Genomic DNA, 55957 nt, shown 5'->3' with positions numbered 1-55957 from the left:
GCCGAGACCTGGGAGGCGTCACCCGTTCGGCGCACCCAACCCGAGACGGTGCCGGCGAGGGCGTCGATGTCGGATTCCAGTGGGGCGTCGTACTTTTTGTGATAGGTGGCGTGGTCACCGACCACCACCACCATCGGGACCCGGGCGCGGCGCGCGTTGTGCAGATTGGCCAGGCCGTTGCCCAATCCGGGGCCCAGGTGCAGCAGCACGGCCGCGGGCCGATCGGCGATGCGGGCATAACCGTCGGCCGCGCCGGTGGCGACCCCCTCGAACAAGGCCAGCACGCCGCGCATCCGCGGGACACTGTCCAGGGCCGCGACGAAGTGCATCTCCGACGTGCCGGGGTTGGCGAAACACACGTCGACGCCGCCGTCGACCAGGGTGTTGATCAGGGCCTGGGCGCCATTCACGTGGTTGCCTCCAGTCGAAACAGTCGTTCGGCATTGCCGCGCAAGAAGTCTCGGCGGGCCTCGTCGGACAGCCCGAGGTCGTCCAGCCCCGCCAACGCGTGCTCGTGGCCGATCATCGGGTAATTGGTGCCGAACAACACCTTCCGTTGTCCGGTACGGGTTTTCATGAACATGATGAGTTCTTCGGGCAGGCGCGCGATCGTGTACGCCGAGGTGTCGATGTAGACGTTTTCGTGCTTGCGGGCCACCGCGACCATCTCCTCGGTCCACGGGTAGCCGACGTGGCCGCAGACGATCACCAGTTCCGGGAAGTCGAGGGCGACCTGGTCGATGTAGGGAATCGGGCGCCCGGTCTCCGAGGGGCGCAGCGGGCCGGTGTGGCCGACCTGGGTGCAAAACGGCACGCCGGATTCGACGCACTGGGCGAACAGCGGATAGTAGCGGCGATCGGTGGGCGGGGCGTTCCACAGCCACGGCACCACCCGCAGGCCGACGAATCCTTCTGCGACGCGCCGTCTCAACTCCCGGACCGCTTCCATCGGGCGGTCGAGGTCGACGGTGGCGAGCCCGGCGAACCGGTCCGGATGCGCGGCAATCCATTGCGCCACCTCGTCGTTGGAGACGAGGTCTTGGCCGTTCGGGCCGCGCCAGGCGCTGAGTATGCCCAGTTGCACGCCGGCGGCATCCATCGACGCCAGCGTCACCTCGATCGGGATCTCGGTGTCGGGGATCGACCCGCCCGTCCAGCGGCGCAGGGACGCCAGCATGTCGCTGCGCAGGAACCGCTGCGTCGGGTGTTGCATCCAGACGTCGATCGTCATCGGGATCGACAGTAGCCCGGCCGCCGCGGGCGGTGCTCAGGCGGCCAGCGCGGCGCGGGCGGCGGCGTCGGTCTGCCGCGCGTACCCGCCGCCGAACAGCACGACATGGGCGAGCAGCGGGAAGAGCTGATGCAGCCCGACACGGTCGCGCCAGCCGGGTCGCAGCGGCCGCACCCGCCGGTAACCGTCGATGACGGCGTCGAGATGCGGGCAGCCGAACAGCGCGAGCATCGCCAGGTCGGTCTCGCGGTGACCGCCGTGCGCGGCCGGGTCGATCAGCACCACCCCGGCGGGCGTCCACATCACGTTGCCGCTCCACAGGTCGCCGTGCAGGCGGGCCGGCGGGTCGTCGTCGTCGAAATCACCCGCACGGCAACGCGCCGCGACGGCGTCGACGACCTCGCGGGTCGACGAGTCGAGCCGCGCGGCGGCGAGTTCGGCCATCGGGGCCAGCCGCTCCTGCGCATAGAACTCGCCCCAGCGTCGGTGCGGTCGCAGCGACATCGGCAGGGGCTGCGACAGGGGTCCGAAGAAGCCGGGCCCGTCCCACCCGTCGGGGCCGGCGCCAAAGCCGGCGGCGCCGGCGTCGTGCGTGGCGGCGAGTCGGCCACCGAACTCACGCGCCGCCTCGGGGGTCGGGTACACCGAGCCGAGGCGGCGCAGCGTCAGGCTCGTCATCGTGACGGAGACGACTTGCGCGCAGGGCACGCCGCCGTCGGCGCCGGAAAGCCATTGCAGGCCAGCGGCTTCCGCGGCGAAGAACCGGGCGGGCGCGTCCGGGTTGTGCTTGACGAAGTCGGTCACGCCTCGCGCGGTCCTAGCGCTTGGAGCGCGTCATGCAGTTACGTGAGCGGCGTGCACGTCGTCGGCCGGGCGCGCCTCGGTCTGCTCCTTGGCCCAGCGGTAGTCGGGCTTGCCGGCGGGCGAGCGCTTGACCTCGTCGACCAGCCACAGGCTGCGCGGCACTTTGTATCCCGCGATCTCGGAACGCACGAAGGCGTCCAGCTCCGACAGCGGGGGCCGCGTTCCCGGCCGCGGCTGGACGACGGCCGCGACGTGCTGGCCGTAGCGGGCGTCGGGCACACCGACCACCAGGGCGTCGAAGACGTCGGGGTGCCCCTTGAGCGCGGCCTCGACCTCCTCGGGGTAGATCTTCTCGCCGCCGCTGTTGATCGACACCGAGCCGCGGCCCAGCATCGTGACGGTGCCGTCCTCCTCGACCGTCGCGTAGTCGCCGGGAATGGCGTAGCGCACGCCGTTGATGGTCTTGAACGTCTCGGCGGTCTTCTTCTCGTCCTTGTAGTAGCCGACGGGAATGTTGCCCTTCTTCGCGATAAAGCCGCGCACGCCGGAGCCGGGCTTGACCTCGTTGCCGTCCTCGTCGAGGACGACGGTGCGGTGGTCGATCGTCACGCGCGGGCCGCCGCTGTGCGGCGCGTCCTTGGCGACGACGCTGGTGCCGCCGAATCCGGTTTCCGACGATCCGATCGAGTCGGTGATGACCCGGTTGGGCAGCAGCTCGAGGAACTTCTCCTTGATGCTCGGCGAGAACAGCGCCGCGGTGGAGGCGAGCAAAAACAGGGACGACAGGTCGTACTCGTTACCCTTCTCCTGGTGCGCCAGCAGCGCGTCCAGCAGCGGCCGCGCCATCGCGTCGCCGGTGAAGAACAGCAGGTTCACCTTGTGCTCGTGAATCGTGCGCCAGACCTCGTCGGCGTTGAATTCCGGTGCCAGCACCGTGGTTTGACCCGAGAAGATCGACATCCAGGTCGCCGACTGGGTGGCGCCGTGGATCATCGGCGGAATCGGGTGGCGGACCATCGGCGGATTGGCCGCGGCGGCTTTGGCCAGGTCGTACTCGTCCTTGACGAATTCGCCTGTGGCGAAGTCGGTTCCGCCGAACAGCACGCGGTAGATGTCCTCGTGGCGCCACATCACGCCCTTCGGGAATCCGGTGGTGCCGCCCGTGTAGAGCAGGTAGATGTCGTCGGCGCTGCGCGGGCCGAAGTCGCGCTCGGGTGAGCTCTGGGCGATCGCGGAGTAGAACTCGACGCCGCCGTAGCGCTGGTAGTCGTTGTCGCTGCCGTCCTCGACGACCAGGATCGTCTTGACGTTGGGAGTCTCGGGCAGCACGTTGGCCACCCGGTCGGAGTACTGGCGCTCGTGGACCAGCGCGACCATGTCGGAGTTGTCGAACAGGTAGCGCAGCTCGCCCTCGACGTAGCGGTAGTTGACGTTCACCAGGATGGCACCCGCCTTGACGATGCCGAGCATCGCGATGACGATCTCGATGCGGTTTCGGCAGTAGAGGCCCACCTTGTCGTCCTTTTTCACCCCCTGCTCGAGCAGATAGTGAGCAAGGCGGTTGGCCTTCTCCTCCAGTTGGGCGTAGGTCAACTTCTCGTCGCCGCAGATCAGGGCGACACGCTCGGGCACAGCGTCGATGGCGTGCTCTGCTAGATCGGCAATATTCAAGGCCACGGCCACCAAATTAGAACGTGTTACATTTCGAGGCAAGCTCGTGTCCATTGTCGAGGGAAAGGCGGTAACCGTGACCGAGGCGCCAGCAAACGAGGAAACCGGTCCTGACGCGCTCGTGGAACAGCGTGGTCACACCCTCATCGTGACCATGAACCGGCCGCACCGCCGCAACGCCCTGAGCACGGAAATGATGGAAATCATGGTCCAGGCCTGGGACCGCGTCGACAACGATCCCGACATCCGATGCTGCATCCTGACCGGTGCCGGTGGCTACTTCTGCGCGGGCATGGACCTCAAGGCCGCGACCCAGAAGCCGCCGGGTGAGTCATTCAAGGACGGCAGCTACGACCCGTCGCGGATCGACGCCCTCCTCAAGGGCCGGCGGCTCAAAAAGCCGCTGATCGCCGCCGTCGAGGGCCCGGCCATCGCCGGGGGTACGGAGATCCTGCAGGGCACCGACATCCGGGTGGCCGGCGAGAGCGCCAAATTCGGCATCTCCGAGGCCAAGTGGAGCCTGTACCCGATGGGCGGGTCCGCGGTGCGACTGGTGCGCCAGATTCCCTACACCGTGGCGTGCGACCTGCTGCTGACCGGACGGCACATCACCGCCGCCGAGGCCAAGGACATGGGCCTGATCGGCCACGTCGTTCCCGACGGGCAGGCGCTGACCAAGGCCCTCGAAATCGCCGAGGTCATCGAGAACAACGGCCCGCTGGCCGTCCAGGCGATCCTCAAGACGATCCGCGAGACCGAGGGGATGCACGAGGAAGAGGCCTTCAAGCCCGATACCGCAAACGGGATACCGGTGTTCCTGTCCGAGGACTCCAAGGAGGGCCCCCGGGCGTTCGCCGAGAAGCGCAAGCCCAACTTCCAAAACCGCTAGGTCCCCTCTCCGCCGAACGTGACGTCACGGCGACTTTTCGGCCGATTTTTCGCCCTGCCGTCACGCTCGGCGTCGCTGTCAGTCCTTGACGCCACACTGCTTGCGTGCGCGAACCCTTCATCGGCAGCGAGGCGCTCGCAGCCGGCACCCTGACCCGGTACCGGCTGCGGAGCCGGTTCGTCGCGTTGCACCCCGACGTCTACGTGGACCCCGCCACGGAACTGACCGCCACAAGACGCGCATGCGCCGCGTGGCTGTGGTCGCGGCGACGGGGCATCGTCGCAGGGCGCTCCGCCTCGGCACTGCATGGGGCCAAATGGGTCGACCACCGGGCGCCCGCGCAGTTGGTCTATCAACACCGCCGCCCGCCGGCCGGTATTGACACGTGGTCGGATTCGCTGTTTGAGCACGAGATACAAACGATCGCCGGCCTACGGGTGACGACGCCCGCGCGGACGGCTCTCGACCTCGCCTGCCGATATCCCGTCGATCGGGCGGTCGCAGCCATCGACGCGCTCGCGCGCGCAACCGATCTCAAGGTGAGCGAGGTCGACTCACTCGGCGAGCGGTACCGAGGCCGACGGGGCATCGCGCGTGCGCGCGTCGCGCTGCCGCTTGTCGACAAGGGCGCCGAATCTCCCCGCGAGACATGGCTGCGGCTGCTGCTGATCCGCGCGGGTTTCCCGCGGCCGCAGACTCAAATACCGGTTTATGACTACGGCGCTCTGATCGCCTGTCTCGATATGGGTTGGCAGGACATCAAAGTGGCCGTCGAGTACGAAGGCGACCATCACCGCACCGATCAGCGGCAATTCAACAAGGACATTCGACGCGCGAAGACCCTGGCGGAGATTGGTTGGACGGTCGTTCGCGTCACGATCGAAGACACGCCGGGCGGCGTCATCGCCAGGGTGGCAGCGGCGTGGGCGCGCCGAACGTGATCTCAGGGCGGGAAATCAAACGAAATCTCGCCATGTGTGCACGCTCGGCGAAAGATGGCTCTAACGCGATCAACCCAGCAGCGGCGCGCTCGGCGTGAACACCACCGGCATGGCCTCCAGGCCACTGACGAAGTTCGCCGGTCGCAGCGGCAGGGTCGAGTCGTCGTCGGCCAGCCTGAGGTCCGGCAGTCGCTTGAGCACCCGCTCGGTCATCATCGACAGCTCGAGGCGGGCCAGCTGGTTGCCCAGGCAGAAATGCGTTCCGAAGCCGAAAGCCATGTGGCTGTTCGGGTTTCGCCGGATGTCGAAGCTGTCCGGATCCTCGAACACCGACTCGTCGAAGTTGCCCGACTCGAACAGCAGCATGATCTTCTCGCCCTCGCGCAGCGAGGTGCCGTGGAATTCGGTGTCGGCGGTCAGGGTTCTGCACATGTTCTTGACCGGCGACGTCCAGCGCAGCATCTCCTCGATCGCACCCGGAAGCAACGAGGGGTCGCGCACCAGGGCATCCCACTGATCGCGGTGGCGCACCAGCTGTTCGGTCCCCCCGCTCAACGTGTGCCTGGTGGTCTCGTCGCCGCCGATGAGGATGAGCAGTGTCTCCATGACGATCTCGTCGTCGGACATCCGCTGCCCCTCCACCTCGGCGTTCACCAGGATGGAGAACAGGTCGTCGGTGGGTTCGGCGCGCCGCTTGGTGATGATGCTCGTGGTGAATTCGGTGTACGCCGCGAATGCGGCCATCACCGCCTGGGCCGTTTCCGACGTCGGGTCGATGTGCGAACTCAGCCCGCAGACCAGATCGTCGGACCACTTCAACAGCATGCTGCGTTCGGTGGGCAGCACGCCCAGCATGTCGCCGATCACCGCCATCGGCAGCGGGGCGGCGATATCGCGGACGAAGTCACACTCGCCGCGCTCACACACGGCATCGATGAGGGTGTCGCACAGCTTCGCGATCGACGGCTCCTTCTCCTTGACCCGCTTGCGGGTGAAGCCCGCGTTGACGAGCTTGCGCCGCAACAGATGTGCGGGATCGTCCATGTCGATCATGTAGGGCATGCCGGGCTGGTCGGGACGGATGCCGCCGGTGCTGGAGAACAGCTCCGGATTGCGTTCCGCGTCGAGGATGGCCTGATAAGTGGTCGCGCCGGCCAGCCCGTTGCGATCGCGAAACACCGGCTGGTTGGCGCGCATCCAGCGATAGGCCTCACGCGAGGTGTGACGATCGGCGTAGAAATTGCCGTCGGTCAGGTCGATGTTCGAGATTGCTTCCGGGATGGTCGAAGTCATCTACAGCCTCCAAGTGTTGACGAACGGATTACAGTAACCGGCATGGCTGAGTCACAACACATCGTTGCGGGGACAGTCCTCACCATGCCGGTGCGGATACGTAAAGCGGACGTGCACACCGCGATGTTTTCGGTGGATGCGCAAGCGGCCCAACGCCTTATCGACTACAGCGGTCTGAAAGTCTGCCAGCACCGCCCGGGCCGGGCGGTGGTCAACCTGATGCTGGCCCGCTACATCGACGGCGACCTGGGGCAGTACCACGAATTCGGCACCTGCGTGATGGTCAATCCCCCCGGCTCGACGGCAAGCGGCTGGCGGGCGCTGGGCGACGCGGCCGCGTTCATCCACCACCTGCCGGTCGACCAGAGCTTCACCCTGGAGGCGGGACGGTCCATCTGGGGCTTCCCGAAGATCATGGCCGACTTCACCGTTCGCGAGCAGGGCCGGTTCGGATTCGACGTCAGCGCCGACGGCGCGCACATCGCGGGCATCGACTTCGCCCGGGGATTGCCGGTGCCATCGGTGTTCACCTCGCGTCCGCAGGTCCTCAAGACCTACACCTACGCCGACGGCACAACCCGGGAGGTGCCCTGGGAGATGCGGGTGCGCGGGCTGCGCGGTCAGCTCGGCGGCGCGACGCTGCGACTGGGCGATCACGCCTACGCCAAGGAGCTGGCGTCGCTGGGCCTGCCGAAGCGGGCGATGATCTCTGGATCCGTCGGCCACGTCGAGATGACATTCGGCGACGCCCACCCGCTCGGCTGACCGGCCGGACCGGTGTCGATCGCCCGGCTCCTCCCCTCCGCTCTGCATCGTCGTCGGGCGCGCCATCCGGACAATCTAGAACGCGTTCTCAGCCGCTGGCAAGAAAAGTAGAACGTGTTCTAGTCCGTGGTGGGCACGGGTCAGATCAGGCTCGCCAGCTCGCGGACCTGCTCTGTACTGCGCCCGGACACCACCATCATGGTCACGCCGGCGGCCTCCCAGGCCTTGATCTGCTTACGCACGTAGTCGATGTCGCCGACGATCGCGGCGTCGTCGATCACCTCGTCCGGGATGATCTCGGCGGCCTTGTCCTTCTGGTTGCTGCGGAACAGCTTCGTCACGTCGTCGACCACCTCGGCGTAACCCATCCGGCGGTAGACGTCGGCGTGGAAGTTGGTGTCCTCGGCGCCCATGCCGCCCATGTAGAGCGCGATATAGGGCTTCATGGCCGCGAACGCGGCGCTGCGGTCCTCGGTGATGACGATGTTGGCCGTCGCGCAGATCTCGAAGTCCTCGCGGCTGCGGCGCGCGCCCGGGCGGGCGAACCCCTCGTCCAGCCACTCGTTGTAGGTATCGGCCATGCGCGGCGTGTAGAAGATCGGCAGCCAGCCGTCGCAGATCTCGGCGGCCAGCGCGACGTTCTTCGGCCCCTCGGCGCCCAGCATGATCGGGATGTCGGCCCGCAGCGGATGAGTGATCGGCTTGAGCGGCTTGCCCAGACCCGTTGCGCGCTCGCCCGTCAGCGGCAGCGGGTAGTGCGGACCGGCGCTGGTCACCGGCGCCTCCCGCGCCCACACCTGCCGGACGATGTCGATGTATTCCCGGGTGCGGGCCAGCGGCTTGGGGAACGACTGGCCATACCAGCCCTCGACCACCTGCGGCCCCGAGACGCCGAGGCCGAGCACGTGCCGGCCGCCGGACAGGTGGTCCAGCGTCAGAGCCGCCATCGCGCAGGCCGTCGGGGTCCGCGCGGACAGCTGAACCACCGAGGTGCCCAGCCGCACCCGGGACGTCGACGAACCCAACCAGGCCAGCGGCGTGTAGGCGTCGGATCCCCACGCCTCGGCGGTGAAGACGGCGTCGTAGCCGGCCTCCTCTGCCGCGGCGACGAGCTCACCGTGGTTCTGCGGCGGCTGCGCGCCCCAATATCCCAGCTGCAGTCCCAGCTTCATCGTCGTCACCCTTCCGCAGACCCGATGTTGAATCCGTTCTTAGAACCTGTTCTACTCGATGGCGTGACAGCCAGCTCGAGTAGCCCGCCCCTGATGGATCACCCTGAGCCACCGCTCTCCGCGCCACTGACGTTGGCCTTCGACTACACCCGTTCGGTCGGCCCCACGCTGAGCAAGTTCTTCACCGCACTGCGTGACCGCCACGTCCTCGGGGTGCGCGGGTCGGATGGCCGGGTGCACGTGCCGCCGCCGGAATATGACCCGGTCACCTACGAGCCGCTGGGCGAGATGGTACCGGTATCCAGTGTCGGCACCGTCGTCTCGTGGACCTGGCAGCCCGAACCGATCGAGGGCCAGCCGCTCGACCGGCCGTTCGCCTGGGCGCTGATCAAGCTCGACGGCGCCGACACCCCGCTGATCCATGCGGTGGATGCGGGCGAGCCCAAGGCCATCAAGACCGGCTCCCGCGTGCACGTGCACTGGGTGGACGAACCGGTGGGCGCCATCACCGACATCGCCTATTTCGAGCTGGGGGAGGAAGCCGAAGCCGTCGCGGAGCAGTCGGACGGCGACAAGGACCCCGTGACCATGATCGTCACGCCCGTCTCGCTGACCATCCAGCACAGCGCCTCGCACGAGGAGAGCGCCTACCTGCGGGCCATCGCCCAGGGCAAGCTGCTGGGCGCGAAGACGGGCGAGAACGGCAAGGTGTACTTCCCGCCCCACGGCGCCGACCCGGCGACCGGCCAGCCGACCACCGACTTCGTCGAGCTGCCGGACAAGGGCACCGTGACGACGTTCGCGATCATCAACATCCCGTTCCAGGGCCAGCGCATCAAGCCGCCCTACGTGGCCGCCTATGTGCTGCTCGATGGGGCCGACATCCCGTTCCTGCATCTCGTCGCCGACATCGACGCGCACGAGGTACGGATGGGCATGCGCGTGGAAGCGGTGTGGAAACCCCGCGAGGAGTGGGGTTTTGGCATCGACAACATCGAGTACTTCCGGCCGACCGGGGAACCCGACGCCGACTACGACACCTACAAGCACCACCTGTAAAGGGCTTACCTACCTATGAGCGCTCGCAACGTTGCGGTCGTCGGCTTCGCCCACGCACCACACGTCCGCCGCACCGACGGCACCACCAACGGCGTCGAGATGTTGATACCGTGCTTCGCCCAGCTCTACGAGGAGCTGGGCATCGAGCGGACTGACATCGGCTTCTGGTGCTCCGGATCGTCCGATTACCTTGCCGGACGGGCCTTTTCGTTCATCTCGGCGATCGACTCCATCGGCGCCGTTCCGCCGATCAACGAATCGCACGTCGAGATGGACGCGGCCTGGGCCCTCTACGAGGCCTACATCAAGCTGTTGACCGGTGAGGTCGACACCGCGCTGGTGTACGGCTTCGGCAAGTCCTCGGCCGGGGTCCTGCGCCAGATCCTGTCGCGGCAGACCGACCCTTACACCGTCGCGCCGTTGTGGCCCGATTCGATCTCGATGGCCGGGCTGCAGGCCCGCATCGGGCTCGACAGCGGCAAGTGGACCGAGGAGCAGATGGCGCGCGTGGCCTTCGACTCCTTCGCGAACGCGCGGCGGGTGGACAAGGTCGAGGGGTCGATCAGCGTGGCCGAACTGCTCGAACGGCCGTTTTTCGCCGACCCGCTGCGGCGCCACGACATCGCGCCGATCACCGACGGCGCCGCGGCGATCGTGCTCGCTGCCGGCGACCGGGCACGCGAACTGCGCGAAAACCCCGCCTGGATCACGGGAATCGAGCACCGCATCGAGACCCCGTCGCTGGGCGCGCGCGACCTCACCGAATCCCCGTCGACCAAGGCCGCGGCCCACGTGGCCACCGGCGGCAGGACCGACAACCTGGACGTGGCGGAGATCTGCGCGCCCTTCACCCACCAGCACCTGATCATCGAGGAAGCCATCCGGATACCGGGACCGACCAAGGTCAATCCGTCCGGTGGCGCGCTGGCGGCCAATCCCATGTTCGTCGCCGGCCTCGAGCGCATCGGCTTTGCAGCACAACACATCTGGAATGGTTCGGCTGAGCGGGTGCTCGCGCACGCCACCAGCGGGCCTGCGCTACAACAGAACCTGGTCGCGGTCATGGAAGGGAAGAACTAATGGCCGGTGCAGGGCCAAACATCGCTGCGGTACTGGGTACCGGACAGACGAAGTACGTCGCCAAGCGCCAGGACGTTTCGATGAACGGCCTGGTGCGCGAGGCGATCGATCGGGCGCTGGCCGACTCGGGTTGCACGTTCGACGACATCGATGCCGTCGTGGTCGGCAAGGCGCCGGACTTCTTCGAGGGCGTCATGATGCCCGAGCTGTTCATGGCCGACGCCATGGGCGCCACGGGCAAGCCGCTGATCCGGGTGCACACCGCGGGATCGGTCGGTGGCTCCACCGGCGTGGTGGCCGCCAGTCTGGTGCAGTCCGGCAAGTACCGGCGCGTGCTGGCGATGGCCTGGGAGAAGCAGTCGGAGTCAAACGCCATGTGGGCGTTGTCAATCCCGATTCCCTTCATCAAGCCGGTGGGCGCCGGCGCGGGCGGCTACTTCGCCCCGCACGTGCGCTCGTACATCCGTCGTTCCGGGGCGCCCACCAACATCGGTGCCATCGTCGCGGTCAAGGACCGGCTCAACGGCGCCCGCAACCCCCTGGCGCACCTGCACCAGCCCGACATCACCGTGGAGAAGGTGATGGCGTCGCCGATGCTGTGGGACCCGATCCGCTACGACGAGACCTGCCCGTCCTCCGACGGCGCGGCGGCGGTCGTGATCGGCAACGAGGAGGCCGCCGAAGCCCGCCTGGCGCAGGGCAATCCGGTGGCATGGATCCACGCCACGGCGCTGCGCACCGAACCGCTGCAGTTCTCCGGGCGCGACCAGGTCAGCCCGCAGGCCGGCCGCGACGCGGCCGCCGCGCTGTGGAAGGCCGCCGGCATCACGAGCCCCATCGACGAGATCGACGCCGCGGAGATCTACGTGCCGTTCTCCTGGTTCGAGCCGATGTGGTTGGAAAACCTCGGGTTTGCGCCCGAAGGCGAAGGCTGGAAGCTCACCGAAGCGGGCGAGACCAAGATCGGCGGCCGGCTACCGGTGAACCCGTCGGGCGGCGTGCTGTCGTCGAACCCGATCGGCGCCTCGGGCCTGATCCGCTTCGCCGAGGCGGCGATCCAGGTCATGGGCAAGGGCGGCGACCACCAGGTGCCCAACGCGCGAAAGGCGTTGGGACACGCCTACGGCGGCGGCTCGCAGTACTACTCCATGTGGGTGGTCGGCGCCGACAAGCCGACGCCCCAAAAAGTCGACGCGTGAGCACGCGATGACCAAGCATCCCGCGCACGAGGCCGGCCGCCGCTCCCGCGAGGCGGTGGCGGCCCGGGACAAGGATGCCTGGCTGGCGGTGTTCGCCGACGACGCCATCGTCGAGGACCCGATCGGCCCCTCCGCGTTCGACCCCGAGGGCAAAGGGCATCGGGGCCGCGACGCGATTTCGGCCTTCTGGGACAAGGCGATCGCCCCGACCACCAAGATCGAGTTCGTTTTCCGCGATACCTATCAGTGCGGCAACGAGGAAGCCAACGTCGGGCACATCCTCATCACGACGGGTGAATACCAGACGACCGCCGAGGGCGTGTTCACCTACAAGGCCAACGACGAGGGCAAGCTGGTGGCCCTGCGCGCGTATTGGGAGATGGACCGCGCGGCGGCCAACACCCGCAAGGTCTAGATCGGCTCCAGCCCGGCCAGATGCCGCTGGGCGAGGTCGCGGTAGGCCTGCGGATTGAGCTTGAGCCACATCTCGGCGCCGGTGCCGGCCACCGGGCCCTTGATTTGAGCCGGGGCGCCGACCGCGAGCATCCCGGCCGGGATCTGGGTGCCGGCGGTGACCAGCGAGTGCGCGGCGACCAGGCTGCGCGCCCCGATCACCGCCCCGTCCAAAACGGTGGCGTGATTGGCGATCAACGCCTCCGGTCCCACGTGCGCCCCGTGGACGACGCACAGATGCGCGACCGTCGCGCCCGGACCGATGTCCACCGGGATGCCGGGAGGCGCGTGCAGCACGGACCCGTCCTGCACATTGGCGCCCTCCCGCACCACGATGGGCCCGTAGTCGCCGCGCAGCACGGCGTTGAACCAGATCGAGGCCCCCGCCTCCACGACGACGTCACCGATCAAAGTGGCGGTCGGGGCGACGAAAGCGGTGGGATCGACCCGTGGTGCGCGGCCCTCGAATGCAAACAGCGGCATCGTCTACGTATACCCCAACACGCATATGTCCCAGCCAGGCTCGCCGTCGTTGCGCGCCCCCGCCGCAAAACTGTAACGTGTTCTAGTTAGAGGGCTATTAGTTGGAGGTGGACAGGTGAGTACCGACACCAAGGCGGTCGGCATCCGGGAGATCGATCCCGGCGCCTTGCCGACCAGGTACGCCCGCGGCTGGCACTGCCTGGGCGTCGCAAAGGACTTCCAGGACGGTAAGCCGCATTCGATCGAGGCTTTCGGCACCAAGCTGGTGGTCTTCGCCGACTCCCACGGGGACATCAAGGTCCTCGACGGCTATTGCCGGCACATGGGCGGTGATCTGTCGGAGGGCACCATCAAGGGCGACGAGGTGGCCTGCCCCTTCCACGACTGGCGCTGGGGCGGCGACGGCCGCTGCAAGCTGGTGCCGTACGCCAAGCGCACGCCCAAGACGGCCCGCACCCGGTCGTGGACGACCGACGTCCGCGGCGGCCTGCTGTTCGTCTGGCACGACCACGAAAACAATCCGCCGGACCCCGCCGTGCGGATCCCGGAGATCCCGGAGGCCCACAGCGACGAGTGGACCGATTGGCGGTGGAACAGCATCCTCATCGAGGGGTCCAACTGCCGCGACATCATCGACAACGTCACCGACATGGCGCACTTCTTCTACATCCATTTCGGGTTGCCGACGTACTTCAAGAACGTCTTCGAGGGACACATCGCCTCGCAGTACCTGCACAACGTGGGCCGGCCCGACGTGAACGACCTCGGCACGTCTTACGGTGAGGCGCACCTGGATTCCGAGGCGTCCTACTTCGGGCCCTCCTTCATGATCAACTGGTTGCACAACAGCTACGGCGGCTACAAGGCCGAGTCGATCCTGATCAACTGCCACTACCCGGTGACCCAGAACTCGTTCGTGCTGCAGTGGGGTGTCATCGTCGAAAAGCCCAAGGGCATGGACGAAAAGATGACCGACAAGCTGTCGAAGGTGTTCACCGAGGGCGTCAGCAAGGGCTTTTTGCAGGACGTCGAGATCTGGAAGCACAAGACCCGCATCGACAATCCGCTGCTGGTCGAAGAGGACGGCGCCGTCTACCAGCTACGCCGCTGGTATCAGCAGTTCTATGTCGACGTCGCCGACATCGAGCCGGAAATGGTGGAACGCTTCGAGATCGAGGTCGACACCACCCGCGCCAACGAGTACTGGAATTCCGAGGTCTCCGAGAACCTCAAGGCCAAGGAATCCGAGGACGTTCCGGCCGAGCAGCACTAGGCATCATGGCCGACGATCAGCCGCAGGTACCTGACGTCGATCGGCTCGCGCGGTCGATGTTGCAGCTGCACGGCGATCATCACGACCACGAGGAGAAGCCCGCCGGCAACGGCGGGGGGTCCCGATCGTGGTCGAAGTCAAGGGATTTCGCCAACGATCCGCAGCGCGCGGCCACCGTGGCCGAAGCCAGCCGCGCTGACCGCGAGCGCTACCTCAACTCGGGTCTGTTGCCGGTGGACTGCCGTTTCTGCCACGTCCGCGTCACGGTGCGCAGGCTCGGGCCGGGACACACTGCGGTGCAATGGAATACCGAGGCCTGGCAGCGTTGCGCGCACTTCACCGAGGTGCGCGAGTCCGGCGGCGACACCGCGCGCACCCGGTCCTGCCCCAAACTGAGCGACAGCATCGAGCATGCGGTCGCCGAGGGCTACCTCGACGACGATCCCGACGAGAACTGAGCGACGGTCTCGTTCGTCATAGCGGCCCGTCGGACCCGAGCCGGAAGCCATGGGCGTCGTGCCCACCTCCGAGCGACAACCGGCAGGGGGCGCGGATGGATTGGCGCGGATGGATTCGCGGCTTTGTCGCTCGGAGGTGGGCAAAAGGCGCGTCCATCGGACCGGAAACTCCTGTGGCGCCTGTGATTTCTACAGCCCCGCGAACCGCTCCTTGACCGTCTCGACACTCAGGCCGTAGTCGGCCAGCGAGTACGAGTGCTTGGGCGCCCGCGCGCCGGACTGGCTGTCGGCGTGGGTCTTTTCCATGGCCGCCTTGGCCTCTTCGGTCAACGTCATCCCGAAGTGCCGGTAGATGTCGGCCACCGTGCCCATCGGGTCGGCGATCAGCTCCTTGTAGTCCACGTCGTAGAACTGCGACGGGCTGTATTTGGCCCGCGCGGTGTTGAACCGCTCCAGGCCCCGCGACCACGTTTCCATTGCGTCAGCGCCGATCTGGGCGCCGGTGAACGACGTCGACCATCCCTCGGCGGTGTGCTGCGCCAGCGAGCACATCGAGGCCATGATCGTCTCGACCGGACGATGGGTCTGGATCACCAACGCGTCGGGATAGGTCGCCATCAGCGCGTCCAGCGCGAACAGGTGGCTGGGATTCTTCAGCACCCACCGCTTGTCCGCGTCGTTGAGTCCGATCAGCTGAAGGTTGCGGCGGTGCCGCTGGTACGACGGCGTCCAGTCCTGCCGCGAGAGCCACTGCGAGTAGGTGGGCAGGTGCGCCAGCGTCTCGTAGGACGCCGAATGCAGCGACTGCCGCAGCAGCTGCCAGCACTCCTCCAGCTCGTACGCCGCCATGAAATGCAGACCGGTGTAGTCCGGGTTTTCGGCATGATGCTTCTCGAACTGCGCGTTCAGTTGGCTGTAATACGGGTTGGAATCCCAGGTTTCACGAGGTGGGCGCGGCTGCGGGAATTCGGCCAACCACAGATGCAGGCCCTGGTGCGCGGGATCGGCGCCCAGCAGCCGATGCAAGGCGGTGGTGCCGGTGCGCACCAGTCCCGTGACGAAGATCGGCCGCTCGATGACGACGTCCGCGTGCTGCGGGTATTGCTTCCACGCCGCTTCGGACAGCAGCCGGGCCACCAGCGCACCGCGCAAAAAGAACCGATTCATCTTGCTGCCCAACGGCGTCAAGTCGGCGTCGCGGCGATAGGAGTCGAGCAGCACTTCCAGCGCTTCGAGGTAGTTGTCGTCGTTGCTGCCGAAATCGTCCAGCCCGATCATCTTGCTGGCCGACGCCTTCAGGTCGTCAACGGTGCCGACGTCGGTACGCTCAGCCATCAGGTGTGGTACTCCCCGCAATTGACGTCGAGGGTCTGCCCGGTGATGCCACTGGACAGGTCGCTCGCCATGAACAAGATCGCCGAGGCCACCTCGTCCTCGGTCGGCAGCCGCTTCAGGTCGGAGCCCGCCGCGGTGGCCTGGTAGATCTGCTCGGCCGTGGTGCCGTACTTGCCGGCCTGGTGGTTGAAGTAGCCCTGCAGCGTCTCGCCCCAGATATAGCCGGGTGCAACGGAATTGACCCGGATTCCCTGCTCGCCCAGCTCGGTGGCCAGCGAATGAGATATGGACAGCAGCGCGGACTTGGCCATCTTATAGGCGCCGTACTTCGCCTGCGAGTGCCGCAGCACCATGGAGTTGACGTTGACGATCGAGCCCTTCGACTCGGCCAGCGCCGGCGTGAATCCCTGGATGAGCCGCAGGGCGCCCAGCGCGCTGAGTTCGATCGCGTCGCGGATGTGCTGAAAGCTGGTGCCCGAGAAAGGCTTCAGCGACGGTACGCGGAACGCGTTGTTGATCAACACGTCGACCTTGCCGTAGGCCTCCAAGGTGGCATCGACCAGGTTGCTCACCTGATCGTCCTCGGTGATGTCGGTGCGCACCGTGGTCGCCCGGCCTCCGAGGTCGGCGATCTGTTTGGCGACGTCGTCCAGGCGTTCCGGCGTGCGGGCGGCCAGCACCAGGTCGGCGCCTTCCCGTGTGCATCGGTGCGCCAGCGTCGTGCCCAGACCCGGGCCGACGCCGCTGATCACCACCACCTTGCCGTCGAGCAACTTCGTCATCCCAACATCCTTGCCTGAATCTGCTGGTGGCGCAGCGCAATCCGCGCACGCCAGTCGTCCTCGGAAATCTTGTTGTGCTCGAAATACGGCAGCGCCGCCGGCACGGCGTCGATGTCGACCAGCTCTACGGTGGGGCCGTCGGCGTCGGTGAGTTGTCGCGACACCCGCTGCCAGCGGAACTGCAAGATGCCCTTCCGATGCCCGAGGGTCTCCACCCAGTTGGTCACGCCGGGGTTCTGGTCGGCGACGACGATGCGCACCTTGCCGTCCGGATCCGCTTGCGCCTGAGTGTTGTTCAGCGAGGTCTGGTGGTTGATGTAGTCCAGCGAGATGTACCACAGGCTGCCCAGCTGGAAGCCCAGGTAGGGGGCGTCGGTGACCGGGATGGTGATCACCAGCGCCTGGTCGGGCCGCAGCTCGTAGTGCCCCACCGACGAATACTGGGTCGCCAGGCCGCCGGGCGTCAACCGTGGCGCGACCATCGTGTTGACCGGGATGTTGAAGTAGAACCACTGCGGGAACTGCAGCCACGTCTTCACCCGGTTAACCAGCTGCTTTCCCGCTGTGGCAAAACGCTTTTCGATGGTTTCGCGACTCAGCGGCGGCGGCGCGGTGCCCGCGGTGTCCAGCCGGGAGATGGCCAGCGTGCCGCGCTGCGCGGCCCAGTCGCCGTACACCTCGCGGATGACCAGCTGTCCGGGGTCGGTCGGCCGAAACCGCCATTCGAAGCTGCCGTCGGGGGCGATCTGTAGCTCCCGGTCGTCGAAGGCGGCCTGGCTGACGGGCACGTTGTCGTCGGTGTACTCGCCGCCGAGCAGCTGGAAGCTCAGGTCGGTGGTGGTGCCGCGCCTGCCGGTGACGACGTAATCGTGGTTGGCGTGCACCCGGGTGCCGAAGTACAGCGTGTCGGGGTTGTCCAGGCCCATCTTGGTGAACGGCCCGGTCCCCGACTGCAGGAAGGGGTGGTCGCGGTCGTAGTCGAAGGCCAGATGCGTGCAGGCCGCGATACAGCCGGCCAGATATTGGAGCCCTTCGAGCAAGTCGGCTTCGGACTCGATGTGCGGCGCGGCGGCCACCAGCTCCTCGGCCTCAGCGATCGCGTGGGTGAGCGGGCCGGAAAAGGAAGTTACGGACACGCCTAGACGCTAGAACGTGTTCTACTTTTTCGTCAATGGCGAACATTCCCGCGCGTCGGCTGCGGGGTTGCACGACGATGCGGGTTCGCTAGGGCGGGCACGCGTGGGACAGCTGAATCAGGTGCTGGCGTACGTCGGGATGCCGGTTCAGGTAGTCGATCACGCTGCCGTTGCCCCCCTCGCCCTTTGACTTGTCGATCAGCTGCTGATGGAGGTCGGGGTGCCGCTGCAGGTAGGAGTCGATGGAACTGCCCACGTCCTGATTGCACCCGGGATCCGCGCTGGCCACTGGCAGCGCGATCATCGTCGCGGCGGTCGCGGTCAGTAACCCCCCGGCGAGCAGGCCGAAGAGTCCGCGGCCACGAGTACCGACTGTCTTGGATGTGCTCATGCCCACCAGGCTACGCGCGCTACCTTTGCGTAGCCTGTGCGCGCTCTGGGTGAAGCGGCAGGTCAGCGCGCGGCGGCGGCGCCGCTTTCTCGCTCGCGCTTGATCTCCAGCGCGATGTCGATCAGTTGGTCCTCCTGGCCGCCGATGAGCTTGCGCTGGCCGGCCCGGTGCAACAGCTCATGCGGCGGGACGCCATAGCGCTCACCCTGGCGGATGGCGTGCTTGAGGAAGCTGGAGTACACCCCGGAGTAGCCCATGATCAGGGCGTTGCGGTCGAGCAGGCACTCGGCGGGCATGGCTGGGGCGACGACCTCCTCGGCGGCGTCGGCGATGTCGAAGAAGTCGATGCCGGTCTTGACGCCGATCTTGTCGAACACCCCGATCAGCGCCTCGACGGGGGCGTTGCCCGCCCCGGCCCCGAAGCGGCGGCACGAGCCGTCGATCTGCTTAGCGCCAGCGCGCACGGCCTCGACGCTGTTTGCCACCCCGAGTCCGAGGTTTTCGTGCCCGTGGAAGCCGACCTGGGCGTCGTCACCGAGTTCGGCGACGAGCGCGGCGACGCGGTCGCGCACGCCCTCGAGGACCAGCGCCCCGGCCGAGTCGACCACGTAGACGCACTGGCAGCCCGCGTCGGCCATGATGCGGGCCTGGGCGGCCAGCTTCTCCGGCGAAATGGTGTGGCTCATCATCAAGAAGCCGACGGTTTCCAGGCCGAGTTCGCGGGCCAGGCCGAAGTGCTGGATCGAGACGTCGGCCTCGGTGCAGTGCGTGGCGATCCGGCAGATCGAGCCGCCGTTGTTCTGGGCCTCTTTGATGTCTTCCTTGGTGCCCACGCCGGGCAGCATCAAGAAGGCGATCTTGGCCTCTTTGGCGGTCTCGGCGGCGAGCTTGATCAGCTCCTGCTCGGGGGTCTTGGAGAACCCGTAGTTGAAGCTCGAGCCGCCCAGTCCGTCGCCGTGGGTGACCTCGATGACGGGCACACCCGCGGCGTCCAGGGCGGCCACGATCGCACCGACCTCGTCCTTGGTGAACTGGTGGCGCTTGTGGTGTGAGCCGTCGCGCAGCGACGTGTCCGTCATCCGCACGTCCCAGACCGGGTTGAAGAAGATGTCGGTAGTCATGATTGCGCTCCTCCGGCCGTCGCGGTCAAGGATTCCTTGGCGATCTCCTCGCCGACCTTGGTCGCCGCGGCGGTCATGATGTCCAGGTTGCCCGCATAGGGGGGCAGGTAATCGCCGGCCCCCTCGACCTCGACGAACGTGGTGACCAGCGCCTGGCCGCCAGAGTTGATCGACGGGTCGTCGAACTGCGGGTCGTTGAGCAGCCGGTAGCCGGGAACGTAGGTCTGCACCTCGGCCACCACGTCGTGGATGGACTTGGCGATCGCGTCGCGGTCGGCGTCCTCGGGAATGGCGCAAAAGATGGTGTCGCGCATGATCATCGGCGGATCGGCGGGGTTCAAGATGATGATCGCCTTGCCGCGCTTGGCGCCACCGATGGTCTCCACGCCCTTGCTGGTGGTCTTGGTGAACTCGTCGATGTTGGCCCGGGTTCCCGGCCCCGCCGACAGCGAGGCGACCGAGGCGACGATCTCGGCGTACGGCACCCCACCGAGGTCGGCGACGGCGCGCGACACCGCGTACACGATCGGGATGGTGGCCTGCCCGCCGCAGGTGATCATGTTGACGTTGGGCGCATCCAGGTGCTGGCGCAGGTTGGCCGGCGGGATCACCGCGGGACCCACCGCGGCGGGCGTCAGGTCGACGGCCCGGATGCCGGCAGCCGCGTACTTGGGCGCGGCGTCGCGATGCACATAGGCGCTGGTCGCCTCGAACACCAGATCGGGCTTGTCCGACTGCGCCAGCAACCAGTCCACGCCCTCGTGGGTGGTCTCCAAACCCAGCTTGCGGGCCCGCGCCAGACCCTCGCTTTCGGGGTCGATGCCGACCATCCAGCGCGGCTCCAGCCAGTCCGATCGCAACAACTTGTAAAGCAGGTCAGTGCTGATGTTGCCCGACCCGACAATGGCCACACTCGCCTTAGACGGCATGATGCCCCTTTTCGAACTGCTGAGATTTAAGTTAGTCGATTTAATTCGAGCCTATTCGAACGATAAACGCACAGAACCGAGGCCCGCGAAGTCGGCGACGAACTCGTCGCCCGGGTGCGCGTCGATGGCTCGCGTGCACGATCCGGGCAGCACCACGTCGCCCTTGCGCAACCGCACACCGAACCCGTCGACCTTGCGGGCCAGCCACGCCACCGCGGTGACGGGGTTGCCCAGCACCGCGTCGGTGCGGCCCTCCGCGACGACCTCGCCGTTGCAGCGCAGCACCGCGTCGATCCCCTTGACGTCGATGTCGCGGGGGGAAACCCGGGCCTCGCCGAGCACGAAACCGGCCGACGACGCGTTGTCGGCGATGGTGTCGCACAGCTCGATCTTCCAGTCGGTGATCCGGGTGTCGATCAACTCGATGGACGGGACCAAGGCCTCGGTCGCCGCCAGCACGTCGTCCTCGGTGCAGCCGGCTCCCGGCAGGTCGGCGTTCAATATGAAGCCGACCTCGACCTCCACCCGCGGATACAGGTAGCGGTTCGCCTTGACGGGGGTGTCTTCGAACAACTGCATCTCGTCGAGCAAATGCCCGTAGTCCGGCTCGTCGACGCCCATCATCTGCTGGATGGCTTTCGACGACAGCCCCACCTTGTGGCCCAGCACCCGCGCCCCCTCGGCGACCCGCTGCCGGATATTGATCAGCTGGATCTCGTAGGCGTCGACGACGTCGATGTCCGGGTAGGCCGCGGTCAGCGGGGCGATCGGCTCACCGCTCCGCTCGGCCTGCGCCAAGTCCGCAGCCAGCTCGTCGCGGGTAGCAACACTGAGCATTTTTCTACGTCTCCTCGTACGGTCGACCCGGGCCAGTAGCGGCCGCCCTGGGCAATTCTATAACGTGTTCTACATGTCAGCGCAGGAGTACGACGTCGTCGTGGTCGGGAGCGGCGGGGCCGGCATGGTGGCCGCCCTTACCGCCGCTCACCGGGGTCTTTCCACCATAGTCATCGAAAAGGCCCCGCACTTCGGCGGCTCGACCGCGCGGTCGGGCGGCGGCGTTTGGATCCCAAATAACGAAGTGCTCAAGCGTGACGGGGTCAAGGACACCGCCGAGGCGGCCCGCACCTATCTGCACGGGATCGTCGGCAGCGTCGTCGAGCCCGAACGCATCGACACCTACCTCGAGCGCGGGCCCGAGATGTTGTCGTTCGTGCTCAAGCACACACCGCTGAAGATGTGCTGGGTTCCGCGGTATTCCGACTACTACCCCGAGTCGCCCGGCGGGCGCGCCGAAGGCCGGTCGATCGAGCCGAAGCCGTTCGATGCCCGCAAGCTCGGCGCCGACGAGTCCGGCCTGGAGCCCGCGTACGGCAAAGTGCCGCTCAACGTTGTGGTGATGCAACAGGATTACGTGCGGTTGAACCAACTGAAGCGTCACCCGCGCGGCGTGCTGCGCAGCCTGAAGGTCGGCGCGCGCACGATGTGGGCCAAGGCGACCGGCAAGAACCTCGTCGGCATGGGACGGGCGCTGATCGGACCGCTGCGGATCGGCTTGCAACGCGCCGGCGTTCCGGTGGTGCTCAACACCGCGCTGACCGACCTGTACGTCGAAGACGGCGTCGTGCGCGGGGTCTATGTGCGCGGCGCCGCTGATGCCGAATCGGGTGAGCCCAGGCTGATCCGGGCCCGGCGCGGGGTGATCCTGGCGTCGGGAGGGTTCGAGCACAACGAACAAATGCGGGTGAAATACCAGCGCGCCCCGATCACCACCGAATGGACGGTGGGCGCGGTGGCGAACACCGGCGACGGCATCGTCGCCGCCGAAAAGTTGGGCGCCGGACTGGAATTGATGGAAGACGCCTGGTGGGGCCCGACCGTCCCGCTGGTCGGCGCGCCGTGGTTCGCGCTGTCGGAGCGCAACTCGCCGGGATCGATCATCGTCAACATGTCCGGCAAGCGATTCATGAACGAGTCGATGCCCTACGTCGAGGCCTGCCACCACATGTACGGCGGCGAATATGGCCAGGGACCCGGGCCGGGCGAGAACATCCCCGCGTGGCTGGTCTTCGACCAGCAGTACCGCGACCGCTACATCTTTGCGGGATTGCAGCCCGGACAACGCATTCCGCGCAAGTGGCTGGAATCGGGCGTCATCATCACGGCCGACACGCTGGCGGAGCTGGCCCAGAAGGCCGGCCTTCCGGTGAACGAATTCACCGCCACCGTGGAACGTTTCAACGGTTTCGCGCGCTCCGGCGTCGACGCGGACTTCCACCGCGGCGAGAGCGCCTACGACAGGTACTACGGCGACCCGACCAACAAGCCGAACCCCAACCTCGGCGAGATCAGCCACGCGCCGTACTACGCCGCCAAGATGGTGCCCGGCGACCTGGGCACCAAGGGCGGCATCCGGACCGATGTCCACGGGCGGGCGCTGCGCGACGACGGCAGTATCATCGAAGGCCTTTACGCCGCGGGCAATGTCAGCGCGCCGGTGATGGGCCACACGTACCCCGGTCCGGGTGGCACCATCGGCCCGGCCATGACGTTCGGCTACCTGGCGGCATTGCACATTGCCGGCGGAGCCGGGGAAAGGTAACCGCGATGCCCATCGACGTAGACGTCGCGCTGCACGCCGAGCTGGATCCCATCGAATTCTCTTGGGCCAGCAGCGATGTGCAGCTCTACCACCTCGGGCTCGGCGCGGGCGCCGACCCGATGGATCCGCGCGAGCTGCGCTACCTAGTCGACGACACCCCGCAGGTGCTGCCCACGTTCGGCAACGTGGCCGCCACGTTCCACGCCACGAAGCCGCCGACCGTGCAGTTCCCGGGCATCGACATCGAGCTGAGCAAGGTGCTGCACGCCAGCGAGCGGGTCGAGGTGCCCGGGCCGCTGCCGCCGTCGGGCTCGGCCAAGGCCGTCACCCGGTTCACCGACATCTGGGACAAGGGCAAGGCCGCGGTGATCTGGAGCGAGACGACGGTGACCGCGCCGGACGGCACGCTGTTGTGGACGCAGCGGCGGTCCATCTTCGCCCGCGGCGAAGGCGGCTTCGGCGGCGAGCGCGGCCCGTCGGGGGGTGACGCCGCACCGGAGCGGGCCCCCGACCTGGAGGTCGACGTGCCGATCCTGCCGCAGCAGGCGCTGCTCTACCGGCTGTGTGGCGACCGCAACCCGCTCCACTCCGATCCCGAATTCGCCGCTGCCGCAGGCTTTTCGCAGCCGATCCTGCACGGGCTGTGCACGTACGGCATGACCTGCAAGGCGATCACCGACGCACTGCTCGACGGTGACGCCGCCGCGGTGGCCGCCTACGGTGCGCGTTTCGCCGGGGTGGCATTCCCCGGCGAAACGCTCAAGGTCGGCATCTGGAAGGAGGGCGGCCGCTTTTTGGCCAGCGTTGTCGCGCCCTCGCGCGACAACGCCGTCGTGCTCTCCGGGGTCGAGCTCGTCCCGGCCTAGCGGCTTCCGGCGCGCTTCCTCTTTTGCTTTGCGGCGAGCGCCCGGTTACCTGGGCTTGAGCGTGACGCCACAGTCACATTCGACGTCGAGCGTGACTCTGCTGTCACGCTCGACAAGCAAGTGCGTCACGCACCCTGCGGACAATGTCGGCGGGCCGATCACCCGCTATTACCCGGACTACGATCCACCCGCAACGGCGTAGTCTTTCGTGTCGCGCGATATCCCAGGCGTATTGGGAGTGATCGCTCCGGTGCTGGTCTCCGTCGTACTCCACAGCAACCTTGACGTCGTCCCAACCCATGTCCAGGAAAGCAAACGTACTGCCACATTCATCGACCACCGGGATCTGGGTCTGTGGCCGAGGCAACCCGGCGCGCACCAATACCAGCCGCAGCCACGTCTCTTTCGGTGACTGGGCACCCGCGTCGACCAGCTCGAGCGACGCGCGTGCACCTTCGATCCCGCGTCGTCCGCGATATCGCGCAGCTAGCAACTCAGCATCAGCCATCTTCACGTCGGTCACCCGTGCCAGCGCGTCGATAGCGGCGACTGCCGTGGTGAGTGGATACCAACAGGCGAGGTCCACAGCCGTGCGTGCCGGAGTCGTCACTGCGACTCCGTCGATCCAGACGAACTCGTCGCCTTCGAGCCGATCGCCCCACGTCGTCAAACCTGGCGGGGGGTGGCGGTTGTCATGAATGATGTCGACCGGCCGGGCAGCGTCGACCCAGTTGCTGCCGTGCAGGCTCGCAGCCGAAAAGCCCGCAAGGACACCACGACGCCGCGACCACAGCCAGGCTGCCCGCGACCGCATCACGTGCGTCAACTCGGTGCCTTCAGTCACATAGACATCGGGGAAGACGCGCGTGTATTTGCGGCGTAGCTGGCTATGCGAGGCCACGCCAGCCGCTACGGCCTCACTGCCGATGAACGGTTCTCCCATGGCGGGAGTGTGCCATCGCCCACTGACACCGTCTCGAACGTGACAGAGCAGTCACGCTCGGGCTCGAGCGTGACTGTCGTGTCACGCTCGGCGGAAAAGGCGGGGGCAGACGACCTAGCCGAGGATGAGGCCCGAGGTGGGCACGCCCGTACCCGCGGTGACGAGCACGTGCTCGACGTCGGGCACCGGATTCACCGAGGTGCCCCGCAGCTGCCGCACACCCTCGGCGATGCCGTTCATGCCGTGGATGTAGGCCTCGCCGAGTTGGCCACCATGGGTGTTGATGGGCAGCCGGCCGCCGATCTCGATCGCCCCGTCGGCGATGAAGTCCTTGGCCTCTCCGCGACCGCAGAATCCCAACTCCTCCAACTGAATCAGCGTGAACGGAGTGAAGTGGTCATACAGCACGGCGGTCTGGATGTCGCTCGGTTTGAGCCCCGACTGCGCCCACAACTGCTGACCGACGACCCCCATCTCCGGCAGGCCGAGCTCGGGCCGGTAGTAGCTGACCATCGTGTACTGGTCGGGGCTGGAGCCCTGCGCCGCCGCCTCGATGATCGCCGGCCGCTGCTTGAGGTCCTTTGCCCGCTCGGGCGACGTCACCACGATCGCCACCGCCCCGTCGGTCTCCTGGCAGCAGTCCAGCAGCCGCAGCGGCTCGGCGATCCACCGCGAATTCTGGTGATCCTCAATGGTTATCGGCTTCTCGTAGAAATAGGCCTTCGGATTCTTGGCCGCGTGCTTGCGGTCGGCCACCGAGATCGCGCCGAAGTCCCGGCTGGTCGCCCCGGACAGGTGCATGTAGCGCTGGGCGATCATCGCGACCTGTGCGGCGGGCGTGGACAGCCCGTGCGGGTAGGAGAACGAGTTGTCCGCCGCCGTCGAATCAGCCTGCACGCCGGCGTTTCCCACCAATCGGGTCTGCACCTGACCGAACCGCATGCCGGATCGCTCGTTGAACGCCCGGTACGCGACGACGACGTCGGCCACGCCGGTGGCCACGGCGAGCGCCGCCTGCTGAACGGTCGCGCAGGCGGCGCCGCCGCCGTAACCGATCTGCGAGAAGAACTTCAGATCACCGATGCCGACCGCGCGTGCCACAGCGGTCTCGTTGTTGGTGTCCATCGTGAAGGTGGTCAACCCGTCGACATCGGACGGGCTCAGCCCGGCGTCGTCCAGGGCATCCAGGACCGCCTCGGCGGCCAACCGCAGCTCGCTGCGGCCGGAGTCCTTGGAGAAGTCGGTAGCGCCGATCCCGGCGATCGCGGCTCGGCCGTTCAATAAGCCCGCTGACATCTATGCGCCCCCGATCGTCAGCGTCACGTTCGCGATGACGTGATCGCCAAGGCTGTTGCGCCCGAACACCTTCAGCGTGATCAGGCCGTCGTCGACGGCCGTCACCTCACCGGAGAACGTCACGGTGTCGTAGGCGTACCACGGCACACCCAGGCGCAGGCCGATCGACTTGATCAGCGCCGTCGGACCTGCCCAGTCGGTGACGTAGCGCTGCACCAGCCCGGTGTCGGTGAGGATGTTGACGAAGATGTCCTTGGAACCCTTGGCCTGCGCCAGGTCCCGGTCGTGGTGCACGTCCTGAAAGTCCCTGGTGGCCAGGGCCGTCGAGATGATGAACGTCGGCGTGCCATGCAGCTTGAGTTCGGGCAGGGTGGTGCCCACTTCGACAACGGGTGCGCTCATGCTTCGTCTCCCATGGGCTCCCAGGCGTAGAGGCTCCACTCGGGCCCGGATTCACCGGCCGGGAAGTCGATATAGGTTGCGCGGACCGGCATTCCGATCTTGACCTCGGCGTGGTCGACGTTGCGCAGCTCGCCGAGCATCCGGACGCCCTCTTCCAGTTCGACCAGTGCGATCACGAACGGCAGCGTGCGCCCGGGCACCTTCGGTGCGTGGTGCACCACGTAGCTGAACACCGTGCCGCGGCCGCTGGCGACCGCGAAATCGATCGGCTCGGCCTTGTTTTGCCACACCGCGGGCACCGGCGGGTGCTGCAGGGTGCCGTCGGGGAGGCGCTGGATACGCAGCTCGTGCGCCGCCACACCCTCCCAGAAGAAGGCGGTGTCGCGTGAGACCGCCGGACGCATCATGGCGTCGGCGTCCAGGTCCTGAGGGACCGATGCGGTCGCGCCGGAATCCTCGCGGGGCCTGAATTTCAGGATTCGCCAGGCCATCTCGGCGACATCCTCGTCGCCGACCCGCCACGTGATGTGCTGGTTGATGAACCAGCCCTCGCCGAGCCCGGTCTGCTTGGGGCCGACCACGTCGCGCATCTCGGACACGACGGTGACCTGCTCGCCGGGACGCAGATACCGGTGGTAGGTCTGCTCGCAGTTGGTGGCGACCACGCCGATGTAGCCGGCCTCGTCGAACAGCTGCATGATCGGGCCCATGGGGTCGTCGGTCGGGCGTTCCCCGCCCAGGCCGAACATCGTCCACACCTGAATCATGGCCGGCGGGGCGACAATTCCGGGATGACCGGCGGCCCTGGCCGCGGCCTCGTCGACGTAGATCGGGTTGCGGTCGCCCAGCGCCTCGACCCAGTTGTTGATCGTCGGCTGGTTCACCGGATCCCGGGCCTCGCGCGGTGCAGCGACGACGGTGGCGGTGATCTCCGCAACCGCTTCCTTGATATCGGTCATCGAGGCACCCTCGGCACTTTGAGTCCGGCCGCGGCGATCATCTCGCGCATCACCTCGTTCACGCCGCCCCCGAAGGTGATGACCAGGTTGCGCTTGGTCTGGGAGTCCAGCCAGTTGAGCAGGTCGGCGGTGTCCGAGTCGGCGGGGTTACCGTACTTGCCGACGATTTCCTCGGCGAGCCGGCCGATGTACTGAATCTTCTCGGTACCAAAGACTTTGGTCGACGCCGCGTCGGCGACGTTGATGTCCTCCCCGGCGGCGGCCACCTGCCAGTTGAGCAGCTCGTTGATCCGCCACATCGCGTGAATCTCGCCGAGCGCGCGCTTGACGTCGGCGTGGTCGATCGGGGTGACCCCGTCACTTCCCGGCTTGGACGCCCAGGCGTGGACCCGGTCGTAGATGCCCGCGGTACGCCCGGCCGGGCCGAGCATGACGCGTTCGTTGTTGAGCTGGGTGGTGATCAGCCGCCACCCGCCGTTCTCCTCGCCGACCAGCATGTCGGCGGGCACCCGCACATCGTTGTAATACGTGGCGTTGGTGTGGTGGGCGCCGTCGGACAGGATGATCGGCGTCCAGGAGTAACCGGGATCCTTGGTGTCGACGATCAGGATCGAAATGCCCTTGTGTTTCACGGCTTCGGGGTCCGTGCGGCAGGCCAGCCAGATGTAGTCGGCGTCGTGGGCTCCGGTGGTGAAGACCTTCTGCCCGTTGACGATGTACTCGTCGCCGTGACGCACGGCGGTGGTCCGCAGCGAGGCCAGGTCCGTACCGGCCTCGGGCTCGGTGTAGCCGATCGCGAAGTGCACCTCGCCGGCCAGGATCGCCGGCAGGAACTTCTTCTTCTGCATCTCGCTGCCGAACTGCTGCAGGGTCGGACCGACCGTCTGCAGCGTGACCGCGGGCAGCGGCACGTCGGCGCGATGCGCCTCGTTGACGAAGATCGACTGCTCGATCGGGCCGAAACCCAAGCCGCCGAACTCCTTTGGCCACCCGACGCCGAGCTTGCCGTCCTGGCCCATCCGGCGGATCACCGCGCGGTAGGCCTCGTTGTGACGGTCCTGCTCCATCGCCTTCATCTCGTCGGACGAGATCAGGTTCGAGAAGTATTCCCGCAATTCCGCCTGCAGCTGGCGCTGCTCCGGGGTCAGGTCTATGAACATTGCGCTCCCACCAGATCGAGACGATGAGAAGGACCGCCCAGCAACCGGGTCAGGTCCTTGATCGTGGAGTAGTACCGGTGCATCGGATAGGTGATGTCCATGCCCATGCCGCCGTGCAGGTGATGGCAGAGCTGCATCACCGGCGGCGCCTGTGAGGTGACCCAATACCCCAGGACATCGAGGTCGTCGTCGGCATCCCGCCCCTCCGACAGCCGCCACACGACCGATTTCGCCACCAAATCGATGGTGCGCGAGGCGATGTAGACCTCGGCGAGCTGTGCGGCCACGGTCTGGAAGGTCGACAGCGGCTTGCCGAATTGCTTGCGGTTGGCCACGTAGTCGGCGGTCAGCCGCAGCGCCCCGGCCACCAGCCCGTCGGCGTAGGCGCCGATGGAAGCCAGCACCAGCTGGTTGACGCGCTGCGCGGTGGCGCCGGCCAAGACGTCGGCGTCCTCGACGGCGACATCGGTGAACGTGACCGTGTACTCGTCGGAGTCGTTCGAGGTCGGCGTCTGGACCACCTCGACGCCGCCGGCCTTCGGCGACACCACGACCACCGCGCTGTCGGCGGTGACGATCATCCAATCCGCTTGTCCGGCATAGCCGACGCCGACCTTGGTGCCCGACAGCCGGCCGCCCGCGAACGTGGTCGACGGCCGGTCCGGCAACGCGGCGCCGGGCTCGTTGAGCGCCGCGGTCAGCACGCCGCCCTTGGCGACGCCCGCCAAAAACCGGTCCTGCTGGTCCTCGGAAGCCAGGTCAACCAGGGGGAGCACACCGAAACCCAGGGTGGCCAGGGCCGGCGTGATCGCGCCGTGGCGACCGATCTCCGTCAGCACGGTGGCGACCTCGGGCAATCCCACCCCGTCACCGCCGAGGCGCTCGGGCACCGGCAGCGCCGTCACGCCGCCGTTGACCAAAGCCTCCCAACTCAATTCGCGCTCGAACACCGACGTCACGACGTCGGCGACCGCCTGTTGTGTCGCGGTGAGATCGAAATCCATCGTGGCTTCGGCCGCCATATCAGTGCGCCACCGGGCACTTGCCGGTGTAGTCGACCTGCCAGTGCTTGATGCCGTTGAGCCACCCCGACCGCAGCCGCTCGGGCGCGGAGATCGGCTTGAGGTCCGGCATGTGGTCGGCCACGGCGTTGAAGATCAGGCTGATCGTCATCCGGGCCAGGTTGGCGCCGATGCAGTAGTGGGCACCGGTGCCGCCAAAGCCCACGTGCGGGTTGGGGTTTCGCATGATGTTGAAGCTGTGCGGGTCCTCGAAGACCTCTTCGTCGAAGTTGGCCGAGCGGTAGAACATCACGACCCGCTGGCCCTTCTTGATCTGCACACCGGACAGCTCGTAGTCCTCCAGCGCGGTCCGCTGGAACGCCGTGACCGGCGTTGCCCACCGGACGATTTCGTCGGGCGCGGTGTCCGGGCGCTCCTTCTTGAACAACTCCCACTGGTCGGGGTTGTCCGCGAACGCGATCATGCCGTGCGTGATCGAGTTCCGGGTGGTTTCGTTGCCCGCGACGGCCAGCATGACCACGAAGAACCCGAATTCGTCGTCGGAGAGCTTCTCGCCGTCGATGTCGGCCTGGATCAGCTGGGTGACGATGTCGTCGCCGGGGTTCTTGGCGCGCTCCTCGGCCATCTTCATCGCGTACATGATCAGCTCGGCCGAGGACATCGCGGGATCGATGTGCGCGTACTCGGGGTCTTCGTTGCCGGTCATCTCGTTGGACCAGCGGAAGATCTTGTCCCGATCCTCCTGCGGAACACCCAGCAGACCCGCGATGGCCTGCAGCGGCAGCTCACAGGAGACCTGCTCGACGAAGTCGCCGGAGCCCGACGAGGCGGCCGTCTTCGCGATGTTTTGCGCGCGGGCGTCCAACTCGTCGCGCAGCCGTCCGATGGCCCGCGGGGTGAAGCCGCGCGAGATGATCTTGCGCAGCCGCGTGTGGTGCGGGGCGTCCATGTTGAGCATGACGTTGCGCTGCAGGTCGATCTGCTCGCGCGTCATCTCCTGCGGCCACACCGGGATGGCGCAGTCCTGCTGAGACGAGAAGATGTCACTGCGCACAGAGATCTCTTTGACGTCCTTGTGCTTGGTGATGGCCCAATAGCCTTTGTCGCCAAAACCGCCCGTGCCGCCCGGGACGTCTACCCAGAAGATCGGCTCGGACTTGCGCACTTCGGCCAACTCCGCGACCGGGAGGCCTTTGACACTGACGTCCGGATCGAGAAAATCAAACCCGGGCGGAAGATTCGGACTGGGCACGCTACTTCTCCTAACTACAGTCCTCGATGACTTGCGATCCCAGGACACTAGTTGTCCTAGTGATGCTCTGGTGCCAGTAAAACATGCCTCCACCGCAGACAAAAGGCGGCGACGCATCCTCGCTTGTCATAGTAATGAAACGTGTTCTAGCCTGGCGTCATGGGTAACCCGGTAATCGTCGAAGCCACTCGCAGCCCGATCGGCAAGCGCAATGGCTGGTTGTCAGGGCTGCACGCCACCGAGCTGTTGGGTGCGGTGCAGAAGGCGCTGGTTGAGAAGGCAGGCATCGAAGCCGGCGACGTCGAACAGGTCATCGGCGGCTGCGTCACGCAGTACGGCGAACAGTCCAACAACATCAGCCGGGTCAGCTGGCTGGTGGCCGGTCTGCCCGAGCACGTCGGCGCCATGACCGTGGACTGCCAGTGCGGCAGCGGCCAGCAGGCCAACGGCCTGGTCGCCGGGCTGATCGCCGCCGGCGCCATCGACATCGGTATCGCGTGTGGCATCGAGGCCATGAGCCGCGTCGGCCTCGGCGCCAACGCGGGCCCCGACCGCAGCATCCTGCGGCCCGCGTCGTGGGACATCGACCTGCCCGACCAGTTCACCGCCGCCGAGCGGATCGCCAAGCGGCGCGGCATCACCCGCGAGGAGATCGACGAGTTCGGCTTCAACTCGCAGGCCAGGGCCAAGCAGGCCTGGGACGAGGGCCGCTTCGACCGTGAGATCTCCCCCATCGAGGCCCCGGCGCTCGACGAGAACAAGCAGCCGACGTCGGAGCGCGTCACCATCTCTCGCGACCAGGGCCTGCGCGAGACGACCCTGTCGGGTCTGAGCGCGCTGAAGCCGGTCCTCGAAGGCGGGATCCACACGGCGGGAACGTCGTCGCAGATCTCCGACGGCGCGGCGGCCGTGCTGTGGATGGACGAGGACAAGGCCAAGGCTTTGGGCCTGCGGCCGCGCGCCCGCATCGTCAGTCAGGCGTTGGTCGGCGCCGAGCCCTACTACCACCTCGACGGGCCGGTGCAGTCGACGGCCAAGGTGCTGGAGAAGGCCGGCATGAAGATGGGGGACATCGACCTCGTCGAGATCAACGAGGCGTTCGCCTCGGTGGTGTTGTCCTGGGCGCGGGTGCACGAGCCGGACATGGCCAGGGTCAACGTCAACGGCGGCGCCATCGCGCTCGGCCACCCGGTCGGGTCGACCGGCAGCCGGCTGATCACCACCGCGCTGCACGAATTGGAGCGCACCGACCAGACCACCGCATTGATCACGATGTGCGCGGGCGGCGCCCTGTCCACCGGCACCATCATCGAGCGCATCTAGTTCCCCCTTGCTCGTCTCCGAAGAGAGCCGCATCGCCGCGGCGCAGTCCTACATCGACGCGCTGGTCAGCCATGACGGCGACACCGTCCCGTTCGCGGCCGGCTGCACCCGCATCGAGCAGGGCATCAAGAACGGGTTCTCCGGAAATCACCTGCGGCGCAGCCTGAATCGCGGGCCGCAGTATCGGTTGCTGGCGCACACGACGACGCCGGAGTACCGCATCGACGGCGACGACGTGCACGCCGCGTACCAGGTGCTGACCAAGGCGGCGTTGGGCGGGCGTCGGCTCGCGGCGCACGTCACCGAGACCTTCGTCATTCCGGCCGAAAGCGCAAACGGGAAAGCCGAAATCCACCACATCAAGGTTCGCTTCCACCCCTTCATCCAGCGTTAGGGACGTCGAGGAACATCATGCCGAAACCGAAGCCACGCGCACTGAACTCACCCTGGGTCGCCTTCATCATCAAGTGGATGGCCAAGGGCAACGCATGGATATACCGACGCAGCAATGGAAAATTCGGCGGCACTTTCCAGAAGGCCCCCGTCGCGCTGCTCACCACGACGGGACGCAAGACCGGCGAACCGCGGGTGAGCCCGCTGCTTTACCTGCGCGAGGGCGATCGGGTGGTACTGGTCGCATCGAAGGGCGGCAGCGACAAGCACCCGCTGTGGTACCTCAACCTCAAGGCCAATCCCAAAGTGTCCGTGCAGATCAAGGACGAGGTGCTTCACCTGCAGGCCCGCGACGCCACCGAGGCGGAACGGGCCGAGTACTGGCCGAAGTTGGACGCCATGTATCCCTCGTTCGACGATTACCGGTCCTGGACCGATCGGGTGATCCCGGTCGTCATCTGCGACCCCTAGAGTTTCAAATCGCCCGGATGGGGAACCATCCTGGGCAAGATGTCCGAGCGTCGCTGGATCCGCAACTCGCGCCCGATTGCGCTGCTGCTCAAGTACTTCGCGCGCCTGCACATCTGGGTGTACCGTCGAACCAACGGCAGGATCGGCGCGAAATTGCTGCGATTCCCGGCGGCGCTGCTGACCACGACCGGACGCAAGTCCAACCGGCCGCGGACCACCGCGACGCTCTACCTGCGCGACGGTGAACGGGTGATTTTGCCCGCGTCGTTCGGCGGCCGCGACGAAGACCCGGTGTGGTATCTGAACCTTCGGGAGAATCCCGAGGTGCGGGTGCAGATCCGGGCTCAGCGCCTGGAATTGATCGCGCGCGACGCGACCGACGCCGAGCGCGAACGCTATTGGCCGCCGCTGATGCGGATGTACCCGCCCTACCGCAAGTACCGCGAAGCCGCCGACCGGGTCATCCCGCTCGTGGTGTGCGAACCCCCTCGGCGAGCGTGCACCGACGGCGAAGAATCGGCGAAATCATCGCCGTGAGTGCACGTTCGGCGCGGGCGCCGCGTCAGGCGCCGTAGACCGGGACCGGCGGGCGCGCCTTGGCGAGCAGGTCGGCGACGACGCGTCCCAGCTCCGCGGGATCCCACCGCGCCCCCTTGTCGATCTCCGGCCCGTGCGCCCAGCCCTCGGCGACGCGAATCTTGCCGCCCTCGACCTCGAACACCTTGCCGGTCACGTCGCGCGATTCGGCGCTACCCAGCCAAACCACCAGGGGGGAAATGTTTTCCGGGGCCATCGCGTCGAAATCCTGATCCTGGGTGGACATCATCTCGGCGAAGACGGTCTCGGTCATGCGGGTGCGCGCCGAGGGAGCGATGGCGTTGACGGTGACGCCGTAGCGGCCCATCTCGGCCGCGCCGACGAGCGTCATCGCCGCGATGCCCGCCTTGGCGGCGCTGTAGTTGCCCTGCCCGACACTGCCCTGCAGGCCGGCGCCCGAGCTCGTGTTGATGATCCGCGCGTCAACGGTTTTGCCCTCTTTGGACAACCCACGCCAATACGACGCGGCGTGCCGCATCGTGGCGAAGTGGCCCTTGAGGTGCACGGCGACGACGGCGTCGAACTCCTCCTCGCTGGTGTTGGCCATCATCCTGTCGCGCACGATGCCGGCGTTGTTCACCAAAACGTCCAGGCCGCCGAATGTTTCGACGGCGGTCCGAATCAGTTCGGCAGCCTGGTCCCAGTCGGCGACGTTGGAACCATTGGCGACGGCTTCGCCCCCGGCGGCGATGATCTCGTCGACCACCCCCTGGGCGGCGCTGCCGCCGCCCGCCGGTGAACCGTCCAGGCCCACCCCGATGTCGTTGACCACCACCCGCGCACCCTCGGCGGCGAAGGCCAGCGCGTGCGCGCGACCGATACCCCCGCCGGCTCCGGTGACGATGACGACGCGGCCGTCAACCACTCCCATAGTTGTTTTCTCCTCTACTTGATCGCGTTCGCGTTCGTGGTGGCCAGGTAGTGCGGGGGCTCGCCGCCGCCGTGCACCTCTAGCGAGGCGCCGCTGATGTAGGAGGCCGCGTCCGAGGCCAGAAACGCCGCGGCCCAGCCGATGTCGTCCGGTTTGGCCAGCCGGCCGAGCGGCACGTTCTTCGAGATCGCGGCGATCGATTCTGCGTCGCCGTAGAACAGTTCCGATTGTTCGGTCTCCACCATGCCGACCACACAGGCGTTGACCCGGACCTTGGGTCCCCATTCCACGGCCAAGGTCTGGGTGAGGCTCTCCAGCCCCGCCTTGGCCGCCCCGTACGCGCCGGTACCCGGGGAGGGTCGACGCCCCGACAGGCTGCAGATGTTGATGATCGACCCGCCGCGCGGCTGGGCTTGCATCTTGTCGTTCGCGTGCTGCGAAACAGACAGCGCGCCAATGAGATTGAGCTCGATGATCTTGCGGTTGAACTTGGCGCTGGACTCCGCGGTCAGCACGTAGGGCGATCCCCCGGCGTTGTTGACGACGACATCGAGGCCCCCGTGCCGGTCCGCGACGGTGTCGATCAATTCACTGACCGCGTCGTCATCGCGGACGTCGCAGGAGTGGAACTCATAGGGCGATCCCTCGACCGGCCGTCGCGCGCAGGTGACGACGGTGGCGCCCTGCGCGGCGAAAACCGCGCTAATTCCGGCGCCCACCCCGCGAACGCCGCCGGTGACGAGAACCACCCGCCCGGCCAGCCCCAAGTTCATGGCTTCTGCAAACGGGGGGCATGCTTCGGCGCGAGTCACTGTGCTAGCGTACCAAGCAAGTGCTTGCTTAGGTAGTTACCCCACAAGGAAGTGGCACCTTGACCATCACATCCACAACCACCGAACCGGGCATCGTCGCGGTTACCGTCGACTACCCGCCCGTCAACGCCATCCCGTCGCGCGGCTGGTTCGAACTGGCCGACGCCGTCACCGCGGCCGGCCAGGACCCGCAAACCCACGTCGTCATCCTGCGGGCCGAGGGCCGCGGCTTCAACGCCGGGGTCGACATCAAGGAGATGCAGCGCACCGAGGGATTCACCGCGCTGATCGACGCCAACCGCGGCTGCTTCGCCGCGTTCCGCGCCGTCTATGAGTGCGCGGTGCCCGTCGTCGCGGCCGTGAACGGATTCTGCGTCGGCGGCGGCATCGGCCTGGTCGGCAACTCCGACGTCATCGTCGCCTCCGAGGACGCCACCTTCGGGCTCCCCGAGGTGGAGCGCGGCGCGCTCGGCGCGGCCACCCACCTGTCCCGGCTGGTGCCCCAGCACCTGATGCGACGGCTGTTCTTCACCGCCGCCACCGTCGACGCCGCCACCCTGCACCACTTCGGTTCGGTGCACGAGATCGTGCCGCGGGATCAGCTGGACGAGGCCGCATTGCGGGTCGCGCGCGACATCGCCGCCAAGGACACCCGGGTCATCCGGGCGGCCAAGGAGGCACTGAACCTCATCGACGTGCAACGCGTCAACTCGAGTTACCGGATGGAGCAAGGCTTTACGTTCGAGCTCAATCTCGCCGGGGTGGCCGACGAGCACCGCGACGCGTTCGCCGGCACGACGAAGGGCAAGGACGCGTGAGCGACAAGAGAACCACCCTCGACGAGGCCGTCGCGCAGGTGCGCAGCGGCATGACCATCGGCATCGGCGGATGGGGATCTCGGCGCAAGCCAATGGCATTCGTGCGCGCCCTGCTGCGCACCGATGTCACCGACCTGACCGTGGTCACCTACGGCGGGCCCGACCTGGGGCTGCTGTGCTCGGCCGGCAAGGTGAAGCGCGTCTACTACGGGTTCGTCTCGCTGGACTCCCCGCCGTTCTACGACCCGTGGTTCGCCAAGGCCCGGGCGGCCGGGGCGATCGAGGCCCGCGAAATGGACGAGGGCATGCTGCGCTGCGGGTTACAGGCCGCCGCGCAACGCCTGCCGTTCCTGCCGATCCGGGCCGGGCTGGGCAGTTCGGTGCCCGACTTCTGGGAGGGTGAACTGCAGACCGTCACTTCGCCGTACCCCACGGACGGCGGCCACGAAACGCTGATCGCCATGCCCGCGCTGCGCCTGGACGCCGCATTCGTCCACCTCAACCTCGGCGACAGCCGGGGCAACGCCGCCTACACCGGGATCGACCCCTACTTCGACGATCTGTTCCTGATGGCCGCCGACAGGCGCCACCTGTCGGTCGAGCGCATCGTATCCACCGACGAACTGATCAAGGCGGTGCCGCCGCAGGCACTGCTGGTCAACCGGATGATGGTCGACAGCGTCGTGGAGGCGCCCAACGGTGCCCACTTCACCACCGCCGCACCGGATTACGGGCGCGACGAGAAGTTCCAGCGGCACTACGCCGAGGCGGCGTCGACCGACGAGGGCTGGCAGAAGTTCACCCAGACCTACCTGTCGGGCACCGAAGACGACTACCAGGCGGCGGTTCGCGCATTCGCAGAGGAGGCCTGAAAGTGAGCAGCACCCGCGCCGAAGTGTGCGCAGTCGCCTGTGCCGAATTGTTCAGGGACGCGGGCGAGATCATGGTCAGCCCGATGACCAACATGGCCTCCGTCGGGGCGCGGCTAGCCCGCTTGACCTTCTCCCCCGATATCTTGCTGACCGACGGCGAGGCCCAACTGCTGGCCGACACCCCGGCGCTCGGCGCGACCGGTACCGTCGAGGGCTGGATGCCGTTCGGCCGGGTGTTCGAGACGCTGGCCTGGGGGCGCCGCCACGTGGTGATGGGCGCCAATCAGGTTGACCGGTTTGGCAATCAGAACATCTCGGCGTTCGGCCCGTTGCAGCAACCCAAACGCCAGATGTTCGGCGTGCGCGGCGCCCCGGGCAACGCCATCAACCACGCGACCAGCTATTGGGTGGGCAACCATTCCAAGCGGGTGTTCAGCGAGAAGGTGGACGTGGTCTGCGGGATCGGTTGGGACAACGTCGATGCCGACAATCCGGCGTTTCGGTTCGCCAACACCTACCGGGTCGTGTCGAACCTCGGCGTCTTCGACTTCGGCGGGCCCGACCGGACCATGCGGGCGCTGAGCCTGCACCCAGGGGTCTCGCCGGACGAGGTCCGCGAGGCCACCTCGTTCGAGATCCATGGGCTCGAGGACGCCGAGGAGACCCGGCTGCCCACCGCGGACGAACTGCGCCTCATCCGCGAAACGATCGATCCGAAGTCGTTGCGCGACCGAGAGATACGTTGATGGTTACGCCGCCTCCTCCTCCCTTTTTCCCATCGCACCGCTCCGTTTATCGTCGGCGGTGGGTATGACCAGGTTGCGCACGCCGCTGACCGAGCTGGTCGGTGTCGAGCACCCGGTGGTGCAAACCGGGATGGGTTGGGTGGCCGGGGCGCGCCTGGTGTCGGCCACCGCGAACGCGGGCGGGCTGGGCATTTTGGCGTCGGCCACCATGACGCTGGACGAATTGGCGACGGCCATCGCCAAGGTCAAGGCCGCCACGGACAAGCCGTTCGGCGTGAACATCCGCGCCGACGCGGCCGATGCCGGCGACCGGGTCGATCTGATGATCCGCGAAGGCGTCAAGGTGGCGTCCTTTGCCCTGGCGCCCAAGCAGGAGCTCATCGCCCGGCTCAAAGAGGCCGGCGCGGTGGTGATTCCGTCGATCGGCGCGGCCAAGCACGCCCGCAAGGTCGCCGGGTGGGGTGCGGACGCGATGATCGTGCAGGGCGGCGAGGGTGGCGGGCACACCGGTCCCGTCGCCACCACGCTGCTGCTGCCCTCGGTGCTGGACGCCGTGCGAGGCACCGGCATTCCCGTCATCGCCGCGGGCGGATTCTTCGACGGGCGCGGGTTGGCGGCCGCCCTGAGCTACGGCGCCGCCGGTGTCGCGATGGGCACGCGTTTCCTGCTGACCTCGGATTCGACCGTGCCCGACGCGGTCAAGCGGCGCTACCTGGAGGCGGCGCTGGACGGCACCGTCGTCACCACCCGCGTCGACGGCATGCCGCACCGGGTCCTGCGCACCGGCCTGGTCGAGAAGCTGGAAAACGGTTCGCCGGTGCGGGGTCTGACCGCCGCGGTGCGCAACGCGGCCAAGTTCAAGCACATGTCACGGATGACGTGGCGGTCGATGATCAGCGACGGCCTGGCGATGCGGCACGGCAAGGAGCTGACCTGGTCGCAGGTCGTCATGGCGGCCAACACCCCGATGCTGTTGAAAGCCGGTCTGGTGGACGGCAATACGGAGGCCGGGGTGCTGGCCTCCGGGCAGGTGGCGGGCATCCTCGAGGATCTGCCGTCGTGCGCCGAGCTGATCGATTCGATCGTGCGGGACGCCATCGAGCACCTGCGGGCGGCATCCGCCCTGGTGCACGAGTAGCCACGCGCCGCTTGTGAAGCTATTTGCTGAATCTTGATGTAATTAAGCTATACTCTTCAAATGGATCGGATGAAGCCACAGCCTTCATCTCGCGCGACGCTGATCGGTGATGTCGTCGGTTCCCGGCATGCCACCGATCGCCCCGGGTTGCACCGCGCCCTGTCCGCGGCTCTGCGGGAAGTGGGCGACGGCGCGATCGACCCGCCCGCCTTCACCGTCGGCGACGAGTTCCAGGGCAGCTACCCCACCGTCGGGGCCGCCATCGACGCGGCATTGACCGTCCGCCTGCTGCTCGCCCCGGACATCGACGTCCGTTTCGGCATCGGATGGGGCGCGGTCACCATCCTCGATGCCGACGCGGGAATTCAGGACGGGCCCGGTTGGTGGAGCGCACGGGCGGCCATCCAGCAGACCGCAGAGGCCCAGCGGCAACCCGGCTTCGCGTTGGTACGCACGACGTTCCGGGCGGACGGTGACACACGCACCGACGCCGCGGCGGTCAACGCGGCGCTGATTTGTCGGGACCATCTGCTTGGATCGCTCGACGAAAGATCGTTGCGGATCGTGAGGGGCTTGATGACGGGCCGAACCAAAAAGGAGCTCGCCGCGGACGAGGGCATCAGTCCATCCGCGGTGTCTCAGCGCGCGAGCCGCGATGGTTTGGATCTGATTGTCCTTGCCAGCCACTATCTTCGGAGTCTGCCGTGAGCGCCGTCGCGGTATTCCTCACGGCGCTCGCAGTCGCCGATCTCGGTCGGCGAGCGCTCCGCACGGTATGGCCGTCGCTCGTGATCGGGCCGGTCGTGGTGGTGGCGTGCGCCGCAGCGGGAGCCCTCTGGCATGCCGGCGACATCCCCTTGCTGGTGCTGGCCGCCGCGGCGGTAGTGGCCTGGGAATGGCTGTGCGCGCGAAGCGAACACAGCGGTAGCCGGCAAGGCGCGGCCCTGGCGGTGTTCGGCGCCGCGCTCGCACTGCTGATGCTGCTGTCCGGGTGGTCGTCGCCGACCAACGGCGCGATCGCTCGATGGTCGTCCTGGGTGCACCTGCCGCTCACCCACGTCACGCCCACCCGGCTGCTGATGATCGTCGGCGTCGTCCTGGCCCAGTTCGCCACCGCAAATCAGTTGGTGCGCTTGGTTCTTGCCTCGGTGGGCGCGATGCGCCCGGAAGGTCAGCCGCAGCCGTCGGACCGGCTCAAGGGCGGCAGACTGCTGGGACCGATGGAACGCCTGCTGATCCTGAGCCTCGGTGTCGGCGGGCAGGTCGCCGCGGCGAGCGCCGTCGTCGCCGCCAAGGGGATCATCCGCTTCCCGGAGTTGAACGCGCAGAAGGGCGGTAACGGCGACGTCGGCATCGACGAGGTGACCGAGTACTTCCTCGTCGGCAGCTTCACCAGTTGGCTGCTCGCCCTGGGCGGCATCGGGCTCGTTCTGGCGACCCCGTAGCCGAGCGGCGAGAAGGCCGAGCGAGCTACAGCCGCTCGATGATGGTGACGTTGGCGGTGCCCCCGCCCTCGCACATCGTCTGCAGGCCGTAACGGCCGCCGGTGCGCTCGAGCTCGTTGAGCATGGTGGTGAACAGCTTGGCGCCGGTGGCGCCCAGCGGGTGCCCGAGCGCGATCGCCCCGCCGTTGGGGTTGACCTTCTCCGGGTCGGCCTTGACTTCCTTGAGCCAGGCCAAGACCACCGGGGCGAACGCCTCGTTGATCTCGACCGTGTCGATGTCGTCGATCGACAGCCCGGTCTTGTCCAGCGCGTAGCGGGTCGCCGGAATCGGCCCGGTCAGCATGAAGACCGGGTCGGCCGCGCGTGCGCTGATGTGGTGGATGCGGGCCCGCGGTGTCAGGTTGTGCTCCTTGACGGCCCGCTCGGACGCCAGCAGCACCGCGCTGGCCCCGTCGGAGATCTGGCTGGCCATGGCCGCCGTCAGCCGGCCGCCCTCGACCAGAGGCTTGAGGCCGGCCATCTTCTCCAGCGACGATTCGCGCGGGCCCTCGTCGACCCGGAACGGCCCGGATTCGGTTTCCACGGTGATGATTTCGTTGTCGAAGTGGCCGCCCCGGATCGCCGCGAACGCGCGCTCGTGACTGGTCAGCGCGTATCGCTCCATCTCTTCGCGCGACAGGTTCCACTTCTCGGCGATCAGCTCCGAGCCGCGAAACTGCGAGATCTCCTGGTCGCCGTAGCGATGCAGCCACTGCTTGGACTCGTTGGTCGGGGAGGTGAAGCCGAACTGCTCGCCGACGGTCATGGCCGACGAGATCGGGATCTGGCTCATGTTCTGCACGCCCCCGGCGACGATGAGGTCGGCGGTGCCGGACATAATCGCCTGTGCGCCAAAGGAAATGGCCTGCTGACTGGAGCCGCACTGGCGGTCGACGGTAACGCCGGGCACCTCTTCGGGGTAGCCCGCGGCCAGCCAGGAGAGGCGCGCGATGTTGCCGGCCTGCGCCCCGATGGCATCGACGCAGCCGGCGATCACGTCGTCGACTGCGGCGGGGTCGACGTCGACCCGGTCGAGCAGTCCGCGCCATCCCAGCGCACCCAGGTCGACCGGATGCACTCCGGCCAGCGATCCGCCGCGCTTGCCGACCGCAGTACGCACGGCGTCGATGACGTAGGCCTCTGGCATTTCAGACTCCTTCTTTGGTGATCCCGCCAAGAACGATGGCGAGGTATTGCTGACCCACCTGCTGCGCGGTGAGCGGACCGCCGGGCTGATACCAGCGCACCGACACCCACGTGGTGTCACGGATGAAGCGGTAGACAAGGTCGACGTCGAGATCGGGACGGAAGTAGCCCTCGTCGACGCCCTGATGGAGCAGCTCGAGCCACATCTTGCGCTGTTGCCGGTTCATGTCCTCGATGTAGGAGAACCGGGGCTGTGACAACAGCCGCTGGGCTTCGTCCTGGTAGATGACGACCTGCGCGTGCCGGTGCTCGATCGCCTCGAACGACGCCATGAACAGCCCCTTGAGCCGCTCCAGCGGGTTGGCCTCGCCGTCCACGATCTCGCGGTACCGGGCGAACAACCAGTCCAGGAAGCTGCGCAAGAGCTCGTCGACCATCTCCTCTTTGGACGAGAAGTGGTGGTACAGGCTGCCCGACAGGATGCCGGCGCTGTCGGCGATGTCGCGCACCGTGGTGGCGCGCAGCCCGCGCTCGGCGAACATGGTCGCGGCAAGCTCCAGCAACTCGTCTCGCCGGCTGTTGGCCTGACCGGTCACTCGGTCCACCCGACCAGAGTATCAACCAAGCGCTTGCTTGGCCAGCGGGCCGGCTCTCACGGGTGCTGACTGGATACCGAGATGACCTCGCCGGTCAGGTAGCTGGAGTAGTCGCTGGCGAGGAAGGCGATGGTGGCCGCGACCTCCCACGGCTCGGCGGCGCGGCCGAAGGCCTCGCCCGCCGACAGTCGGTCGAGCAGATCGGCCGACGACGTTTTCTCCAGAAACTTGTGCCGCGCGATGCTCGGCGACACCGCGTTGATCCGTACCCCATACTCGGCGGCTTCGATTGCGCTGCACCGGGTCAGGGCCATCACGCCGGCCTTGGCGGCCGCGTAGTGCGACTGCGAGTGCTGGGCCCGCCAGCCCAGGACGCTGGCGTTGTTGACGATGACGCCGCCGTGTGGTGCCTCGCGGAAGTAGCGCAGCGCCGCGCGCGTGGCACGCAGCACCGACGTCAACGTCACGTTGAGGACGCGATCCCATTCCTCGTCGGTCATGTCGACGACCGGCGTCTGTCCGCCGAGCCCGGCGTTGTTGACCAGCACGTCGATCCGGCCCATCCGAGCGGTGGTCGACGCGATGAGGGCGTCGACTTGAGCGGTCGAGGTCACGTCGCAGACCACGTGCTCGACGCGGCCCTGCCCCAGCGCGGCGAGCTGCTCGGCCGTCTCCCCCAGGCGCCGTTCGTGGTGGTCGGAGATCACCACGTCGGCACCCTCGGCCAACGCCCGCCGCGCGGTCGCCGCGCCGATCCCGGTGCCGGCGGCGGCCGTCACGACCACCACCTTGCCCTGCAGAAGTCCATGTCCGGCAATCTCTTTGGGAGCTTCGGACAGACTCATCCCTTAACCTCTCGGGGTAGGCCGAGCACCCGCTCGGCGATGATGTTGCGCTGGATCTCGTTGGACCCGCCGTAGATGGTGTCGGCGCGGCTGAACAGGAACAGCCGCTGCCACTCGTCGAACTCGCCGTCGGCCAGGGTCAGGCCCGGCTTGCCGACGACGTCCATCGCCAGCTCGCCCAGATCGCGATGCCAGTTGGCCCACAACAGCTTCGACACGTTGTCCTGGCCCGGCTGCTCGACGTCCATCGTGGCCAGCGCGTACGAACGCATGGCCCGCAGGCCCGTCCACGCCCGGGTCAGCCGCTCGCGGATGAACGGGTCGTCAGCCGCGCCGGTCCGCTGGGCGAGCTCGGCGAGGTTGGAAAGCTCACGGGCGTAACGGATTTGTTGCCCGAGCGTCGAGACGCCGCGCTCGAACGTCAGCGTGCCCATCGCGACCCGCCAGCCGTCACCGGGCTCGCCGACCACCAGGTTGGCCTCGGTGCGGGCGTCGTCGAAGAACACCTCGTTGAATTCCGAGTCGCCGGTCAGCTGGATGATCGGCCGCACTTCCACGCCCGGCTGGTCCAGCGGCACCAGCAGATACGACAACCCAGCGTGCCGCTTGGAGCCCTTCTCGGTGCGCGCGACCACGAAGCACCACTGCGCCCAATGCGCCAGCGACGTCCAGACCTTCTGGCCGTTGATCACCCAGTGGTCGCCGTCGAGTTCGGCGGTGGTCGCCACGTTGGCCAGGTCGCTGCCGGCGCCGGGTTCCGAATAGCCCTGGCACCACAGCTCGGTGACATCGAGGATCTTGGGCAGGAAACGCTGCTGCTGCTCGGGTGTCCCGAACGCGATCAGCGTCGGCCCCAGCAGCTCCTCGCCGAAGTGGTTGACCTTGTCCGGGGCGTCGGCGCGGGCGTACTCCTCGTAGAACGCCACCCGGTGCGCGGTGGACAGGCCGCGGCCGCCGTGTTCGACCGGCCAGCCCAGGCAGGTCAGTCCGGCCTTGGCGAGATGCTGGTTCCAGGCCCGGCGTTCCTCGAAGGCCTCGTGCTCGCGGCCGGGGCCCCCGAGACCCTTGAGAGCTGCGAATTCACCGACCAGATTGTCGGCGAGCCAAGAGCGGACCTCGGCCCGGAACTCCTCGACGTCCTGCATGCCTTGTAGGCTAACCTACCAAGCACTTGCTTTGTTAGGCCGCCGTAGGAGAAGCGCCGATGACCACCGATCCCCGCACCGTGCCCGCGGCGCTGGATCGTTTCGCGCGCCAACTCCCCGATCACGACGCGTTGGTCACCGAGGACCGGTCGTTCACCGCCGCGGCGTTGCGCGACGAGGTGCACCGGTCGGCGGCGGCGCTGATCGCGCTGGGCGTGCAGCCCGGCGACCGGGTGGCGATCTGGTCCCCCAACACCTGGCATTGGGTGGTGGCCTGCCTGGCGATCCACCACGCCGGCGCCGCGATGGTCCCGCTGAACACCCGCTACACCGCCGCGGAGGCCGGTGACATCCTGGCCCGCGTCGAGGCGCCGGTGCTGTTCGGCATGGGCGAGTTCCTGGGCAACGACCGCGTCGCCGACCTGGATCGGGCGGCGCTGCCCGCGCTGCGGCACATTGTGCGGATACCGATCGATGCCGCGGATGGCACCTGGGACGAATTCATCGCCGGCGGCACCGATCTCGACGCGGTGGCCGCCCGGGCCGCGGCGGTCACACCCGACGACGTCAGCGACATCCTGTTCACGTCGGGCACCACCGGCCGCAGCAAGGGCGTGCTGTGCGCGCACCGGCAGTCGCTGTCGGCCTCGGCGTCGTGGGCCGCCAACGGCAAGATCACCGCCGACGACCGCTACCTGTGCATCAACCCGTTCTTTCACAACTTCGGCTACAAGGCCGGCATCCTGGCGTGCCTGCAGACCGGCGCGACGCTGATCCCCCACCTCACCTTCGACCCGCTGCGCGCGCTGCGGGCGATCGAGCAACACCGCATCACCGTATTGCCCGGTCCGCCAACGATTTACCAGACCCTGCTCGATCATCCGGCTCGTGGCGATTACGACCTGAGCTCGCTGCGCTTCGCGGTGACGGGGGCGGCCACCGTGCCGGTCGTGTTGGTCGAGCGCATGCAGTCCGAACTCGACATCGACATCGTGCTGACGGCTTACGGCCTCACCGAGGCCAACGGCATGGGAACCATGTGCCGCGCCGACGACGACGCGGTCACCGTCGCCACCACCTGCGGGCGCCCGTTCGCCGACTTCGAATTGCGCATCGACTCCGGGGAATCCGGCGAATCGGGAGAGGTGTTGCTGCGTGGGCCCAACGTGATGCTGGGCTACCTCGACGACCCGGCGGCCACCGCCGCCGCCATCGATGCCGACGGTTGGCTGCACACCGGTGACATCGGTGTGCTGGACGCGGCCGGCAACCTGCGCATCACCGACCGGCTCAAGGACATGTACATCTGCGGGGGATTCAACGTGTACCCCGCCGAGATCGAGCAGGTGCTGGCCCGGCTCGACGGTGTGGCCGATGCGGCGGTGATCGGGGTTCCCGACGAGCGACTCGGCGAAGTCGGCCGGGCGTTTCTGGTCACCCGCCCGGGGGCACAACTCGACGAACAATCTGTGATCGCATACACCCGTGAGCATTTGGCGAACTTCAAGACACCGAGGTCGGTGCGGTTCGTCGACGCGTTGCCGCGCAATGCCGGCGGCAAGGTGCTCAAACCACAACTGCGAGAGCTGGACTGATGGATCTGGATCTAGACGACGACACCTTGGCTTTCCAGGCCGAGGTCCGGGAATTCTTGTCGGCCAATGCCGAGTCGATCCCGACGAAGTCATACGACAACGCCGAAGGCTTTGAGCAGCACCGGCATTGGGACCGGGTGCTGTTCGACGCCGGGCTTTCGGTGATCACCTGGCCGAAGCGCTACGGCGGCCGCGACGCGCCGCTGCTGCACTGGGTGGTGTTCGAAGAGGAGTACTTCCGTGCCGGGGCGCCCGGCCGGGCCAGCGCCAACGGCACCTCGATGCTGGCCCCGACGCTGTTTGCGCACGGCACCGAAGAGCAGCGCGACCGGATCCTGCCCAAAATGGCCAGCGGCGAGGAGATCTGGGCGCAGGCGTGGTCCGAGCCCGAATCGGGCAGCGACCTGGCGTCGCTGCGGTCCACCGCGACGGCGACCGACGGCGGCTGGCTGCTCAACGGGCAGAAGATCTGGAGCTCACGGGCGCCGTTCGCCGAGCGGGGATTCGGGCTGTTCCGCTCCGACCCCGGCGCCGAGCGCCACAACGGGCTGACCTACTTCATGTTCGACCTGAAGGCCAAGGGCGTGACCGTGCGGCCGATCGTCCAACTGGGCGGCGACACCGGATTCGGCGAGATCTTCCTCGACGACGTCTTCGTCCCCGACGAGGACGTGATCGGCACCCCGCACGAGGGCTGGCGGGCGGCGATGAGCACGTCGAGCAACGAACGCGGCATGTCGCTGCGCAGCCCGGCCCGCTTCCTGGCGACGGCGGAACGGTTGGTGCAGCTTTGGAAGGAGGCCGGCGCACCGGCCGCGTTCGCCGACCGGGTCGCCGACGGCTGGATCAAGGCGCAGGCCTACCGGCTGCAGACCTTCGGCACGGTGACCAGGCTGGCACTCGGTGGTGAGCTGGGGGCCGAATCGTCGGTGACCAAAGTGTTCTGGTCCGACCTCGACGTCGAACTGCACCAGACCGCGCTCGACATCCTGGCCGCGGACGGGGAACTCGCCGGCCCGTGGACCGAAGGTCTGCTGTTCGCGCTGGGCGGCCCGATCTATGCCGGCACCAACGAAATTCAGCGCAACATCATCTCCGAGCGGTTGCTGGGCCTGCCGCGCGAGAAGTCCGGGGGCAAGAAGTGAGATTTGCGCTAGACGAACAGCAGCGTGACTTCGCGGCCAGCATCGACGCCGCGCTCGGCTCGGCGGACCTGCCCAGCGCCGTGCGGGCGTGGGCGGCGGGCGACACCGCGCCGGGCCGCAAGGTGTGGGAACAGCTGGCCAACTTGGGTGTCACCGCCTTGGCCGTGCCGGAGAAATTCGACGGCATCGGGGCGGACCCGATCGACCTCGTCCTCGCCCTCGAACGCCTAGGGCGCTGGTGCGTGCCCGGCCCGGTGGTCGAATCCATCGCCGTGGCACCGGTATTGCTCGACTCCGACGATCACGCCGAGCGGTGCGCCGGCCTCGCTGCCGGCGAGCTGATCGCCACGGTCGCGCTGCCGCCGCGGGTGCCGCGGGCCGTCGACGCCGACGTGGCGAACCTGGTGCTGCTGGCCGGTGACGAGGGGGTCACCGAAGCCACCGCGGGGGAAGAGCACGAGTCCGTCGACCCCAGCCGCCACCTGTATGACGTGACCCCGACCGGCTCCGCTTGGGAAGCAGACGGCAAGCGCGCCTACGAGTTCGGCACGCTGGGTACCGCCGCGCAACTGGTCGGCGCCGCCGAGGCGCTGCGCGACGCCGCCGTCGACTACGCCAAGCAACGCACCCAGTTCGGCCGGGTGATCGGCTCGTATCAGGCGATCAAGCACAAGCTCGCCGACGTGCACATCGCCATCGAACTGGCCCGGCCGCTGGTGCACGGCGCGGCGCTGACGCTGGACCCCCGGGACGTGAGCGCGGCCAAGGCGGCGGCCTCCGACGCGGGCCTGCTGGCCGCGCGGTCGGCGCTGCAGACCCACGGCGCGATCGGGTTCACCCAGGAACACGACCTGTCGCTGTTGCTGCTGCGGGTGCAGGCGCTGCGATCCGCCTGGGGCACACTGGAAGAACATCGGCGACGAGTGCTGGAGGCGCTGTGACTCGCACCGCGACGATGCAGAGCCTAGCGATGAGAAGGAGCGGCACCCATGACTCGCGCCGCGACGATGCAGAGCGTAGCGATGAGAAGGAGCGGCACCCATGACTGAAGAACGCGAGCTGCTCCGCGAGACCGTCGCCGCGCTGGTCGCCAAGCACGCCGGCCCGGCGGCGGTGCGCGCCGCCATGGAGTCCGATCGCGGCTACGACGAATCGCTCTGGCGGCTGCTGTGCGAGCAGGTCGGCGCCGCGGCCCTGGTGATACCGGAGGAACTGGGCGGCGCCGGCGGTGAATTGGCCGACGCCGCAGCGGTTTTGCAGGAGCTGGGCCGCGCCCTGGTGCCCTCCCCGCTGCTGGGCACCACGCTGGCCGAGCTGGCGCTGCTGAGCGCCCCCGAGCCCGACGCCGCGACGCTGGAGGGCCTGGCCGAGGGCACCGCGATCGGCGCGCTGGTGCTCGATCCCGACTACGTGGTCAACGGCGACATCGCCGACGTCGTGGTCGCCGTCGAGGACGGCCGGCTGAGCAGGTGGACCCGCTTCAGCGCGCAGGCCGTCACCACCATGGACCCGACCCGGCGCCTGGCCCGGGTGCAACCGCAGGAGGCCGAGGCGATCGGCGCGGACCCCGGCCTGGCGGACAAGGCTGCCGTCCTGCTGGCCGCCGAGCAGATCGGCGCCGCCGAACGCTGTCTGGAGCTGACCGTCGAATACGCCAAGGACCGAGTGCAATTCGGCCGGCCGATCGGCAGCTTTCAGGCGCTCAAGCATCGGATGGCCGACCTGTATGTCACGGTCGCCGCGGCGAAGGCCGTCGTGTCCGACGCGTGTGACGAGCCCTCACCCACCAACGCCGCCGCCGCACGGCTGGCCGCCACCGAGGCGCTGAACACGGTGGCCGCCGAGGGCATCCAGTTGCACGGCGGCATCGCGATCACGTGGGAACACGACATGCACCTGTACCTCAAACGCGCCCACGGCAGCGCGCACCTGCTGGACACGCCGCAGGAGCTGCTTAACCGGCTTGAATCCGAGGTACTCAACACGCCGTGACCGATCGTGTCTCGCTGCGCGCGGGCATCCCACCGTTCTACGTGATGGATGTCTGGTTGGCGGCCGCCGAACGCCAGCGCAGCCACGGCGATCTGGTCAACCTGTCGGCGGGCCAACCCAGCGTCGGGGCGCCCGCGCCGGTGCGCGCGGCCGCCGCGGAGGCCGTGCATTCCAACCAGCTGGGCTATTCGGTGTCGCTGGGCACCCCCGAGCTGCGAGCCGCGATCGCCGCGGATTACCGGCGCCAGCACGGCCTCGACGTCGAACCCGACGCCGTGGTGATCACCACGGGCTCCTCCGGCGGCTTCCTGCTCACCTTTCTGGCCTGCTTCGACGCCGGCGACCGCGTGGCCCTGGCCAGCCCCGGCTATCCGTGCTACCGAAACATCTTGTCGGCCTTGGGATGTGAGGTCGTGGAGATCCCCTGCGGGCCCCAGACCCGCTTCCAGCCCACCGCGCGGATGCTCGCCGAGCTCGACCCCCCGGTGCAGGGCGTCATCGTGGCGAGCCCCGCCAACCCCACCGGAACGGTCATCGCGCCGGAGGAGCTGGCCGCGATCGCCGCCTGGTGCGACGCCTCCGGGGCGCGGCTGATCAGCGACGAGGTGTACCACGGGCTGGTCTACGAGGGCGCGCCACAGACCAGCTGCGCGTGGCAGACATCGCGAAATGCCGTGGTGGTCAACAGCTTTTCGAAGTACTACGCGATGACGGGCTGGCGGCTGGGCTGGCTGCTGGTGCCGGCCGAGTTACGCCGCGCGGTGGATCGCCTCACCGGCAACTTCACCATCTGCCCGCCCGTGCTCTCGCAGCTGGCCGCGGTGGCGGCCTTCACCCCGGAAGCCACCGCCGAAGCCGACGGCCACCTGCACCACTACGCGACCAACCGCTCGCTGCTGCTCGACGGGCTGCGCGGCATCGGTGTCGAGCGCCTGGCCCCCACCGACGGCGCCTTCTACGTGTACGCCGACGTCTCGGACTTCACCGACAACTCGATGGAGTTCTGCTCGAAACTGTTGGAAGAGACCGGCATCGCCATCGCGCCCGGCATCGACTTCGACACCACCCGCGGCAATTCGTTCGTCCGGCTGTCCTTCGCCGGGCCCACCGCCGACATCGAGGAAGCGGTGCGACGGCTCGGCCCGTGGCTTTCAGCCCGCTAGCCGCGCCGCGCCTACGCGTCCAACACCTGCCCGATGCGCGCCTCGAGCGCACTGCGCTCGCCGATGCCGGCCACATCGATGCCGAATCGCTCACCGAGCACGTCGACGACCGCCGCCGCGTCGTCCAGGCGGATCTTCTCGCTGCCGTCGGCGCGGTGGACGGTCAGGTGGCGGCCGGCCAGGTTGTAGCGGGCGTCGGCGGTCGTCAGGGCGGCCATCAACCCGGTCACGAAGTGCGACTCGGGGTGCGTGGACACGTACCAGCTGCCCACCCGCAGATCGATCTGCGGCACGGTCTGGGTGCCGAACACGTACAGCGGTTTCCACTCGTCGCGGACCAGGGCTTGCAGCACCAGGCCGTCGCCGCGGTCGTTGAGCCGGTACGGCTCGTGCGTTGTCTGCTGGGCGTTTCCGGTCTCGAAGCGGATGGGGGACGTCAGCGTCTGACCACCGAAACCGACGTCGACCAGATAGGAGCCCTGCGAGCCCGGGAACGTCACAGCCAGCGCCGTGTGCGTCTGGGCTCCCAGCGGCGCGTCGGGCGGCTGCATCCAGACCACCCGCCCGGCCAGGCGGCGCACCCGGAACCCGATCTCGGCCAGCACGTAACCCATCAGGCCGTTCTGCTCGTAGCAGTAGCCGCCCCGGCGCCGGTACACCAGCTTGTCGGTGAGGGCTTTGGGGCTCAGGTCGTCGACCGGCACCCCCATCAGCGGATCGAGGTTCTCGAACGGGATCGACCCGGTGTGCGCGGTCATCAGATCCTGCAGCACCTCGAGATTCGGCTCGGCGGCGCCGCGATAGTCGATGCGGTCGAAGTACGCGCCCAGATCCAGCGTCATGAAACCATTCTGGGCCCAACGTGGGGCGTTACGGCGGCCGGGTGTCCCGCGGGCGTAACGCCACGGCGGAAAAACGCGCGCGAAGTCGCCGTGGCGTTACGCCCGTGAGAACCCCTACAGCCAGGTGTCCTGGGTGGTCGTGGTGAGGAACGCTTCCAGGTCGTCGCGCCACTGCGCCGGCGTCGTCTTGTCCGGCTCGATGCCGGTGTATTCACCGCGATAGAACAGCAGCGGCCGCGGCTTGATCTTGGGGGCCTCCGAAAGCGATTGCACCGCACCGAACACCACGAAGTGGTCGCCGCCGTCGTGCGCGGAGGCCACGGTGCAGTCGATGTAGGCCAGCGACCCGTCGATGATCGGTGAACCGAGATCGGAAAGGTGCCAGTCGATGCCGGCGAATTTGTCGGGCTCCTTGGAGCCGAACCGGGCCGAGACGTGCTTCTGGTTCTCGGTCAGCATGTTGACGCAGAACCGGCCGGAGGCCTCGATGGCCTTCCAGGACCGCGACACCTTGGTCGGGCAGAACAGCACCAGCGGCGGGTCCAGCGACAGCGCCGCAAACGACTGGCAGGCGAAGCCGACGGGGACGTCGTCGTGCACGGTGGTGATGATGGTGATGCCGGTGCAGAACTGCCCCAGCACCTGCCGGAAGGTCCGCGGATCGATGGGCGCCGACATGGTCAGCCGCGCATGCCGACCGTGAAGTCGTGGCCCCACAGGCTGACCGCGGTGCTTTCCCGGGCGACCCAGTCGTCGTCTTCGACTTGCCTTCCCTCGCAACCGAATTCGATGTCGAATCCGCCGGGTGTCTTCATGTAGAACGACAGCATGAGGTCGTTGACGTGACGGCCCAGGGTGGCCGACATGGGCACCTTGCGGCGCAGCGCCCGGTCCAGGCACAGCCCCACGTCGTCGGCGTTCTCGACCTCCATCATCAGGTGCACGATGCCGCTCGGTGTGGGCAGCGGCAGGAAGGCCAGGCTGTGATGGCGCGGGTTGCAGCCGAAGAAACGCAACCAGGCGGGGGCCCCGTCGGCGGGCCGGCCCACCACCTGCGGCGGCATCCGCATCGAGTCGCGCAGCTTGAACCCCAGCACGTCGCGGTAGAAGTGCAGCGCCTCGTCGTCGTCGCGGGTGGACAACACCACGTGCCCCAGGCCCTGCTCACCGGTGACGAACTTGTGCCCGTAGGGGCTGACCACCCGGCGGTGTTCCAGGGCGACGCCGTGGAAGACCTCCAGGCAATTGCCCGACGGGTCGGAGAACCGGATCATCTCGACGACCCGGCGGTCCGCCAGTTGCGCGGCGGTGGCTTCCTTGTAGGGCACGCCCTCGACGTCGAGGCGGTCCCGGATCTCTTGCAGGCCTTCGGCGTTCGCGCACTCCCAGCCGGCCTCCATGAGGTGGTCGCGCTCGCCGGGCACGATCACCAGCCGCGCGGGGAAATCGTCCATCCGCAGATACAGGGCGCCCTCGGTGTTGCCGCTGCCCTCGACCATGCCGAGAACCTTCAGGCCGTACTCACGCCAGGCCGCCATGTCGGTGGCCTCGATGCGCAGATAGCCCAGCGAACGGATGCTCATCACGCACCTCCCAGGAAATCGATGGTGAGCTTGTTGAACTCGTCGAACTTCTCCACCTGCGCCCAGTGCCCACACTGCCCGAAAACGTGCAGCTGCGCACGCTTGATGGTCTTGAGCGCGACCAGCGACCCGTCCAAGGGATTGACGCGGTCCTCACGCCCCCAGATCAGCAGCACGGGCTGGCGCAGGCGGTGCACCTCGCGCCACATCATGCCGAGCTCGAAATCGGCGCCCGCGAACGACATTCCCATCGCCCGCGTCGCGGTCAGCGATTCCGGCGTGCTGGCCAACGCGAACCGCTCGTCGATCAATTCGTCGGTGATCAGCTTCTGGTCGTAGACCATCACCCGCAGGAACGCCTCGAGGTTTTCCCGGGTGGGCTCGGCCGAGAACTTGCCCAGCCGCTTGACGCCCTCGGTGGGGTCCGGGGCGAACAGGTTGATGCTCAGCCCGCCGGGCCCCATCAGGACCAGGCGCCCGGCCAGGTCGGGGTAGTCCAGGGCGAACCGGACCGCGGTGCCCCCGCCCAGCGAATTGCCCACCAGCGGAACGCGTCCCAGGCCCAGGTGGTCGAAGAGGCCCTTGAGCGCCCTGGCCGCGTAGTGGTTGAACTGCCCGTGCTCGGCGCGCTTGTCCGAATGCCCGTAACCGGGCTGATCGACGGCGAGCACGTGGAACCGCTCGGCGAGCACCGGGATGTTGCGCGACCAGTTCGTCCAGCTCGCCGCCCCGGGTCCGCCGCCGTGCAGCAGCACGATGGTCTGGTCGTTGCCGACCCCCGCCTCGTGGTAGTGCAGCTTCAGCGGTCCGTCGACGTCCACCTCCACGAACCGCGAGGTCGACTCGAAAGTGAGTTCCTCTGTCGCGGTCACTTAGCGCCGCTCCTCCTCATCGATTCGCTCTGCATCGTCGTCGGCGCGCATGGTTTAGACCATCGTGTCGCCGGGTGGCAGCCCGAACTCGTTGTTCCCGAAGATCTGGTAGGCCCGCTCGGGGTCGTTCGCCGCGTGCACCCGGCCGGCGTGGGCGTCGCGCCAGAACCGTTGCACCGGTTGGTCGTTGGCCAGGGCGGTGGCACCGGACGCCTCGAACAACCGGTCGATGGAGGCGATGGCCCGGCCGGTGGCGCGCACCTGGTCGCGACGGGCGCGGGCGCGCAGCTCGAACGGGATCTCCTTGCCGGCCGACAGCAGCGCGTACTCGTCGGCGACGTTGCCGCTCAGCTGGCGCCACGCCGCGTCGATGTCGCTGGCCGCCTCGGCGATGCGGACCTTGGCGAACGGGTCGTCCTTGGCCTTCTCGCCGGCGAACGCCGCGCGCACCCGCTTGCCCTGGTGCTCGACGTGCGCGGCGTAGGCGCCGTAGGCCATGCCGACGATCGGCGCCGAGATGGTGGTGGGATGCATTGTGCCCCAAGGCATCTTGTAGACGGGCGCGGTGTTGGTCTCATAACCCCCGGCGGTGCCGTCGTTCATCGCCTTGTAGGACAAAAACCGGTGCCGCGGCACGAAGACGTCCTTGACGACGACGGTGTTGCTGCCGGTGCCGCGCAGGCCGACGACGTGCCACACGTCGTCGATGCGGTACTCGCTGCGCGGGATCAGGAAGCTGCCGAAGTCGACCGGGCGGCCGTCCTTGATCACCGGGCCACCCAGGAACGCCCACGTCGCGTGGTCACAGCCCGAGGACCAGTTCCACGCGCCGTTGACCAGGTAGCCGCCGTCGGTCACCACGCCCGCGCCCATCGGGGCGTACGACGAGGAAACCCGGGTCTTGGGGTCCTCGCCCCAGACCTCCTCCTGGGCCTGCTGGTCGAACAACGCCAGGTGCCAGTTGTGCACGCCGATGATGGAGCTGACCCAGCCGGTGGAGCCGCAGGCGCTGGCCAGCCGGCGGACCGCCTCGTAGAACAGCGTCGGATCGCACTGCAGTCCGCCCCACTGCTCGGGCTGCAACAGCGTGAAGAAGCCCACGTCTTGCAGGTCCTGAACGGTCTCGTCGGGCAGCCGCCGCAGATCCTCCGTCGCCTGAGCGCGCTCCCGGATCTGCGGGAGCAGATCATCGATGCCAGCCAGAACCGACTGCGCATCGCGCTGTTGAATGGACGTCACTTAAGTTTGCCTCCTGGGCCAGACTTACACAGCGGACTTACACCAGAGACTAGAACACGTTCCGATTTGTGTCGAGCAGGGTATTCCTGCGGCTGGTAGCGATACGAATCCACTTTTCTGTAACATGTTCTAGTTGCAACGACAGGAAGGCACGGGCCTTGACCGAGGCGGATCTGGACCAAGTACCCGACGAGCCACTCGGTGACCACGTCCTCGAACTGCAGATCGCCGAGGTCATCGCGGAGACCGACGATGCGCGGTCGCTGGTGTTCGCGGTGCCCGACGACGAAGGGGACCCCGGCATCCCGCCCGAGCGGCTGCGTTACTCGCCGGGCCAGTTCTTGACGTTGCGCGTCCCCAGCGAGCGCACCGGGTCGGTGGCGCGCTGCTATTCGCTGTGCAGCTCGCCGTTCACCGACGACGCCCTGGCCGTCACGGTCAAACGGACCGCCGACGGGTACGCCTCCAACTGGCTGTGCGACAACGCGCGGGCGGGCATGCGCATCCACGTGCTGGCCCCGTCGGGCAATTTCGTGCCGAAGACGCTCGGCGACGACTTCCTGCTGATGGCCGCGGGCAGCGGGATCACCCCGATCATGTCGATCTGCAAGTCGGCGCTGGCCGACGGCGGCGGACAGGTGACGTTGGTCTACGCCAACCGCGACGAGGATTCGGTGATCTTCGCCGAGGCGCTGCGCGAGCTGTCGGCCAAATACCCTGACCGGCTCACCGTCGTGCACTGGCTGGAATCGCTGCAGGGCCTGCCCAGCGTGGCCGCGCTGGCCAAGCTGGCGGCCCCCTACACCGACCGGCCCGTCTACATCTGCGGCCCGGGCGCGTTCATGGAGTCCGCCAAGGAGGCGCTGGAGACGCTGAAAGTGCCTGCGCCACAAATACATATCGAGGTGTTCAAGTCGCTGGAATCGGATCCGTTCGCCGCGGTGAAGATCGAGGACACCCCCGAGGGTGACCTGCCGCCGGCCACCGCGGTGGTGGAGCTCGACGGCGAGACCCACACGGTGTCATGGCCGCGCAACGCCAAGTTGCTCGACGTGCTGCTGGCCAAGGGCCTCGACGCGCCGTTCTCCTGCCGCGAGGGTCACTGCGGCGCGTGCGCCTGCACCCTGCGCAGCGGCAAGGTGAACATGGAGGTCAACGACGTGCTCGAGCAGCAGGACCTCGACGAGGGCCTGATCCTGGCCTGTCAATCCCACCCCGAATCTGATTCGGTAGAAGTGACCTACGACGAGTAGTCGCGGGTTAGGTTCACCCTTGGGGTCAGCAACGGGGAAGGGATGGCGT

Annotated in this window: 59 protein-coding genes (1 of these 59 only partly in view); 27 read left to right on the top strand and 32 right to left on the bottom strand. The window is 67.5% G+C overall.

The genetic code is table 11. From position 1 onward, the window contains the following. The 4 genes in view from OCQ_RS02820 to OCQ_RS02805 are tightly spaced (at most 36 nt apart) and all read right to left on the bottom strand, a layout consistent with a single transcriptional unit that may run on beyond the window. Nucleotides 1-410: the beginning of an acetolactate synthase large subunit gene (locus tag OCQ_RS02820; protein WP_008263726.1), read on the bottom strand. It extends 1141 nt beyond the left edge of the window; the window shows 410 of its 1551 coding nt (coding positions 1-410); it begins with the start codon at nt 408-410; its stop codon lies beyond the left edge, outside the window. After that, nucleotides 407-1231 carry an amidohydrolase family protein gene (locus tag OCQ_RS02815; RefSeq protein ID WP_008263723.1) on the bottom strand — a complete coding sequence of 275 codons (825 nt, stop codon included), beginning with the start codon at nt 1229-1231 and terminating at the stop codon, nt 407-409. The genes OCQ_RS02820 and OCQ_RS02815 overlap by 4 nt, the downstream gene beginning before the upstream one ends. A 36-nt stretch (nt 1232-1267) precedes the next feature. After that, the gene (locus OCQ_RS02810) at nt 1268-2035 is read right to left on the bottom strand and encodes a fructosamine kinase family protein (RefSeq protein WP_008263722.1); all 768 of its coding nucleotides are present in this window, start codon (nt 2033-2035) and stop codon (nt 1268-1270) included. 30 nt (nt 2036-2065) lie between these two features. Then, nucleotides 2066-3718, bottom strand: coding sequence for an acyl-CoA synthetase (locus tag OCQ_RS02805; RefSeq protein WP_008263720.1), 1653 nt, complete (start codon nt 3716-3718; stop codon nt 2066-2068). 142 nt (nt 3719-3860) lie between these two features. On the opposite strand from OCQ_RS02805, the gene OCQ_RS02800 reads away from it, so the two are divergent. Beyond that, a complete protein-coding gene (locus tag OCQ_RS02800) occupies nt 3861-4595 on the top strand; it encodes a crotonase/enoyl-CoA hydratase family protein (protein WP_230493367.1) in 735 nt (244 codons plus the stop codon). A gap of 104 nt (nt 4596-4699) precedes the next feature. Then, nucleotides 4700-5536 (top strand): DUF559 domain-containing protein, encoded by an 837-nt coding sequence (locus tag OCQ_RS02795; RefSeq protein ID WP_008263715.1) that lies wholly within the window; start codon nt 4700-4702, stop codon nt 5534-5536. A gap of 69 nt (nt 5537-5605) precedes the next feature. Here the strand turns inward: OCQ_RS02795 and OCQ_RS02790 are convergent, their stop codons facing one another. Beyond that, a complete protein-coding gene (locus OCQ_RS02790) occupies nt 5606-6829 on the bottom strand; it encodes a cytochrome P450 (protein WP_008263713.1) in 1224 nt (407 codons plus the stop codon). Between the two features lie 42 nt (nt 6830-6871). Here OCQ_RS02790 and OCQ_RS02785 point away from each other — a divergent pair, with 42 nt between their 5' ends. Beyond that, complete coding sequence (locus tag OCQ_RS02785) at nt 6872-7594, top strand: acetoacetate decarboxylase family protein (RefSeq protein ID WP_008263712.1); 723 nt, start codon at nt 6872-6874, stop codon at nt 7592-7594. A 140-nt stretch (nt 7595-7734) separates the two neighbouring features. Here the strand turns inward: OCQ_RS02785 and OCQ_RS02780 are convergent, their stop codons facing one another. Beyond that, nucleotides 7735-8766 carry an LLM class F420-dependent oxidoreductase gene (locus tag OCQ_RS02780; protein WP_008263710.1) on the bottom strand — a complete coding sequence of 344 codons (1032 nt, stop codon included), beginning with the start codon at nt 8764-8766 and terminating at the stop codon, nt 7735-7737. Between the two features lie 63 nt (nt 8767-8829). Here OCQ_RS02780 and OCQ_RS02775 point away from each other — a divergent pair, with 63 nt between their 5' ends. From OCQ_RS02775 to OCQ_RS02760, 4 genes are read left to right on the top strand one after another with little or no spacing between them, the layout of a single operon-like run. Beyond that, entirely contained in the window at nt 8830-9825 is a 996-nt protein-coding gene (locus OCQ_RS02775; RefSeq protein ID WP_008263702.1) for a Zn-ribbon domain-containing OB-fold protein, read from the top strand. A 15-nt stretch (nt 9826-9840) separates the two neighbouring features. After that, nucleotides 9841-10905 carry a thiolase domain-containing protein gene (locus tag OCQ_RS02770; protein WP_008263700.1) on the top strand — a complete coding sequence of 355 codons (1065 nt, stop codon included), beginning with the start codon at nt 9841-9843 and terminating at the stop codon, nt 10903-10905. Beyond that, nucleotides 10905-12104, top strand: a complete 1200-nt coding sequence (locus tag OCQ_RS02765) for a thiolase domain-containing protein (protein ID WP_008263698.1) — start codon at nt 10905-10907, stop codon at nt 12102-12104. Before OCQ_RS02770 ends, OCQ_RS02765 begins: the two co-directional genes overlap by 1 nt. Nucleotides 12105-12111: 7 nt before the next feature. Continuing rightward, nucleotides 12112-12519: a nuclear transport factor 2 family protein gene (locus OCQ_RS02760; RefSeq protein WP_008263695.1), complete on the top strand. Its 408-nt coding sequence runs from the start codon at nt 12112-12114 to the stop codon at nt 12517-12519. On the opposite strand, the gene OCQ_RS02755 is transcribed toward OCQ_RS02760, so the two are convergent. Next, nucleotides 12516-13040, bottom strand: a complete 525-nt coding sequence (locus tag OCQ_RS02755; RefSeq protein ID WP_008263694.1) for a gamma carbonic anhydrase family protein — start codon at nt 13038-13040, stop codon at nt 12516-12518. The two genes, OCQ_RS02760 and OCQ_RS02755, sit on opposite strands and share 4 nt — an antisense overlap. Before the next feature lie 115 nt (nt 13041-13155). Here OCQ_RS02755 and OCQ_RS02750 point away from each other — a divergent pair, with 115 nt between their 5' ends. Continuing rightward, complete coding sequence (locus OCQ_RS02750; RefSeq protein WP_008263691.1) at nt 13156-14313, top strand: Rieske 2Fe-2S domain-containing protein; 1158 nt, start codon at nt 13156-13158, stop codon at nt 14311-14313. A 5-nt stretch (nt 14314-14318) separates the two neighbouring features. Further along, nucleotides 14319-14771, top strand: a complete 453-nt coding sequence (locus OCQ_RS02745; protein ID WP_014383773.1) for a hypothetical protein — start codon at nt 14319-14321, stop codon at nt 14769-14771. Nucleotides 14772-14960: 189 nt separating this feature from the next. On the opposite strand, the gene OCQ_RS02740 is transcribed toward OCQ_RS02745, so the two are convergent. The 7 genes from OCQ_RS02740 to OCQ_RS02710 form a co-directional block, all read right to left on the bottom strand. Then, a complete protein-coding gene (locus tag OCQ_RS02740) occupies nt 14961-16106 on the bottom strand; it encodes a sulfotransferase family protein (protein ID WP_009956898.1) in 1146 nt (381 codons plus the stop codon). After that, the gene (locus OCQ_RS02735) at nt 16106-16888 is read right to left on the bottom strand and encodes an SDR family oxidoreductase (protein WP_008263686.1); all 783 of its coding nucleotides are present in this window, start codon (nt 16886-16888) and stop codon (nt 16106-16108) included. Before OCQ_RS02735 ends, OCQ_RS02740 begins: the two co-directional genes overlap by 1 nt. Then, entirely contained in the window at nt 16885-18024 is a 1140-nt protein-coding gene (locus OCQ_RS02730) for a hypothetical protein (protein ID WP_008263684.1), read from the bottom strand. Before OCQ_RS02730 ends, OCQ_RS02735 begins: the two co-directional genes overlap by 4 nt. 88 nt (nt 18025-18112) lie before the next feature. Beyond that, nucleotides 18113-18415: a hypothetical protein gene (locus OCQ_RS02725; RefSeq protein ID WP_008263682.1), complete on the bottom strand. Its 303-nt coding sequence runs from the start codon at nt 18413-18415 to the stop codon at nt 18113-18115. Between the two features lie 62 nt (nt 18416-18477). Next, nucleotides 18478-19536 (bottom strand): 4-hydroxy-2-oxovalerate aldolase, encoded by a 1059-nt coding sequence (dmpG, locus tag OCQ_RS02720; protein WP_008263680.1) that lies wholly within the window; start codon nt 19534-19536, stop codon nt 18478-18480. Then, nucleotides 19533-20465 (bottom strand): acetaldehyde dehydrogenase (acetylating), encoded by a 933-nt coding sequence (locus tag OCQ_RS02715; RefSeq protein WP_008263678.1) that lies wholly within the window; start codon nt 20463-20465, stop codon nt 19533-19535. Before OCQ_RS02715 ends, dmpG begins: the two co-directional genes overlap by 4 nt. A gap of 51 nt (nt 20466-20516) precedes the next feature. After that, complete coding sequence (locus OCQ_RS02710) at nt 20517-21302, bottom strand: 2-keto-4-pentenoate hydratase (RefSeq protein WP_008263676.1); 786 nt, start codon at nt 21300-21302, stop codon at nt 20517-20519. 73 nt (nt 21303-21375) lie between these two features. Here OCQ_RS02710 and kstD point away from each other — a divergent pair, with 73 nt between their 5' ends. Both kstD and OCQ_RS02700 read left to right on the top strand, forming a co-directional pair. Beyond that, entirely contained in the window at nt 21376-23067 is a 1692-nt protein-coding gene (gene kstD, locus OCQ_RS02705; RefSeq protein WP_008263674.1) for a 3-oxosteroid 1-dehydrogenase, read from the top strand. A 5-nt stretch (nt 23068-23072) separates the two neighbouring features. Further along, nucleotides 23073-23933: a MaoC/PaaZ C-terminal domain-containing protein gene (locus OCQ_RS02700; protein WP_014383770.1), complete on the top strand. Its 861-nt coding sequence runs from the start codon at nt 23073-23075 to the stop codon at nt 23931-23933. A gap of 103 nt (nt 23934-24036) precedes the next feature. Here the strand turns inward: OCQ_RS02700 and OCQ_RS02695 are convergent, their stop codons facing one another. From OCQ_RS02695 to OCQ_RS02665, 7 genes are all read right to left on the bottom strand, one after another. Then, on the bottom strand, nt 24037-24876 hold the full coding sequence (locus tag OCQ_RS02695; protein ID WP_014379028.1) for a hypothetical protein: 840 nt from the start codon (nt 24874-24876) through the stop codon (nt 24037-24039). A gap of 114 nt (nt 24877-24990) precedes the next feature. Beyond that, nucleotides 24991-26172, bottom strand: coding sequence for a lipid-transfer protein (locus OCQ_RS02690; RefSeq protein WP_020188688.1), 1182 nt, complete (start codon nt 26170-26172; stop codon nt 24991-24993). After that, nucleotides 26173-26574 (bottom strand): MaoC family dehydratase, encoded by a 402-nt coding sequence (locus OCQ_RS02685; RefSeq protein WP_008263666.1) that lies wholly within the window; start codon nt 26572-26574, stop codon nt 26173-26175. It lies immediately after the preceding gene. After that, a complete protein-coding gene (locus OCQ_RS02680) occupies nt 26571-27533 on the bottom strand; it encodes a bifunctional MaoC family dehydratase N-terminal/OB-fold nucleic acid binding domain-containing protein (RefSeq protein ID WP_014383768.1) in 963 nt (320 codons plus the stop codon). The genes OCQ_RS02685 and OCQ_RS02680 overlap by 4 nt, the downstream gene beginning before the upstream one ends. Further along, nucleotides 27530-28693 carry an acyl-CoA dehydrogenase FadE29 gene (gene fadE29 / locus OCQ_RS02675; RefSeq protein WP_009956911.1) on the bottom strand — a complete coding sequence of 388 codons (1164 nt, stop codon included), beginning with the start codon at nt 28691-28693 and terminating at the stop codon, nt 27530-27532. The genes OCQ_RS02680 and fadE29 overlap by 4 nt, the downstream gene beginning before the upstream one ends. Beyond that, entirely contained in the window at nt 28684-29697 is a 1014-nt protein-coding gene (locus OCQ_RS02670) for an acyl-CoA dehydrogenase family protein (protein ID WP_026071452.1), read from the bottom strand. Before OCQ_RS02670 ends, fadE29 begins: the two co-directional genes overlap by 10 nt. Before the next feature lie 19 nt (nt 29698-29716). Further along, the gene (locus tag OCQ_RS02665) at nt 29717-30967 is read right to left on the bottom strand and encodes a cytochrome P450 (protein WP_009956913.1); all 1251 of its coding nucleotides are present in this window, start codon (nt 30965-30967) and stop codon (nt 29717-29719) included. A gap of 159 nt (nt 30968-31126) precedes the next feature. Here OCQ_RS02665 and OCQ_RS02660 point away from each other — a divergent pair, with 159 nt between their 5' ends. Genes OCQ_RS02660 through OCQ_RS02645 form a run of 4 tightly spaced genes read left to right on the top strand, consistent with a single transcriptional unit; the run spans nt 31127 to nt 33691 of the window. Further along, nucleotides 31127-32290 carry a steroid 3-ketoacyl-CoA thiolase gene (locus OCQ_RS02660; protein WP_014381753.1) on the top strand — a complete coding sequence of 388 codons (1164 nt, stop codon included), beginning with the start codon at nt 31127-31129 and terminating at the stop codon, nt 32288-32290. Nucleotides 32291-32297: 7 nt separating this feature from the next. Continuing rightward, complete coding sequence (locus OCQ_RS02655; protein WP_014383767.1) at nt 32298-32684, top strand: hypothetical protein; 387 nt, start codon at nt 32298-32300, stop codon at nt 32682-32684. Between the two features lie 17 nt (nt 32685-32701). Further along, nucleotides 32702-33154, top strand: a complete 453-nt coding sequence (locus OCQ_RS02650) for a nitroreductase family deazaflavin-dependent oxidoreductase (protein WP_008263646.1) — start codon at nt 32702-32704, stop codon at nt 33152-33154. 39 nt (nt 33155-33193) lie between these two features. Then, nucleotides 33194-33691, top strand: a complete 498-nt coding sequence (locus OCQ_RS02645; protein WP_014383766.1) for a nitroreductase family deazaflavin-dependent oxidoreductase — start codon at nt 33194-33196, stop codon at nt 33689-33691. A 25-nt stretch (nt 33692-33716) separates the two neighbouring features. Here the strand turns inward: OCQ_RS02645 and OCQ_RS02640 are convergent, their stop codons facing one another. Further along, on the bottom strand, nt 33717-34622 hold the full coding sequence (locus OCQ_RS02640) for an SDR family oxidoreductase (RefSeq protein WP_008263643.1): 906 nt from the start codon (nt 34620-34622) through the stop codon (nt 33717-33719). A 14-nt stretch (nt 34623-34636) separates the two neighbouring features. Next, on the bottom strand, nt 34637-35434 hold the full coding sequence (locus OCQ_RS02635) for an SDR family oxidoreductase (protein WP_162832313.1): 798 nt from the start codon (nt 35432-35434) through the stop codon (nt 34637-34639). Between the two features lie 59 nt (nt 35435-35493). Between OCQ_RS02635 and echA20 the strand changes: the two genes are divergently transcribed. The 6 genes from echA20 to OCQ_RS02605 all read left to right on the top strand — a co-directional run bounded on the left by echA20 (nt 35494) and on the right by OCQ_RS02605 (nt 40453). Beyond that, entirely contained in the window at nt 35494-36252 is a 759-nt protein-coding gene (echA20, locus tag OCQ_RS02630) for a (7aS)-7a-methyl-1,5-dioxo-2,3,5,6,7,7a-hexahydro-1H-indene-carboxyl-CoA hydrolase (protein ID WP_014379018.1), read from the top strand. Further along, nucleotides 36249-37124 (top strand): cholesterol ring-cleaving hydrolase subunit IpdA, encoded by an 876-nt coding sequence (gene ipdA, locus OCQ_RS02625; protein ID WP_014379017.1) that lies wholly within the window; start codon nt 36249-36251, stop codon nt 37122-37124. The genes echA20 and ipdA overlap by 4 nt, the downstream gene beginning before the upstream one ends. Before the next feature lie 2 nt (nt 37125-37126). Further along, the gene (gene ipdB / locus OCQ_RS02620; protein WP_014379016.1) at nt 37127-37870 is read left to right on the top strand and encodes a cholesterol ring-cleaving hydrolase subunit IpdB; all 744 of its coding nucleotides are present in this window, start codon (nt 37127-37129) and stop codon (nt 37868-37870) included. 64 nt (nt 37871-37934) lie between these two features. Next, nucleotides 37935-39008, top strand: a complete 1074-nt coding sequence (gene ipdC, locus OCQ_RS02615; RefSeq protein ID WP_008263630.1) for a (3aS,4S,5R,7aS)-5-hydroxy-7a-methyl-1-oxo-octahydro-1H-indene-4-carboxyl-CoA dehydrogenase — start codon at nt 37935-37937, stop codon at nt 39006-39008. A gap of 60 nt (nt 39009-39068) precedes the next feature. Beyond that, nucleotides 39069-39716 (top strand): SatD family protein, encoded by a 648-nt coding sequence (locus OCQ_RS02610; RefSeq protein ID WP_014379015.1) that lies wholly within the window; start codon nt 39069-39071, stop codon nt 39714-39716. Continuing rightward, nucleotides 39713-40453, top strand: a complete 741-nt coding sequence (locus tag OCQ_RS02605; RefSeq protein WP_014383764.1) for a hypothetical protein — start codon at nt 39713-39715, stop codon at nt 40451-40453. Before OCQ_RS02610 ends, OCQ_RS02605 begins: the two co-directional genes overlap by 4 nt. Before the next feature lie 25 nt (nt 40454-40478). Here OCQ_RS02605 and fadA6 read toward each other — a convergent pair whose 3' ends face one another. The 4 genes from fadA6 to ipdE1 are packed head-to-tail and all read right to left on the bottom strand — an operon-like array spanning nt 40479 to nt 44224. Continuing rightward, on the bottom strand, nt 40479-41639 hold the full coding sequence (gene fadA6 / locus OCQ_RS02600; RefSeq protein WP_014381749.1) for a steroid 3-ketoacyl-CoA thiolase FadA6: 1161 nt from the start codon (nt 41637-41639) through the stop codon (nt 40479-40481). Between the two features lies 1 nt (nt 41640). Continuing rightward, complete coding sequence (kstR2, locus tag OCQ_RS02595; RefSeq protein WP_008263620.1) at nt 41641-42243, bottom strand: TetR family transcriptional regulator KstR2; 603 nt, start codon at nt 42241-42243, stop codon at nt 41641-41643. A gap of 47 nt (nt 42244-42290) precedes the next feature. Beyond that, nucleotides 42291-43079, bottom strand: coding sequence for a (5R,7aS)-5-hydroxy-7a-methyl-1-oxo-2,3,5,6,7,7a-hexahydro-1H-indene-carboxyl-CoA reductase (gene ipdF, locus OCQ_RS02590; RefSeq protein ID WP_009956926.1), 789 nt, complete (start codon nt 43077-43079; stop codon nt 42291-42293). Then, complete coding sequence (gene ipdE1 / locus OCQ_RS02585) at nt 43076-44224, bottom strand: acyl-CoA dehydrogenase IpdE1 (protein WP_008263616.1); 1149 nt, start codon at nt 44222-44224, stop codon at nt 43076-43078. The genes ipdF and ipdE1 overlap by 4 nt, the downstream gene beginning before the upstream one ends. A gap of 59 nt (nt 44225-44283) precedes the next feature. Between ipdE1 and fadD3 the strand changes: the two genes are divergently transcribed. The 5 genes from fadD3 (at nt 44284) to OCQ_RS02560 (ending at nt 50119) form a co-directional block, all read left to right on the top strand. Then, on the top strand, nt 44284-45819 hold the full coding sequence (gene fadD3, locus OCQ_RS02580) for a 3-((3aS,4S,7aS)-7a-methyl-1,5-dioxo-octahydro-1H-inden-4-yl)propanoate--CoA ligase FadD3 (protein WP_014383763.1): 1536 nt from the start codon (nt 44284-44286) through the stop codon (nt 45817-45819). Further along, nucleotides 45819-46964 carry an acyl-CoA dehydrogenase family protein gene (locus OCQ_RS02575; RefSeq protein ID WP_008263612.1) on the top strand — a complete coding sequence of 382 codons (1146 nt, stop codon included), beginning with the start codon at nt 45819-45821 and terminating at the stop codon, nt 46962-46964. The genes fadD3 and OCQ_RS02575 overlap by 1 nt, the downstream gene beginning before the upstream one ends. Beyond that, the gene (locus OCQ_RS02570) at nt 46961-47905 is read left to right on the top strand and encodes an acyl-CoA dehydrogenase family protein (RefSeq protein WP_014383762.1); all 945 of its coding nucleotides are present in this window, start codon (nt 46961-46963) and stop codon (nt 47903-47905) included. The genes OCQ_RS02575 and OCQ_RS02570 overlap by 4 nt, the downstream gene beginning before the upstream one ends. Nucleotides 47906-48005: 100 nt before the next feature. Further along, nucleotides 48006-48956 (top strand): acyl-CoA dehydrogenase IpdE2, encoded by a 951-nt coding sequence (ipdE2, locus tag OCQ_RS02565; protein ID WP_014383761.1) that lies wholly within the window; start codon nt 48006-48008, stop codon nt 48954-48956. Further along, nucleotides 48953-50119: a pyridoxal phosphate-dependent aminotransferase gene (locus OCQ_RS02560; RefSeq protein ID WP_014383760.1), complete on the top strand. Its 1167-nt coding sequence runs from the start codon at nt 48953-48955 to the stop codon at nt 50117-50119. Before ipdE2 ends, OCQ_RS02560 begins: the two co-directional genes overlap by 4 nt. A gap of 11 nt (nt 50120-50130) precedes the next feature. Here the strand turns inward: OCQ_RS02560 and OCQ_RS02555 are convergent, their stop codons facing one another. The 5 genes from OCQ_RS02555 to hsaA all read right to left on the bottom strand — a co-directional run bounded on the left by OCQ_RS02555 (nt 50131) and on the right by hsaA (nt 54655). Next, nucleotides 50131-50961, bottom strand: a complete 831-nt coding sequence (locus tag OCQ_RS02555) for an arylamine N-acetyltransferase family protein (protein ID WP_014383759.1) — start codon at nt 50959-50961, stop codon at nt 50131-50133. Nucleotides 50962-51075: 114 nt separating this feature from the next. Beyond that, nucleotides 51076-51639 carry a 3-hydroxy-9,10-secoandrosta-1,3,5(10)-triene-9,17-dione monooxygenase reductase subunit gene (gene hsaB / locus OCQ_RS02550; protein WP_008263575.1) on the bottom strand — a complete coding sequence of 188 codons (564 nt, stop codon included), beginning with the start codon at nt 51637-51639 and terminating at the stop codon, nt 51076-51078. 2 nt (nt 51640-51641) lie between these two features. After that, on the bottom strand, nt 51642-52544 hold the full coding sequence (gene hsaC / locus OCQ_RS02545; protein ID WP_009957026.1) for an iron-dependent extradiol dioxygenase HsaC: 903 nt from the start codon (nt 52542-52544) through the stop codon (nt 51642-51644). Further along, complete coding sequence (hsaD, locus tag OCQ_RS02540) at nt 52544-53416, bottom strand: 4,5:9,10-diseco-3-hydroxy-5,9,17-trioxoandrosta-1(10),2-diene-4-oate hydrolase (protein WP_009957025.1); 873 nt, start codon at nt 53414-53416, stop codon at nt 52544-52546. The genes hsaC and hsaD overlap by 1 nt, the downstream gene beginning before the upstream one ends. Nucleotides 53417-53470: 54 nt before the next feature. Then, nucleotides 53471-54655, bottom strand: a complete 1185-nt coding sequence (hsaA, locus tag OCQ_RS02535; RefSeq protein WP_008263572.1) for a 3-hydroxy-9,10-secoandrosta-1,3,5(10)-triene-9,17-dione monooxygenase oxygenase subunit — start codon at nt 54653-54655, stop codon at nt 53471-53473. A 158-nt stretch (nt 54656-54813) separates the two neighbouring features. Here hsaA and OCQ_RS02530 point away from each other — a divergent pair, with 158 nt between their 5' ends. Next, nucleotides 54814-55908 carry a ferredoxin--NADP reductase gene (locus tag OCQ_RS02530; RefSeq protein ID WP_014381743.1) on the top strand — a complete coding sequence of 365 codons (1095 nt, stop codon included), beginning with the start codon at nt 54814-54816 and terminating at the stop codon, nt 55906-55908. The last annotated feature ends 49 nt before the right edge of the window (nt 55909-55957 follow it).

Origin of the sequence: Mycobacterium paraintracellulare, from assembly GCF_000276825.1 — a bacterium.
Lineage (GTDB): Bacteria > Actinomycetota > Actinomycetes > Mycobacteriales > Mycobacteriaceae > Mycobacterium > Mycobacterium intracellulare.
Note: the sequence above shows the minus strand (reverse complement) of the source record. Positions and strands in the feature narration are given on the sequence as shown.

Coding starts and splice junctions, on each gene's coding strand:
- OCQ_RS02815 (WP_008263723.1), bottom strand. CDS start 1,231: ATGACGATCGACGTCTGGATGCAACACCCGACGCAGCGGTTCCTGCGC.
- OCQ_RS02800 (WP_230493367.1), top strand. CDS start 3,861: ATGAACCGGCCGCACCGCCGCAACGCCCTGAGCACGGAAATGATGGAA.
- OCQ_RS02790 (WP_008263713.1), bottom strand. CDS start 6,829: ATGACTTCGACCATCCCGGAAGCAATCTCGAACATCGACCTGACCGAC.
- OCQ_RS02785 (WP_008263712.1), top strand. CDS start 6,872: ATGGCTGAGTCACAACACATCGTTGCGGGGACAGTCCTCACCATGCCG.
- OCQ_RS02780 (WP_008263710.1), bottom strand. CDS start 8,766: ATGAAGCTGGGACTGCAGCTGGGATATTGGGGCGCGCAGCCGCCGCAG.
- OCQ_RS02770 (WP_008263700.1), top strand. CDS start 9,841: ATGAGCGCTCGCAACGTTGCGGTCGTCGGCTTCGCCCACGCACCACAC.
- OCQ_RS02765 (WP_008263698.1), top strand. CDS start 10,905: ATGGCCGGTGCAGGGCCAAACATCGCTGCGGTACTGGGTACCGGACAG.
- OCQ_RS02760 (WP_008263695.1), top strand. CDS start 12,112: ATGACCAAGCATCCCGCGCACGAGGCCGGCCGCCGCTCCCGCGAGGCG.
- OCQ_RS02755 (WP_008263694.1), bottom strand. CDS start 13,040: ATGCCGCTGTTTGCATTCGAGGGCCGCGCACCACGGGTCGATCCCACC.
- OCQ_RS02745 (WP_014383773.1), top strand. CDS start 14,319: ATGGCCGACGATCAGCCGCAGGTACCTGACGTCGATCGGCTCGCGCGG.
- OCQ_RS02740 (WP_009956898.1), bottom strand. CDS start 16,106: ATGGCTGAGCGTACCGACGTCGGCACCGTTGACGACCTGAAGGCGTCG.
- OCQ_RS02735 (WP_008263686.1), bottom strand. CDS start 16,888: ATGACGAAGTTGCTCGACGGCAAGGTGGTGGTGATCAGCGGCGTCGGC.
- OCQ_RS02725 (WP_008263682.1), bottom strand. CDS start 18,415: ATGAGCACATCCAAGACAGTCGGTACTCGTGGCCGCGGACTCTTCGGC.
- dmpG (WP_008263680.1), bottom strand. CDS start 19,536: ATGACTACCGACATCTTCTTCAACCCGGTCTGGGACGTGCGGATGACG.
- OCQ_RS02715 (WP_008263678.1), bottom strand. CDS start 20,465: ATGCCGTCTAAGGCGAGTGTGGCCATTGTCGGGTCGGGCAACATCAGC.
- OCQ_RS02710 (WP_008263676.1), bottom strand. CDS start 21,302: ATGCTCAGTGTTGCTACCCGCGACGAGCTGGCTGCGGACTTGGCGCAG.
- kstD (WP_008263674.1), top strand. CDS start 21,376: ATGTCAGCGCAGGAGTACGACGTCGTCGTGGTCGGGAGCGGCGGGGCC.
- OCQ_RS02700 (WP_014383770.1), top strand. CDS start 23,073: ATGCCCATCGACGTAGACGTCGCGCTGCACGCCGAGCTGGATCCCATC.
- OCQ_RS02695 (WP_014379028.1), bottom strand. CDS start 24,876: ATGGGAGAACCGTTCATCGGCAGTGAGGCCGTAGCGGCTGGCGTGGCC.
- OCQ_RS02690 (WP_020188688.1), bottom strand. CDS start 26,172: ATGTCAGCGGGCTTATTGAACGGCCGAGCCGCGATCGCCGGGATCGGC.
- OCQ_RS02685 (WP_008263666.1), bottom strand. CDS start 26,574: ATGAGCGCACCCGTTGTCGAAGTGGGCACCACCCTGCCCGAACTCAAG.
- OCQ_RS02680 (WP_014383768.1), bottom strand. CDS start 27,533: ATGACCGATATCAAGGAAGCGGTTGCGGAGATCACCGCCACCGTCGTC.
- fadE29 (WP_009956911.1), bottom strand. CDS start 28,693: ATGTTCATAGACCTGACCCCGGAGCAGCGCCAGCTGCAGGCGGAATTG.
- OCQ_RS02670 (WP_026071452.1), bottom strand. CDS start 29,697: ATGGATTTCGATCTCACCGCGACACAACAGGCGGTCGCCGACGTCGTG.
- OCQ_RS02660 (WP_014381753.1), top strand. CDS start 31,127: ATGGGTAACCCGGTAATCGTCGAAGCCACTCGCAGCCCGATCGGCAAG.
- OCQ_RS02650 (WP_008263646.1), top strand. CDS start 32,702: ATGCCGAAACCGAAGCCACGCGCACTGAACTCACCCTGGGTCGCCTTC.
- OCQ_RS02645 (WP_014383766.1), top strand. CDS start 33,194: ATGTCCGAGCGTCGCTGGATCCGCAACTCGCGCCCGATTGCGCTGCTG.
- OCQ_RS02640 (WP_008263643.1), bottom strand. CDS start 34,622: ATGGGAGTGGTTGACGGCCGCGTCGTCATCGTCACCGGAGCCGGCGGG.
- ipdC (WP_008263630.1), top strand. CDS start 37,935: ATGACCAGGTTGCGCACGCCGCTGACCGAGCTGGTCGGTGTCGAGCAC.
- OCQ_RS02610 (WP_014379015.1), top strand. CDS start 39,069: ATGGATCGGATGAAGCCACAGCCTTCATCTCGCGCGACGCTGATCGGT.
- fadA6 (WP_014381749.1), bottom strand. CDS start 41,639: ATGCCAGAGGCCTACGTCATCGACGCCGTGCGTACTGCGGTCGGCAAG.
- ipdF (WP_009956926.1), bottom strand. CDS start 43,079: ATGAGTCTGTCCGAAGCTCCCAAAGAGATTGCCGGACATGGACTTCTG.
- ipdE1 (WP_008263616.1), bottom strand. CDS start 44,224: ATGCAGGACGTCGAGGAGTTCCGGGCCGAGGTCCGCTCTTGGCTCGCC.
- fadD3 (WP_014383763.1), top strand. CDS start 44,284: ATGACCACCGATCCCCGCACCGTGCCCGCGGCGCTGGATCGTTTCGCG.
- OCQ_RS02575 (WP_008263612.1), top strand. CDS start 45,819: ATGGATCTGGATCTAGACGACGACACCTTGGCTTTCCAGGCCGAGGTC.
- ipdE2 (WP_014383761.1), top strand. CDS start 48,006: ATGACTGAAGAACGCGAGCTGCTCCGCGAGACCGTCGCCGCGCTGGTC.
- OCQ_RS02555 (WP_014383759.1), bottom strand. CDS start 50,961: ATGACGCTGGATCTGGGCGCGTACTTCGACCGCATCGACTATCGCGGC.
- hsaB (WP_008263575.1), bottom strand. CDS start 51,639: ATGTCGGCGCCCATCGATCCGCGGACCTTCCGGCAGGTGCTGGGGCAG.
- hsaC (WP_009957026.1), bottom strand. CDS start 52,544: ATGAGCATCCGTTCGCTGGGCTATCTGCGCATCGAGGCCACCGACATG.